We start from the raw sequence: 57,480 nt of genomic DNA, 5'->3' as shown, positions 1-57,480 counted from the left end.
CGGGCTCATGCTCGCGCACTGCTTCCTCGGCACCGAGGCGCGGAGCGCCGGCGACTGGCTGTGGTGCGCGTTCTTCTCCGCGCTCTTCTTCGCCAGCACCTACGCCGTGGTCCGCTACCTCCTGCGGGTGTTGGCGAGCCCCTATGGGGCCTTCAACACCATCCATCCGCTGCACCTGGTGATGGTGAAGATCGACACCGTCCTCGTGTGGCCCCTCGTGCACCTGCAGGACCTGCGGCTGGTGAACCACCAGACCAACGGCGTCTACAAGCACACCGAGCTGGAGATGAAGTTCAACGGGTTGCGCGTGGTGCTGAACGTGCGCGGCCAGAAGAAGGCGGAAGGCGTGGCGCAGGAGCTGGTTGCCCGGCGCCGCCGGGTGCTGGAGCTGCTCGGCCGGGGGATGCTCGATGCGGAGAGTGGCGTGGAGCACCTGCCCGCGGAGCTGCTGGCCCGCGCCGACACCCACGGCCATGTCGGCACGGAGCGGAGCAGCTCGCCCTGGTTGCGCGCGGCCGCCGCCGCGTGTGTGGGCGTGCTGCTGGTAGGCCTCTCCGTGTTGCCGCAGCCGCGGCGGGCGGAAGCGCACGTCTGGACGCGGGTCGCGGCGCAGCCGGGGCTGGCCGCCGTGCTGACCTACCTGCGCGAGCGGCCCGGGACACGGTTCGCCCCCCAGGCCCAGGCCCGGGTGGACGCGGAGCTGGCGCAGGTCCGCGAGCGGCTCGAGGCTCGGCTGGACCCGCAGGGGGCCGCGGCACCGTCGCGTGTGTTCTTCACGGGGCTGCTGAACGCGATGTCGCGAGCCCACGGCCGCCGCGTCACCGTGGCGTGGGAGGGGGGGCGAGAATTTCGGAAGGACGATCCGTCGGAGCGGCTCGTGACCGCGTGGCAGCGGGTGATGGACGAGGCGCTGGGGCAGGGCGTCGTCCTCGTGGATGGAGGCCGGGAGGCCAGCCGTGAAGGGGCTCCAGTCATGCTCCTCCGGGTGCGGGACGTGCTTCAGCCGTCGTCCGGGAGCACCGGAGCCCAGCGCGTCTGGGCCGTCTCGCAGGAGGGCTTGGGACAGGACGTGTCTGCTCCGGCGCTGGAGCTGTTCACGGACGCGGCGGATCCGCGTGCCGCGGAGGTGCTCTTCCACGCGTGGGTGGACCGCTGGCATCTGCCTGGAGCGGGGAGCCGCCGTCCCTTGCTGTTCACCGCCTCGACGCTTGCCCAGGAGTCCCAGCCGTGAGTGCCCCTTCGACTTCTCCCCGCCGCGCGTGGTGGGTGCTGGGCGGAATCGGTGCCGGCGCGCTCGTGGCCGTCGGGCTCGTGCGCTACGCCATGGACTTCCAGGATGTGCTCTTCGTCAACGCCCTGGAGATTCCGGTCACGGTGACCGCGGGCGGCGCGCGGTTCACGCTCGAGCCCGATGCGCACCTCACGCGGCGGATGCCTTCCGGCCCCATGGACGTGGAGGTGGTCCGTGAGGGACGCACGCTGGCCCGTGACTCGGTGGTCGTGACGGATGAGCGAGGCCTCTTCGTCTACAACGTCCTGGGCGCCGCGCCGCTGTACACGTCGGTCATCTACTACTCGCGGTCACCGAATCCCAACGAGCCGGGCGCCGTCCCACAGCCCCTGGCGGGCCCGAGTTTCCAGCGGACCCGGCCCATCGACTTCGTGCTCACCGAGCCTCCGTCGCGCATGTCGATGCGCAAGGAGGATGGGCAGACGGTGACACGCGTCCATCTGGGGAAGGCCCCGGGCGGCTGGATGACGAGCTACGGCTGGCTGATGTCCCTCCATCGCACGGCCGACGCGGCCCTGCTGGCGGAGTCGCTCTGGAAGGCCCTGCCGGAGACTCCGGGCGTGGAGCATGCGGCCCTTGGCGCGAAGCTGGTGGTCGCGCACGAGGAAGGGCTCCTCGCCTCGCTGGCCGTATCGAGGGCACACCGCGACGCGCATCCGGACGACGTGGACGCGCAGAGGCTCTGGATGCACGAGATGCGCCGCGCCGGGCGCGACGACGAGGTCCGTGCCTATTACCAGGCCGCGCTGGAGCGCGAGCCCGGCTCGATGCTGATGGGCATCCTGCTGGCGCGGACGGAGCCGGAGCCCGCGGCGACCGAGCGGCTGGAGAAGCTGATGCGCGACCATCCCGGGGAGCTGCTTCCCCGCCGTGCGCTCGCCGTGCGCTACACGCGGCAGAGCCGCTGGGCGGAGGGGCTCACGCTGCTGGAGGCGATGGAGCAGAGCGATCCAGACTACGCGCGCTACCAGGACCTGCACGCGGAGGCGCTGGTGGCCCTGGGGCGCCGCGAGGAGGCGGCCCGCAAGCTGGCGGAGCGCCTGCTGCGGCCCACGGACAAGGATGAGGGGCCGGACCTTGACGACGTGCGGCTCTACGCGAAGCTGGTGGGGCACGCCTCTCGGGAGGGGGCCGCGAACGAGGCGATGCGGCAGCTCATCGAGCGCGCCCAGAAGGAGCGGCCGGAGGGCCTCGTGGCCGAGTGGCTCGCGGCGTCGCTCGGGCAGCCCGTGGACGCCGCGAAGCTGCGCGGCGTGCCCCCGGACCAGTCGCTCGCGGTCGCGACGCGGGTGTTGATGGCGCTCGCCGAGGAGCCCGAGTTCGCCGCGCGGGCCGCCGCAGGCGTGGACTTCCTGGGCTTCCGCCAGCTCGACACGGAGACGGGCGTGCTGCTGGCGGCGGAGTTCGAGAGGCTCGGGGACGCCGCGCTCGCGGTGAAGGTGCTGGACGCCTCCAACGCGGAGCTGGGCTACGGCGAGCTCCAGGACGTGCTGAGCGGCAAGCTGTCCGTGGCGTCGCTCAAGATGCTGGACTGGGGGGAGCGGGCCGCGCTCCACCTGGTCCTCGCGCGCCAGCTGGATGCCCGGGGCAAGGACTCCAAGGCCGCCTACGCGCTCGTGAAGAAGGAGGCCCTCCTGCCTGGCGCGGTCACCATCGCGCTCCAGAGCTGGGACCGCCCCAAGCCGGCCAACGCGGTGGCGGGGGAGCCAGTGCCCTGACGCGGGCGCCCGCCGCGGCGCGGCCAATCACTCGCCGAACGACGACACGCGCGGCGGGCTACATCCGCTCGTCGATGGCCCGGTTGCTCATCTCGTCCGCCTCCGCGTTCTGCGCGCGGGGGACGTGGGCGAGCTTCACCTTGCCGAACGTGGCCAGCAGCTTCTGCGCCTCCAGGAACAAGGGCTTCAGCGTGGGGCTCTTCACCTGGTAGCGCCCACCCAGCTGCCGGATGAGCAGCTCGCTGTCCGCGAACACCTCCACCTCGCGGGCGCCCAGGCTCTTCGCGTGCTGTAGGCCGATGAGCAGGCCCATGTACTCGGCGTAGTTGTTCGTCTGGTGCCCCAGGAACTTGCCCAGGCGCGCCACCACCGCGCCCTCGGCGTTCATCAGCACCGCCCCCGCGCCCGCGGGCCCCGGGTTTCCTCGCGCCGCTCCGTCCGAATAGACGCGCACCCGGTTCAGCGGGCCTCCAGCGGCAGGCGACACGATCTCGATGCCCGGCTCGGTGGAGTCAGCCGCTGCCAGCGGGGCGGGCCCTGAAGCGGGAGCCTCGGCCTCTCGCGGCCCGCCGCCCAGCTGCGCGGCGGCTTCGTCCAGCAGCTGGCCCAGGTGCTCGCGGGTGAGCCCGCGAAAGGCGCGCACCGTCGCCGTCAGCGGCTCCTCACGGGCGATGTGACGGAGGACGTCGACGAGCGAAGGGGTCGGCATGGGGGAGGGGACCGGAGTGACGCGCCGCCGCTACTTCTCGGCGGTGTCCTTCGGCTCCTGCAGCGCTTCGACGGCGAAGATGATGCGGTTGCACGAGGGGCACACGTCGGTGCCCAGCGTGGTGCGCAGCATGTTGTACATCTGCGGGGGCAGGTTCATGTTGCAGCCCTGGCAGGTGCCCGCCACCACGCCCACCAGCGCCGGCAGCTTCTTCTTGCGGATGACCTCGTAGCGGCGCAGCAGGGTGGCGTCCACGTTCGCGGAGACCTCCGCGCGGCGCCCCTCCAACTGCTTCACCTGGGCCTCGGACTCGCCCAGCTTCCCGCGCAGCTCCGTCATCCGGCCCGACAGGCCCTGCTGCCTGGTGGCGTAGTCCGCCTCCTTGCCCTTGATGGCCTCGCGCGCCTGACCCAGCTCCTTCACCTTCTCCGTGAGCGCCTCGGACTGGGTGAGGATGCCCTTCTTCGCGATGTCGATCTCGCGAGCGAGCGCCGAGTACTCACGCGTGGAGCGCTGGTCGGACAGGCGCGCTTCCCACTTCTTCACCTTGTCCTTCTCGTCCGTGATGTTCTGCTCGAGCAGCGCCTTCTGCTTCTCCAGGTCAGCCAGGCGTGCTCGCTCGGATTCGATGCCATTGCGCGCGACCCCCAGCTCCCGCTCCAGCTCGGAAATCTGGCGGGGATGCACGTCCGCCGCCTTCCGGAGCGAGGCGACCTCGAGGTCTACCTTCTGCAGCTCCGCCAGGGCCTTCAGTTTCTCCCGCAAGTTTGCTGCCTCCCACACGGCCGCACCGACGCGCGGCTCGGCTCTTGTACCAACAAGGGTGCTGGGGTTCCAACGCGTAATTGGGGATGCGTCCATCCCCGTGTTCCCCGCCTGCCCCTGGAGCGTTTGAATCCGCTTCACGCACCCGTTAGACCGGGCCCGTGTCCCGCCTCCATCTTCGCTCCCTTTTCGCCCCCGCGCTCCTCCTCGCCGCCACGGCCTGTCGGGAGTCGCCGCCCCCGCAGCCTCCTCCGGCCACGCCCCCTCCCGCCGCGGCCGCGCCTCGGCCCACCGGACCGGTGAAGTGGGGTGAAATCGAGGGGCGCGTGCTGCTGACCGGGACGCCTCCCCCGGCCTCCAGCGCCCCGACCTCCGCCACCGTCGCCAGCGTGTGTGGCGACCAGGCGGAGGACCGCTCGCTCGTGGTGGGTGGCGAGGGCACCCTGGCCCACGCCGTCGTGTCGCTCCAGGACGGCGCCGCGCTCCCCGCCCCGGAGACGCCCGCGCCCCAGCCCACGCTGGACCAGAAGCAGTGCCACTACGAGCCGCCCGCGCTCGCGGCCCTGGCCGGCGGCGAGCTGCTGCTGCGCAACTCCGACCCGCTGGTGCACAACGTGCGCGCCCAGTCCGGGACGAACCGTTCCGTCTTCAACGTGGCCATGCCCCTGGAGGGCATGACCCTGCGCCGCCCCCTGCCCGCCGAGCCGGGCACCGTCCAGGTCCGCTGCGACGTCCACCCCTGGATGCGCGCGGTGGTCCGCACCTTCCAGCACCCGTACTTCACCACCACCACGCCAGACGGACGCTTCCGGATGCGCGTCCCCGAAGGGGCCCACACGCTCGTCTTCTGGCACGAGCGGCTGCCCGAAACGTCGCGGACCGTCACCGTCCGCGCGGGGGAGACCGTCCAGGTCGAGCAGACCTGGAGCGTGGATGCGCTGCGTCAGCCTGGCACGGGGAACTAGCGCGTCCCTGACACCGTTGTCGCGTCCGGAGCCGGCGCAACGAAAGCGTTGGCCAGGGGTTCCGTACAAGTGCCGGGAAGCACGCCCCTTGTTCAGACTTCTGGCTTGGTGGCAAAATTGCTTTCTCGGAAGCGAACACTTCCGCATGAGGGGGAGTCGCCATGCAGCAATCCAGGAAGCAACCCACGGCGTCCGCGGAGGCGGAGCGCCTGTCCATGGGACCTCGCCGCAAGGAGGCCCGGCCGGTGGGCATGCAGGAGATGGGGCCCAACCTCTACGAGAAGATCCAGAGCGCGCTCACCGAGCTGTCGCTGGTGTCGTCCCACGAGCGCCTGAGCGGCACTTGAAGTGACGTCCCGGAGCGGCGCGGCCCTTCCCAGGGGCCCCGCTCCGGACGGGTCATTCCGGCCTCCGTGAGAGCAGGAGGCGGAAACGACGAAGGGGCCCACCCGAGCAGCTCGAGGGGCCCCGCGTGATGCGCCCACGGAAGGCGACGCTAGATGTCGTCGTCCTCGGCCTCGGTGGTCGCCTCGGCCTCCTCGTCATCGCCGAAGGAGTCGAGGTTCTCCTCGTCCTCCTCGGACGCGGCGGCCTCCTCGGGCTCGGGCTCGATGACCTTCGGAGTGGCGGCCAGGCGGCCACGCCGGGGCTCGGCGGCGGGCTTGGGCTGGTTGCGCTGATCCTCACCGCACTTGGGGCAGATGGGATCTGGCTTCTTCATGTCGTAGAACTTCGTCCCGCACTTGAAGCACGTGTGCTTGGTCCCGAGATCCTTCGCCGGCATGCGCCACCCTCGTATGAAGCCTGGAGTGAAACCGAGGGCGGCTCAATAGTTGGGCCGAAGAAGAGAGTCAACCGTGTGTTTGCGCGGGAGATTTCTGGCGGTAGCATCCCCGCCGGTTTCCCCCGAGAGCCGGACGCCCCCTTTGAACTTCACCTGCGACAATTGCCAGAAGCGGTACTCCATTGCGGACGAGAAGGTCCGCGGCAAGACGGTCAAGGTCCGCTGCAAGAACTGCCAGAACGTCATCACCGTGGAAGGGCCCGCCGAGGAGGAGAGCACCCGCGTGGTGTCGCTCGCCGACGTGGAGCGCATCCGGGCCCAGGAGCGTTCGCTGGCGGGCGGTGGCGCCGCCGCGCCCGCCGAACCGGCTCCGGTGGTCGCCGTGGCAGCGCCTGCGCCCCTCGCCAAACCTCCTGCGTCGGCTCCCCAGACACCCTGGGACGATGAGCCCACGCGCACCGCGCCCCCCCGCCAGACGGCCGGGGCTCCGTGGTTCGTGATGGTGCGCAACAAGCAGGAGGGCCCGCTCGACGAGTCGGCCGTGGCCGAGTGGATGGCCGCGGGCACCATCAGCGCGCGCAGCTTCTTCTGGCGCCAGGGCATGCCGGACTGGAAGCGCGGTTCGGACATCCCGGAGCTGGCCGCGCTGCTCACGCCCGCCGCGCCGGCGGAGCCGCCGCCCCCGCCCCCCGCCGTCGCCGCCCCTCGCGCGGCCGCGCCCGCCCGCCGCGAGCCGGAGCCCCAGCAGCCCTTCTACGCGGAGAGCGAGCCCGACCCGTCCCAGGGCGACAACGGCGGCTTCGAGCGCGACGGCGACGAGGACGAGGGCACGCTCTACGGCAACCGCGAGGCGCCCGCGCCCATGCCCACGCCGGCTCCGCGCCGCGCGGTGGCGCCGCCCGTGGACGAGGCCCCCGCGGCGAGCGCCGCGCCCCTCAACGAGCTGTTCTCCGACCTGGACCTGCCCAGCAACCGGGGCGAGGCCTCGGACGAGGAGGACCCCGGTGACGAGACGCGCGAGGACCCCCGCAACGACGAGGACGAGGAAGAGGCCGCGTCGCCGGTGGACTCGAAGGTCGCGCGCAAGCGCCCGGTGGTGCCGGCCAGGCGCGGCAGCCCGCTGAAGGTGGTGGCGCTGGTGCTGCTGCTGCTCATCGTCCTGCCGGTGGTGGCGCTGTTCGGCCTGTCGGCGGCGGGCATGCTGCCTCCCGCGCTCGCGGACATGGTCAACAAGGTGACCGGCAAGGCGCCGCCAGCCGCGCCGCCGGCGCCGCGTCAGGCCATGCCCGCGCCGGGGGCCGCCGAGCCCGTGGCGCCACCGGAGGGCTCCGTGGGGACCGCTGAACCCGCGGCGCCTGCGCAGGGCACCGCGGCGGGCGGTGAGGCCGCGGGTCCTCCGGCGGAAGGCTCCACGCCGTAGCCCACGGATGAGGTGGCCTGCCTCCGCGCCAGGCGGCGGGCAGGTCCCCAGCGCGCGTCCTGCTCCGGCCGGGTGCTCCGGCACGTCGAGCAGGACGTTCCGTTTCACGCGCACGTCGCGCCGGGCGCGCGGCTCAGAGGTCGAAGTCGCCCGCGGGGGGCTTCTTGCCGCGCATCGCGCGCTCCCTCGCGGCGCGGACGTCGGCGCGCAGGGCCTCGGTGGCCTCGGCGTCCACCGCTCCTGTCTCCAGGTCCACGACGTCCCCTTCGCGCACGCCCGCGGGCAGGGTGTCCAGCGCGCGGGTCACCTGCTGGCCATCCACCACCAGCACGGCGACCGCGTCCTCGATGCGGTCCACCGTGGCCCGGGACCGGGGCTTCGTCTTCTTCTTCACGGGTGACAGTCTCCGGCGGGCCTGCGGCCCGTGCTCAGCGCCGCCTCGCGCGTGCTCCACGTCAGCATGTTCTCCGGCTTGATGAGGCCCACGGACCGGCAGCTGGCCTTGTGGAAGATGGGTTTGTGCCTGCTCGCCCGGTAGTCGCCCGGGGTGCTGCTGGAGGACGAGCGCACCGCCTTCTCCGGCGCCTCCGCCCGCGTGTTCTTGCGCGCGGTGGGCAGATCATCCACGTCCGTCACGTCGCTGACGCGGGCCTTGCTGTCGCGCGCGGGCTCGGTCCGGACGGCCGGGGGCGGTTCGGTGGGCGCCGGCTTCACGGCGACGGCGGGCTTCACCGTCCGCTGGAGCGGCGGGCGAGGATCCAACCCCGGGAAGCGGTGCCGCGTGCCGGCGGGCTCGCCCTTCGTCGGGCGCTGGAGCGAGAGCTCGAACTGCTTGCCGTCGCTGACCGCGTGCACCTCGCCGTTCTCGTCCGTGCGGAACGTCCGCGCGTCCACGCCGCGCAGCCGCGCGAGGAGCTCCTTCACCTGGGGGCTCTTCTCCAGGCTGTCATCGCCGCTGAACACCGCCGCCTGCGGACGCACCTCCTCCAGGTACGCCTGCGAGTTCGCCCCCTCCACGCCGGGCGAGGCGACCTTCAGCAGCGTGGAGGGGGCCAGCAGCCTGCGCTCCAGCAGCCGGGCCTCCGTCTCGCCGCGCGCGCCGCCCGCGAAGAGGATCGACGTGTCGTCATACGTCAGGCGCAGCACGATGGAGTTCGCCGCGTTGCGCCCCTCCGCGTCCGCGGCTCCCCGCAGGAGCGGCTCCGCCGGCGCCCGGGGCCAGAGCACCGTGAGGCTCACCCGGTCCTCCAGCGTCAGGCGGACCAGCTCCCCGGGCGCGGAGGAGGACGGCGCGGGCGAGAGGATCTGCACCCCGCGCGAGCCCACCGTCGTCAGCAGCGCGTCGTAGGCCTTCGACGTGTCGGGCAGCTGCGGCTCCATCAGCCGCCGCGCGCCCACGCGCTTGAGCACCGCCTCCAGCGCGCCGTGGCGCTTCGGATCCGGCTGGGTGAGGATCACCAGGTCCAGCTCGCGGCGCAGCAGCTCCGGCAGACGGTTCACCAGGTGCGACTCGGCGGACGCGGGCCCCGAGTCCACCAGCACCGTGTTGCCGCGCGGCGTGACGATGAGCGCGGCATCCCCCGCGCCCACGTCGAAGAAGTACACGTGGAGCTTCCCGTCCGGCGCGCCGCCGAAGTAGCGAGACTTCTCCGGGGGCTTCTGCGCGGGGGGGGCGGACGGCTGCTGCTGACAGGCCAGGGTGGCGAGCAGCAGCCCCACCCCCAGCGCGATGCGGGCCTTCATGGATGGCAATCCTCGGCGGGGCGGCGCTCACGCAGGGCGTCGGCGCGGCGGGTGTAGACGGTGCGCTCGTTCTTCGAGCGCTTCAGGGTCGAGCAGCTCTCGCGGTGGAACACCTTGCTGCCCTTGAGCGACACGTAGCGCTCACCCGTGGTGGAGGACGTGCCCGCGGGCGCCGCGGGCTCCACCGACGTCCGGGACCGGGACGCGCCCGGCTCCGGTTCCTTCTCCATGGAGCGGCCGGCGCGGCCGCGCGGCGTGGGCTCGATGGGGCCCAGCGCCACCGGGCCTCCCGCCGGCTGCGTGCCGGACAGGCTCACGGCCCCGCCGCCCTTCGCCGAGCGCAGCGTCACGGTGGCGCCGTCGCTCACCGCCATCACCTCGCCGTCCTGGTCGGTGCGGAAGGTGCGGGCGCGCACGTCGCCCAGGCGGCCCAGGACCTCCGGGCTCGGGTGGCCGTAGTCGTTGCCCACGCCGCAGGAGATGACCGCCGCCTGCGGCTTCACGCGCTCCAGGAAGGCCGCGGTGGAGGAGTGCTTGCCGCCGTGGTGCGCCACCTTCAGCACCGTGGCGGTGAGGTCCAGGGGCTTCTGGAGCAGCACCTCCTCCGTGGGCGGCTCCGAGTCCCCCGTGAACAGGAACGCCGTCTTCCCGTAGGTGAGCTTGGTGACGATGGAGTTCGCGTTCGGGTCCGAGCGCGTGTTCGCGAGGAACGGCTCCTGGGGCACGCGCGGCCAGAGCACGGTGAGCGCCACGCCCTCCCCCAGGCCCACGGTGAGCAGCGTCTGGGGCGAGTGGGGGTTGGGCTCCGGGCTCATCACCTGGCCCACCTCGCGGCCCACGAAGTCCAGCAGGTCGCGGTACGCCTCGCTGGGGTGGTCGAAGCCGGGGTCCATGAAGCGCCTGGCCCCCACCGCCTTCAAGGCCGCGCGCAGCCCGCCCAGGTGGTCCAGGTGCGGGTGGGTGAGGATGACCAGGTCCAGCGGGCCCTTCACCAGCTCCCGCAGCCGCGCCGCCAGCCGCGAGCCGGCCTCCGGGGGGCCGCCGTCGATGAGCAGCGTCTTGCCCGTGGGCGACACGATGAGCGCCGCGTCCCCCTGGCCCACGTCGAGGAAATAGACGGTGAGCCGCCCCGGCGCGGGGGAGGGGAGGGCCGCGGGGGCCGACGCCGCGGCGGGGGCCGGCGACGCCGCGAGGAAGAGGACCAGGAGTGCGAGCAGCCGCGCGAAGACCTTCACGGGTTGGAACTCTACAGCCCCGCTCCCATTCTCGGCACCCCATGCGTCGCCGGGGGGCTCCTCCCTCCCGCGAGCGCTTCCCCGAGCGCCGGGAGTGGGCTAAGGGGCCCGGCATGCCGTCCGACGCCGAAGCCTTCTTCACCGTCCTCGAAGAGCTGGTCGACCAGGCCCGCCACCGTCTGCACGCCTGGAGGGGCCAGCAGGAGGCGGCGCCGCCCGCGCCCGCCGCCATTCCGAACCCGGAAGCCCCGCGCCCGCCCGGCGTGAGGGTCGCGACCGCGCGCGTGGACCCGGCCACGCTCGTCAAGGCCGCGGACCTGGCCCCGTACATCGACCACACGCTGCTCAAGCCCGAAGCGCGCGCCGAGGACATCGTGCGCGTGGCCGAGGAGGCCCGTCAGTACGGCTTCGCCACCGTGTGCGTGAACAGCTGCCACGTGGCCACCGCGGCGCGCGTGCTGGCCGGGGCGACGGCCGTGCCCATCGCCGTGGTGGGCTTCCCACTGGGCGCCGCGCTGTCGTCCGCGAAGGCCTTCGAGGCGCGCGAGGCCATCCGCGCGGGGGCCCGTGAAATCGACATGGTGCTCAACCTGGGCGCGCTCAAGGCGCACGACTACCAGCGCGTGCACGAGGACATCGCGGCGGTGGTGGAGGCCAGCCGCCCGGTGCCCGTGAAGGTCATCCTGGAGACGGGCCACCTCACGGACGAGGAGAAGGTCGTCGCGTGCGCGCTGTCCAAGGCCGCGGGCGCCGCGTTCGTGAAGACGTCCACCGGCTTCGGGCCCGGCGGCGCCACGGTGAAGGACATCGAGCTGATGCGCGCGGTGGTGGGCGACGATGTGGGCGTGAAGGCCTCTGGCGGCGTGCGCTCCGCGGAGGACGCGGTGAAGCTCATCCGGGCCGGCGCCAACCGCCTGGGCGCCTCCGCGTCCGTGGCCATCGTCACCGGGCAAGTCTCCACCGCGCAGTACTGACGAAGGGTGCGCGCACCGTGACCCCGAAGCAGCGAGAGGACTTCCTCCAGCAACTGCTGGCGCTCCACGCGGAGCTGACCGGCAAGGCGCCCATGCGCATCGAGCCCAACCGCACCGACGAGGCGCGCGTGGGCGGCGACGAGGACGAGCAGCCCCTCAACGAGATGATGCAGACCATCGCGTCCAGCCGGAACCGCAACACCGACGGCACGCTGGCGCACGTGGTGAAGGCCCTGGGCAAGCTGCGCGAGGACCCGGACTCCTTCGGCGAGTGCGAGGAGTGCGGCGAAGCGATCCCCCTGGGGCGCCTCAAGGCCATGCCCTACGCGGAGTTCTGCGTCGCGTGCCAGGACAACAAGGACGGCCCCAAGGGGCCGGTGCGCCGCAAGCACCTCACCGACTACAAGAGCTGACCCACCCTTTCTTCAACGACGAGGCGACGCGCGATGGACACCACCGGACTCAGGGAGCGGGCGGAGGCCTGGCGCAAGGCGGATCCGGATCCGGAGACGCAGGCGGAGCTGGCCCAGGTGCTCGAGAAGGCGGACTGGGCGGACCTGGCGGATCGCTTCGCGCAGGACCTGGAGTTCGGCACCGCGGGCCTGCGCGGCGTGCTGGGCGCCGGCCCCAACCGCATGAACCGCGCCGTCGTGCGGCGCACCACCGCGGGCCTGGCGCGCTACCTCAAGGCCACCGTGCCGGACGTCACCACGCGCGGCGTGGTGGTGGGCCGCGACGCGCGCCGCCTGAGCCTGGAGCTGGCGGAGGACACCGCCGCCGTGCTCGTCGCGGAGGGCATCCCCGCGCACGTCTTCCCGGAGCCGGTGCCCACGCCCGTCACCGCGTTCGCGGTCCTGCACCTCAACGCCGCCGCCGCGGTGATGGTGACCGCCAGCCACAACCCGCCCGAGTACAACGGCTACAAGGTCTACTGGGGCAACGGCGCGCAGATCGTCCCGCCGCAGGACGTGGGCATCGCGGACGCCATCGCGAAGGTGGAGCCCGCCAACGCCGTGCCGCTGCTCACGCCCGCGCAGGGGCGCGCGAAGGGGCTGTGGCGCGACCTGCCGGCGGACGTGGGCCACGCGTACCTGCGCGCCATCCTGGACCTGCGCCTGTACCGCAAGGGCAGTGACACGCTGTCCATCGTCTACACCGCCATGCACGGCGTGGGCGGCGCGTGGGCGACGCTCGCGCTCAAGGAGGCGGGCTTCCCGCGCGTGACGCCCGTGGCCGAGCAGCAGCAGCCCGACGGCCGCTTCCCCACCGTGCGCTTCCCCAACCCGGAGGAGCCGGGCGCCATGGACCTGTCCATCGCCACCTCGGAGCGCGTGAAGGCGGACCTGGTGCTCGCCAACGACCCGGACGCGGACCGGCTGGCGGTGATGGCGCGGGATGCGTCTGGAAGGCTGCGCCTGCTCACCGGCAACGAGGTGGGCGTGCTCCTGGGCCACTACGTCCTCACGCAGGGGACGAAGCGCGCGCGCCCGCACGTGGTCACCACCATCGTGTCCTCCACGCAGCTGGGGGAGATCGCGCGCGGGCTGGACGCCGCCTACGACGAGGTGCTCACCGGCTTCAAGTGGATCGCCAACCGCGCGCTGGAGCGCACGGCGAAGGAGGGCACGCAGTTCGTCTTCGGCTACGAGGAGGCGCTCGGCTACACCGTGGGCACCGCCACGCGCGACAAGGACGGCGTGGGCGCGGCCCTGGTGGTCGCGGACATGGCCGCGTGGTGCGAGGCGCGCGGCACCACCGTGCTGGGCTACCTGGAGGAGCTCCAGCGCCGCTTCGGCCTGCACGTGGGCGCCCAGCGCAACGTGACGCTGCCCGGCGCGGCCGGCGCGCAGACCATCCGCGCCATCATGCAGGCCTTCCGCGCGTCGCCGCCCGCGAACATCGGCGGCACCCCGGTGACGGCCGTGCGCGACTACCAGCAGGGCGAGGGCGGCCTGCCCCCGTCCAACGTCGTCGCCTTCGTGCTGGAGGGCGGCGGCCGCGTCACCCTGCGCCCCTCCGGCACCGAGCCGAAGATCAAGTACTACTTCGAGCACAAGGAGGCGCTCGCCCCCGGCGAGCCGCTCCCCCAGGCCCGCCAGCGCGCGGAAGGAAGGCTGGCCGCCCTCATCGACGCCTTCCTGGCCCTGGCCCGCGAGCGCGGCCAGCCGGCCTGAGTCCCCCTTCAACCCTCACTCCCGGGTCGCGGCGCCTCGCGCCGCGGTCCTTCGCAGAAAGGAACCTCGTGAAGCGCTTCATTCCTGGTTTCCTCCTGGCTGTGCTCCTGGCCCTCCCCGGCACCGCGATGGCGCGCGGCCAGGGCTGGTCCCTGCTGGCGGCGGACACCGTCGGCTCGGGGCGCAACCTGTTCAGCGCGCAGATTGGTTTCCCGGGCCTGTCGCTGGGCCTGCTGCACGGCGGCTCGGACAACGTGGATGTCGGCGGCAAGTTCAGCTTCAACTGGGGCCGCGAGGGCCTGGTGGACGCGTCCGACGCGGGCCTCAAGCTCCAGGGCTGGCTGCGGGTGATGATCGCCAGGGCGGACAAGGTGTCCTTCGCCGTCACCTTCCAGCCGGGGCCGTTCATCTACTTCCCCCGGGGGAACACGCTCTTCGGCATGGCGCTGCCGGTGGCGTTCGTGGTGGGCATCCCCGTGGGCAGCGCGCTGATGATCAACGCCGGCATCGACGTGCCGTTCAACGTCTACATCGGCGAGGGCATCGGGCCGGTCATCCCCATCCTCTTCGGAGGCGGCCTCGAGTACTTCGTGAACAACAACCTCAACGTGAACTTCAACCTGCGGCTGGGGCCCTCCATCGTCCCGCGCTTCGACGACAGCTACTTCACGATGGAGGCGCTGGCGGGCGTGGCCTACCGCTTCTAGCCGGCGCCGCGCGGGCGGGGAGGCGTTCCCCCCGCCCGTGCCCCGGCGGGAGCGCCTACCAGGACGACGTCTGCTCGGGCAGCTCCACCGTGAAGGTGCTGCCCAGGTTGACGCGGCTCTTCACGGTGAGCTTGCCGCCCATGCTCTCCACCAGGGTGCGCGCCACCGTGAGGCCCAGGCCCACGCTCTTCTCCGGGGCCTTGGTCGTGTAGTACGGGGAGAAGATGGCCTGCTGCTCGTCCTCGAAGATGCCGATGCCGGTGTCCTTCACGAAGAGCAGCGGGCCGAACTCGCCGAACATGTCCGGCATCTCCACGCCCACCTGCACCACGCGCGGCCGGTCCTTCACGTCCTCCACCGCGTCCACCGCGTTGCAGACGAGCTCCGTCACCACCTGCTCCAGCTGACGGCGGTTGAAGACGACGGCGATGGGGTCCTCCGGCAGCACCACGCGCACGTCCGCGCGGCCCAGGCGCCCGGCGTCGCGCAGGCGCGACACCACCACCGGCACCACCTCCCGCAGGTCGAAGCGCTGGATGTCCTTGGGGCTGGAGGGGCCCAGGGACAGGAGGTGCTGGCCGTGCAGGCGCATCTGCTCACCGGCCACGCCCAGCTTGAGCAGCTCCTCCGTGTCCGGCGGCAGGCCCAGCGCGGCGCGGGCGCGCACGTGCTCCAGCGCCCGCTGGAGGCCCACGCCCAGCTGGTCCATCTGCGTGGCCAGGTCCGCGGCGAGCGTGCCCACGCGGGCCAGCCGCTCCATGCGCACCCAGCGCGTGCGCGGGTCCTGGAGCACTTCCTGGATGCCGCCCTGCTCGTGGTGCGCCTTGAGCTCCAGCAGCGTATGGACGCGCACCTTCAGCTCCAGCGGGTCCAGGGGTTCGGTGGTCAGCAAGTCGTCCACACCTGCCTCCATCACCTCGCGGCGCGTCTGGCGGTCCGCGGAAGGCGTGAGCATGAGGATGGGGAACTGCGGCGGGGAGAGCTCCTCGCGAAGGCGCCGGTACGCGGCCAGGCCCACCGTGCGGGCCCGCTCCACGTCCAGCAGCACCAGGTCCGCGGAGTGGCGCGACACCGCCTCCAGCGCGGCCGTCGTCCCGCGCGCGGGCAGCACGTCGTAGCCCGCCGGCGTCAGGATGGAGCGCACCCGCTCCACGCCGCCGGACTCCATGTCGACCGCGATGACCCGCGGGCGCTGGGGTGACGTCGAGCCTGTTGTCGTCGTCTGCATGTCACGCCACCCCGGCCTGGAAGCCGGGCCCGTCAACGCCCGGGGGCGTTGCCCGAAGCCCGGGGGATTGCGTCCCGGAGCCGGCCAGGTCTGGGTGCCGCGCCTGCCCGTCGTCCGATGCGCAATCCGACATGTCACACTCACATGCCAGCGGCATGCCGAGCGTCCACCCAACGGCAGATCAGCCCACACTGGAAAGACCCGGAAATCTGATCCAGTAAGGTCAGGGGGTTGGCGGCTCGCCGCGCGATGACCTGACGCATCAGGGAAGGTCGGCGCTTCAGATTCACCAGGTCGAACCTGACCAAAAGTGGCTTCAGACCCGGGTCGTTTTGACCCCGACCCTTCTGGACGGGATTACCGGGATTCCTGCTCGTAGGGGGTGCCCAGGGCGGCCGGCGCGTGGCCGCGCTGGCCCTGGAGGGCGAGCACGAGGAGGGTCAACAGGTAGGGCAGGGCGAGCAGGAAGCCCTGGGGGACCAGGTCGAGGAGCCAGGGCGCGCTCGAGGCCAGCCCAATCCGCAGCGCGTTGCCGAAGGCGAAGAAGAGCGCGGCGGCGAAGGCGCCCAGCGGAGTCCACCGGCCGAAGACCATGGCGGCCAGGGCCATGAAGCCCAGGCCGGCGGGGGTGTGCTGCTCGAAGCGGTCCAGGACGGCGGTGGACAGCACCGCGCCGCCCAGGCCCGCCATCAGCCCGCCGCCCAGCACCGCGCCCCAGCGCAGGGCGGGGACGGACAGGCCCAGCGTGGCCACCGCGTGCGGCTTGTCGCCCACGGCGCGCAGGCGCAGGCCCAGCGGCGTGCGCGACAGCAGCAGGTGGAAGAGGAAGGGCAGGGTGAGCGCCAGGTACGTGGGCGCGGCGTGGCCGGACAGCGCGCCCAGGAGCGGGACGTGGGACAGGCCCGGGAGGTTCCAGCGCGACAGCTGGGTGATGGCGGGCGTGCCGTTGGGGCCGTAGAGGGACTCCAGGAGGAAGGTGCCCCCGGCCATGGCCACCAGGTTGAGGGCCATGCCGGAGACGACCTGGTCCGACCGCCAGCGGATGCTGAGGAAGCCGTGCACCGCGGCGAGCCCCGCGCCCGCGGCCATGCCCACGAGCACCGCGAGGGGCGTGGGCAGCACGATCGCCGCCACGGCGGCGCAGAAGGCGCCGGTGCGCATCATGCCCTCCACGCCCACGCTCACCACGCCGGCGCGCTCGGAGAGCATGGCGCCCAGCGCGGCGAAGACCAGGGCGGGGGCCGCGTCCAGGGTGGAGAAGAGGAGCGAGTGGAGCACCTCAAGCACGGGGCACCTCGACGCCGGCCTGGGGCTGGCCCCGCGCCAGGGCGCGCCGCTGGCGCCGCTCCAGCAGCGCGAGCCACACCATGCGCCCGGCGACGAAGAGCAGCGCGAAGCCCTGGATGAGCTCCGGGAAGCTCTTGTGCACGCCCAGCAGCTGCATGCGCGTGCCGCCCGCGCGCAGGATGCCGAAGACGGCCGCGGCCAGCGCCGCGCCCAGCGGGTGGTTGTTGCCGATGAGCGCGATGGCGATGCCGTCGAAGCCGTAGGGGGCGCCCAGCGAGCCGGGGTAGCGGCCCTCCGTGCCCAGCACCAGCACCGCGCCCGCCAGGCCCGCCAGCGCGCCCGCGAGCGCCATGGCCCCGCCCGCGCGCCTCAGCGTGGGGATGCCCGCGGCCCGGGCCGCCTCCGGGGTGAGGCCCACGGCGCGCGTCTCGTAGCCGGAGCGCGTGCGGGTCAGCCACACCCAGACGCCCAGCGCCGCCGCGAGCGCCAGCGGGAAGCCCAGGTTGAGGCGCGAGCTGTCGCCCAGCAGCCGGGGCAGCTGCGCGGTGGGGAGGATCTCGGCGGTGCCGGTGATGGACGACGCGCCCTCCGCCACGGCGCGCAGCGGGCCGATGACGAGCCAGTTGTCCACCAGGCTCACCGCCACCCAGTTGAGCATGATGGTGGAGATGACCTCGTGCACGCCGCGCTTGAGCTTCAGCACGCCGGCGATGCCCGACCAGGCTGCGCCCGCCAGCGCCGCCGCGGCGAGGGCCAGCGGGACGTGCAGCAGGCCCGGCAGCGACACGTGCGCGCCCACGAGCGCCGCGGCGAGGGCGCCCCAGATCATCTGCCCCTGCGCGCCGATGTTGAACAGGCCCACCTTGAAGGCCACCGCGACGGACAGGCCGGTGAGGGTGAGCAGCGCGGCCTTCATCGCGGCCTCGCCCAGGGGGCGCAGCACGGCGGTGTCGCTGCCGCCGTCCAGGAACGCGGGCCAGTTGCCCACGCCGCCCCAGAGCATCTGGAGGTAGGCGCGCGTGGCGGTGTCCAGGTCGCGCGTGAAGGCGATCGCCAGCCAGCACACCCCGAGCGCCAGCAGCACGGAGAGCACCGAGGGCAGCATCTGCCGCGTCCGCTCACCCATGGCCCGCCTCCGCGCCCAGCATGCGGCGGCCCAGCTCGCGCTCGTCCAGGTCCTTGCGCGGGAAGTGTCCCGTCACGCGGCCTTCGTAGAGGACGTAGACGCGGTCGGACAGGGCCAGCACCTCCTCCAGGTCCAGCGACACCATCACCACTCCCGCGCCCCGGGCCTTCGCCTCCCGGAGGCGCTCATGCACCTGCGCCACCGCGCCGATGTCCAGCCCGCGCGTGGGCTGCACGACGACGAGCAGCTTCGGAGCCGCGTCCAGCTCGCGCGCCACCACGACCTTCTGCTGGTTGCCGCCGGACAGCGCCTGGAGCGCCACCGCCGGGTCGTCCGGGCGCACGTCGTAGCGGGACAGCAGCTGGTTCGTGCGCTCGCGGCGGCCCTGGAAGTCCACCCATGGCCCGCGCGCGAACGGCGGCTGGCGGTGCCGGCCCAGGGCCACGTTCTCCTCCACCGTCATCGCCTTCACCACCGCGCGGGCCAGGCGGTCCTCGGGGACGTGGCCCACGCCGCGCGCCTTCGCCAGCGCCGGGGTGAGCCCCGCCAGCGGACCGCCGAGCAGCGTGCCCTCGCCGCCGTCCAGCTGGCGCAGGCCCGTGAGCACCTCCGCCAGCTCGCGCTGCCCGTTGCCGTCGACCCCGGCGATGCCGACGATCTCCCCCGCGTGCACGGTGAGGCTCACGCCCTGGAGCGCCGGGCGGCCGTTGTCGCCCGTGGCCCGCAGGTCCTTCGCCTCCAGCACGACCGGGCCCGTCGCCGCGGCCCGGGCCTCCAGCGCGACCGGGCCCGCCGTCACGTCGAGCACCGCGAGGCTGGCCGGGCCCGGCCCGGGCTGCTTCGCGGCGAGGTCCGCGGCGGCGGCCGTGCCGGCGCGGACGTCGGGGCCAGTGGGCGCGGAAGGCCGCGCGTCCGTGGTGCCGGTGAGCGCGGAAGGCCGCGCGTCCGTGGTGCCGGTGCTCGCGACGACGGCAGTCGACGCCACGGGCACGCCGGTCATCGCGGCGCCGCGCGAGCCTTCCCCCACCATCAGCGCCGCGAGCGCGGAGACGGTGGTCTCGCTGGCGCGCACCTCCGCCACGGTCCGGCCCCGGCGCATCACCGCCACGCGGTCCGCCACGCCCAGCACCTCCTTGAGCTTGTGGCTGATCAGCACCACCGTGCGCCCCTGCGCCACCAGCCCGCGCATCACCTGCGACAGCTCGTCGGACTCCTGCGGCGTGAGCACGGCGGTGGGCTCGTCCAGGATGAGCACCTGCGCGCCCCGGTGCAGCGCCTTGACGATCTCGACCTTCTGCTGGGAGCCCACCGTGAGCGTGTCCACGCGGGCCCGCGGATCCAACTGGAAGCCGAAGCGCTTCGCCGTGGCCGCCACCTCGTCACAGGCCCGGTCCAGGTCCAGGAGGCCGCGCTTCGTGGGCTCGCGGCCCAGCACCACGTTCTCCGCCACCGTCAGCGTGGGCACCAGCATGAAGTGCTGGTGCACCATGCCGATGCCCTTCGCGATGGCGTCGCGCGGGCTCTTGAAGCGCACCGGCTTGCCGTCCATCAGGAACGTGCCCGCGTCCGGGTGGTAGAGCCCGTAGAGCACGTTCATCAGGCTGGACTTGCCCGCGCCGTTCTCGCCCACCACGGCGAGCAGCTCCCCCGGGACGATGTCCAGCGACGCGTCCTCCAGGGACACGCACGACCCGAAGCGCTTCGCGATGTGCTGGAGGGAGATCAGGGCCGCGCGACCTGGAAGGAGGTCAGCTCCGCCTGCGTGCCCGGCACGACGATCGTCCCGGCGAGGATCTGCTGCCGCAGCGCCTCCACCCGCTGGAGCGCCTCCGCCTTGCCCGGGAACTCCACGCGCACGTCGGCCATGCCCACGCCGTTCTCCTTGAGGCCCAGCACCTGCTCACCCGCCGTCAGCTTGCCGTCCACCAGGTCCTTCGTCGCCTGGTACACGGCCAGGTCGCTGTGCTTCACCATGGACGTGAGGATGGCGTCCGGCGCCAGGTGCGACTGATCCGAGTCCACCCCGATGGCGTACACCGTCTTGCCCGCCGCGCGCGCCTCCTTCACCGCCTGGATGACGCCCAGGCCGTCCGTGCCCGCCGCGTGGAAGATGACGTCCGCGCCCTTGGCGATGAGGTCCTGCGCCACCTCCTTGCCCGCGGACACGCTGTTGAAGCTGCCCGTGTAGACGCCCATCAGCGCGTCCGCCGCCTTCGCGTTCGTGGTGCGCACGCCCGCGCGGTAGCCCACGTCGAAGCGCTTGATGAGGGGCACCTCGATGCCGCCCACGAAGCCCACCTTGTTCGTCTTCGTGACCAGCCCCGCCAGCGCGCCCACCAGGAAGCTGCCCTCCTGCTCCTTGAAGAGCACCGTGCGCACGTTGGGCAGCGACTTCGGCTTGCCCTGCGCGTCCAGGAGCTGGCTGTCGATGAGCAGGAACTTCGCCTCCGGGTTCTCGGTCGCGACGTCGCGCACCGCGTTGGCCAGCAGGTAGCCGTTGCCGATGGTCAGCTTCGCGCCCTGCTCCACCAGCAGCTGGAGGTTGGGGGCGTAGTCCTCCTGCGCCTTGCTCTGGAGCACCAGCGGCTGGACTGGCAGCGGCTTCACTTCCGGTGCGAGCGCCACGAGGTCGGAGGAGATGGACTGACGCACTTCGCCAGCGGGGGCGTCCACGTACTTGCCGCCCTCGTACTGCTTGCCGGCGGCCCACAGCTCCAGGCCGCGCAGGGCCGCGTCGTTGAACGAGTGGTCCCCCCGGCCGCCCACGTCGATGACGAGCCCCACGACCACGGGCTTTCCCTCGGGGGGCTTCGCGGCGGTGGAGGTCTGGGCGGGGGCCTTGGGGGCGTCCTCGGACTTCTTGGAACAGGCGCACAGGAGCGCGGCCAGGGCAAGCACGTGGAGTCGGCGGAGCATCATGGGACCCCCTCTCTACCAGATGCCGCCGGGGCTTTGCCTTTCCTGCGAGGGGAGTGCATGGAGAGGGGACTTCCTGGTATGGCCTTGCCCCGTGCAACCCTACGAGCTCATCAAGGCCAAGCGCGACGGCGGCAGGCTGGACCCGTCCGACATCCAGGCGTTCATCCAGGCGTACACCGCCGGCACCGTGGCCGACTACCAGATGGCCGCCATGTGCATGGCCATCTTCTTCAAGGGGCTGGACTCCCGGGAGCTGGGGGCGTGGGCCCGCGCCATGCTCCACTCGGGGGAGGTCCTGGACCTCTCCGACACGCCGGCCATCAAGGTGGACAAGCACTCCACCGGCGGCGTGGGCGACAAGGTGTCCCTGAGCCTCGCGCCCCTGGCGGCGGCCTGCGGCGTGCCCGTGCCCATGATCTCCGGCCGCGGCCTGGGCCACACCGGCGGCACCCTGGACAAGCTGGAGTCCATCCCCGGCTTCCGCGTGGACCTGTCCACTGCGGACTACCGCCGGCTGGTGCGCGAGGTGGGGTGCTGCCTCATCGGCCAGACGGCCCAGGTGGCCCCGGCCGACAAGAAGCTCTACGCGCTGCGCGACGTGACGGCGACGGTGGACTGCATCCCGCTCATCGCGTCGTCCATCATGAGCAAGAAGCTGGCGGAGGGCATCGACGCGCTGGTGCTCGACGTGAAGGTGGGCAGCGGCGCCTTCATGAAGACGGCGGACGACGCGCGCGTGCTGGCCCGCACCATGATTGGCCTGGGCGCGGAGATGAACCGCAAGGTCGTGGCCCTGCTCACGGACATGGATCAGCCCCTGGGCCGCCAGGTGGGCAACGCCCTGGAGGTCCGCGAGGCCGTGGACATGCTCCGCGGCGAGGCGCCCGAGGACTACACGGAGATCACCTACGCGCTGACGGCGGAGATGCTGGTGCTGGGCAAGAAGGCCGCCACCGTGGAGGAGGCGCGCGAGAAGCTGCGCCGCTCCGTGGAGGACGGCAGCGCCATCCGGAAGCTCAAGGAGATCGTCCAGTCGCAGGGCGGCGACCCGCGCTCCATCGACGACTACTCGCTGCTGCCCACGGCGAAGGCCACCACCGACGTGGTGGCGCCGCGCGACGGCTTCGTCACCGGCATCCACACGGAGGGCGTGGGGCTGGCGGCGGTGGCGCTGGGCGCGGGCCGGCGGCGGGTGGACAGCAAGATCGACCCCGCCGTGGGCTTCACGCTGCTCAAGAAGGTGGGCGACGCGGTGAAGCAGGGCGAGCCCCTGGTGCAGGTGCACTACAACGACGCCGGGCCGGTGGAGGACGTGAAGGCGCGGCTGCTCGCGGCCTACCGGCTGGGCGACCGGGCACCCGCGGCCCGGCCGCTCGTGCTGGACCGCCTGGAGTAGTCAGGCACTCGCCATGGCCCCCACGTTCCGCGAGCTGCTGTCGGAGGTGAAGAAGGAGATCCGCGAGGTCTCCCACGAGCACGTCCGTCAGCTGCTCGACTCGGGCGCGAAGGTGAAGCTCGTCGACGTGCGCGAGGCCGACGAGTACGCCGGCGGCCGGCTCCCGGGCGCGGTGCACATCCCCCGGGGCTACCTGGAGCTGCGCATCGAGGAGCAGGCGGCCCGGGACGAGGAGCTGGTCCTCTACTGCGCGGGCGGCACCCGGTCCGCGCTCGCGGCCCGCACGCTGCGGCAGATGGGCTACACGCGCGTGTCGTCGCTCGCGGGCGGCTACAACCGCTGGAGCGACGCGGCCCTCCCGGTGGAGAGGCCCGTCGTCCTCTCCGCCGAGCAGAAGGAGCGCTACCGCCGCCACCTCATCCTCCCGGAGGTCGGGGAGGAGGGACAGGCGAAGCTCCTCAAATCGAGGGTGCTGCTCCTGGGCGCGGGCGGGCTGGGCTCTCCGGCGGCGCTGTACCTGGCCGCCGCCGGCGTGGGCACGCTGGGCGTGGTGGACGCGGACGTGGTGGACCTGAGCAACCTCCAGCGCCAGGTGCTGCACACGCTGGAGCGCCGGGGGCAGCCCAAGGTCCAGAGCGCGAAGGCCGCCATCGAGGCGCTCAACCCGGACGTGAGGGTGGTGCCCTTCCAGGAGCGGCTCACCACCGCCAACGTGGAGCGCATCCTCGCGGACTTCGACCTGGTGCTGGACGGCGGGGACAACTTCCCCACGCGCTACCTGCTCAACGACGCGTGCGTGCTGCTGGGCAAGCCCAACGTCCACGGCTCCGTGTTCCGCTTCGAGGGGCAGGTGACGACCTTCCTGCCCGGCCACGGCCCCTGCTACCGCTGCCTCTACCCCGCGCCGCCCCCGCCGGAGCTGGCGCCGTCGTGCGCGGAGGCGGGCGTGCTGGGCGTGCTGCCCGGGCTCATCGGGATGCTCCAGGCGACGGAGGCCCTGAAGCTCCTGCTCGGGGTGGGGGAGCCGCTCGTGGGGCGGCTCGTCACCTTCGACGCGCTGGGCACGCGCTTCCAGGAGCTCAAGCTGCGCCGCGACCCCGGGTGCCCGGTGTGCGCGCCAGGAGCGGAGGTGACGCTCATCGATTACGAGCAGTTCTGCTCCACGGGGGGCTGAGCCCCCACGGGATGCATTTTCAGGAGCAACGGGGCGGACGGCCCCGCGTATGATGCCGCCAGCCTGGACCCGGGGCGGCGGTGGAGCGCGACCCGGGTCGGATACGAGCGCGGCAGCGGCAGGGAGACGACGGCGATGTCCGAGCAGAACGAGAACCAGGACACCAGGACGGGGGAGGACCGGCGCGACTCGCCCCGCGTCCCCATGCGCCTGAGGGTCCGGCGGGAGGGGGCGGAGTCCTTCCTGGACCGCGCGGGGGACCTGTCCCTGGGCGGAGTGGGGTGGGTGGGGGAGGCCCTGGACGCGGGCCAGGCCGTGGAGGTGCGCTTCGTGCTGCCTCCGTCCCAGGAGGAGGTGCAGGTGCGCGGCGAGGTGCTGCCCCCCAGGGCCGGCATGCCGGGCCCGGTGGTGCGCGTGCGCTTCGTCGAGCTGCCGGTGGAGCTGGAGCTCGCCATCGCCCGGCACCTGGACGAGCAGAGCAAGGACACGTCCCGGGCCCGCTAGGGCGTTCCCGGACGGCCGGGCGCCGGCGGACGGCGCCCTTGTCGAAGGAGGGCGGCATGGCGGAGGAGATTCCCTGGGAGCGGCTGTTCGAGGAAGCCCAGCGGGTGCGTCTGCGCGCGCACGTGCCGTATTCGAAGTTCCCCGTGGGGGCCGCCGTGCTGTACGCGGACGGCGCCGTCGTGGCCGGCTGCAACGTGGAGAACGCCACCTATGGCCTCACCGTCTGCGCGGAGCGCAACGCGTTCGCCGCGGGCGTGGCCCAGGGCCGCGAGAAGCCGGTGGCCGTGGCCGTCGTCGTGGACACCCCGGAGCCCTGTCCCCCGTGCGGCATGTGCCGCCAGGTGATGGCGGAGTTCGCCGGGCCTGACCTTCCGGTGCGAAGCCGCACCCTCAACGGGCAGGAGGCGCGCTATTCGCTCAGCGAGTTGCTGCCCCACGCCTTCACCCGTTCCTTCCTCTAGGACCTCTTCCCTTGGACCTGCTTCTCACTGGCGCCACCGTCGTCACCATGAACCGCGACCGCGAGGTGCTGCCGCGCGCGGACGTGCTCGTGCAGGACGGGCGCATCGCGAAGGTGGGCCGCGGCCTGAAGGTGAAGGGCGCCCGCCGCGTCCTGGACCTCGCCGGGCAGGTGGTGATGCCCGGCCTCATCCACGGCCACCTGCACGCCTGCCAGACGCTGTTCCGCGGCCACGCGGACAAGCGGGAGCTGCTGGACTGGCTGAGGGAGCGCATCTGGCCCATGGAGGCGGCGCACGACGCGGCGTCCCTGCGCGCCAGCGCGGACCTCACCTTCGCGGAGCTCATCCGCTCCGGCTCCACGGCGGCGCTCGACATGGGCACCGTGCACCACTACGACGCCGTCTTCGAGTCCGCGCGCGACTGCGGCTACCGGCTCGTCGGCGGCAAGGCGATGATGGACTCCGGCGCGGAGGTGCCGTCCGGCCTGCGCGAGACGACGGCGGACTCGCTGACGGAGAGCCTGGCGCTGATGGAGCGCTGGCACGGCACCCACGACAACCGCCTGCGCTATGCCTTCGCGCCGCGCTTCGCCCTGTCCTGCACGCCGGAGCTCCTGCGCGAGGTGGGCCGGCTGTCGCGCGAGAAGGGCGTGCGCATCCACTCGCACGCCAGTGAGAACCGCACGGAGACGGACGTGGTCCGCCAGGTGACGGGCCAGGACAACATCGCCTTCTTCGACGGGCTGGGGCTCACCGGCCGCCACGTCACGCTGGCCCACTGCGTGTGGGTGGAGGGCGAGGAGCAGCGGCTGCTGCGCGAGTCCGGCACGGTGGTGTGCCACTGCCCGGGCTCCAACCTGAAGCTCGCGTCGGGCTACGCGCGCGTGCCGGAGCTGCTGAAGGACGGCATCCCCGTGGCGCTGGGGGCGGACGGCGCCCCGTGCAACAACACGCTGGATCTGTTCCACGAGATGCGGCTCGCGTCCGTGCTGCACAACCCGCGCGTGGGCCCGGTGGCGATGACGCCCATGCACGTCCTGGAGATGGCCACGCTGCACGGCGCGCGCGCCCTGGGCCTGGAGGACGAGGTGGGCTCCGTGGAGGTCGGCAAGCGCGCGGACCTCACCGTGGTGGACACGCGCGGCCTCCACTTCTGCCCGCTGCCCGAGGACGTCACGGGCCCGCTGGTGTACTCGGCGCGCTCCACGGACGTGTCGCACGTGCTCATCGACGGCAAGCTGGTGCTGCGCGAGGGCGAGCTGACCACGCTGGACGCGAACGCGGTGCTGGCCAACGCCCGCACGCAGGCCGCGAAGCTCTTCGCGCGCGCGAAGCTCCAGGCCTCCTAGCGGCGCTGCGCGGCCGGCGAGTCCGGGGCCGGCGACGTGGCCGGCTGCGCGCGCGGCAGGCGCAGCACGAAGGACGTGGCCCAGCCCTCCGCGTCCTCCACGCCCAGCCTGCCGCCGTGGGCCTCCGCCGCCAGCCGGGAGAAGTACAGCCCCAGGCCGTAGCCCCGGCGGCCCTCCTTCTCGCGGTGGCCCTGCACGTACTTGTCGAAGAGGGTCTCGCGCGCCTCCGGCGGGATGGTGATGCCGTCGTTGCGCACGGCCAGCCACTGCTCGCCCGCCGTCTCGCCGGCCTCCAGGCGCACGCGCCCGCCGGACGGGGCGTAGCGGAGCGCGTTGGTGGCCAGGTTCTCCACCACGCGGATGAGCAGGCCCGCGTCGCCCACCAGCTGGTAGCCCGGCGGGCAGGACAGCTCCAGCCGGATCTTCCGCAGCCGGGCCGCGCCGTCCAGCGAGCGGCGCACCTCGTCGAAGAGGGGCGCCACCGGGAAGGGCTGCTTGCGCGGGGACAGCCGGCCCTGCTCCAGGCGGGGCACGTCCAGCAGGTCGGAGATCATCCGGTCCAGGCGCGCGGTGACGGCCAGGCCCGTGCGCACGGACTCCACCATGGGCGTCCCGATGGGCAGCTCCTGCTCCATCCAGGACAGCGACAGCGTCACGGCGGACAGCGGCGAGCGCAGGTCATGCACCAGGAACTGCATCAGCTGCTCCTGGTGGGCCTGGAGCGCCTCCAGCTGGGCGTTGCGCGCGTGGGCCTCGGACAGCATGCGCTCGATGGTGCGGTGGGCGTCCTCCACCTCGGTGGTGCGGCGGGCCCCCAGCTGCCGCGAGACCTCCGCGTGCGACAGGTCCATGGCCAGCTGCCGCAGCCGCCCCGTGCCGTAGTGGCTCACCGCCGCCACCAGCACCAGCGTCACCGCCGCCACGGCCATGGCGCCCGGGCCCACGCCCGCCTGGGCCATGAGGACCGCCTGGGCCAGCGACGCCAGGCCCGCGGTGCCGTAGACGAGCCACGGCATCAGCTCCAGGCCGGAGAGCGCGACCACCAGCGCGAACAGCCCGAGGCTGAAGCCCGCCACCCCGGCGGGGAAGGGCGACATGGGCAGGGCCCACTGCTGGAGGCCGAACACCAGCCCCACGTCGACCAGGGACTGCACCACGCCCAGCTGCTTCGTCACCGGCTTGGAGCGCAGCGCGAACAGCAGCGCCACCACGCCGCCGTAGCAGAGCAGGAGCGGCGGGTAGTGGGCCCAGTCCCGGGCGCCCGTCAGCCACAGCCCCAGGCCGATGGCGAAGAACACGACCGTGCCTACCAGCCGCACCGCCGCCCCCGCGCCCAGGACGCGCCGGCGCTGGGCGGCCACCACCCGCGCGAGCTCGTCTTCAAAGGCAACGGGAGGGGTCGGGTCCATGCGACGCTCTGGTTTTCCCCGCTTCCTCTCCCCCCGGCAAGTTCATGGCCACAGCGTCTTTCGCGACCCCGGGCGGACGCCTAAAGGGGCCGGGAGCGGCGAACGGGGGCCGCCCGGGGGCCCCGGACCCGGCCGGACTGGCGGGCGGGCGGGCGGACCTCCGGGGGCAATCAGCCGTTCCGGGCGGGCGTAGTCACGATGACACGCGCCTCGCGGCCGGATGCTTGTGGGCGTCGGAGTTCGTGTAAGGTGGCTGGCATTACGCACAGGCGGAGGTGAGAGCCGACATGTGGCAGCGATTCAAGAGAGCGATGCGGAGCTTCGCGGGCTTCTTCGTCTCCTCCATCGAGGACCCGGAGCTGATCCTCGAGCAGAACATCCGCGACCTGAATGATCAGGTCCCCAAGATGAACGAGTCCATCGCCATGGTCCGGGCGAATGTGACGCTCCTGGAGAAGGAGAACCAGAAGTACCAGCAGGACGTGCGGGAGCTGACGGCCAAGGTGAAGGCCGCCATCCAGGCGGGCCGCGACGACCTGGCCGGCACCTACGCGACCAAGCTGCAGGCGGAGAAGGAGGCCCTCGCCCGCAACGAGCAGCAACTGGAGCTCGCCAAGCAGGCCTATGAGAAGGCGCTGAACGTCAAGAAGGCGTTCATGCGCGAGAAGGACAAGAAGACCCACGAGGCGATGAACGCCATCCGGGACGCGCGCCGCGCCAAGTGGCAGGCGAAGGTCGCCGACACGATGGAGTCCTTCACCGTGGCGGGCGTGGACTCCACGCACGACGAGATGCTGCGCAAGGTGCAGGAGAAGACGGCCATCAACGAGGCGCGCATGCAGATGGCGCTGGACACGGTGGACCACCAGGGCGCGCTCATCGAGGAAGAGGCCGAGAAGCTCCAGGCCAACGAGCTGGTCAAACAGATGAAGATGGAGATGGGCCTGCTGGACAGCCCCGCGCCGGTGTCGGACGTGGGGGCGGGTCCGGAAAAGACCATCGGCAAGAAGGTGGAGATCAAGTAGGTCTCCCCTCATGAAAGGGGCCGGCGCACACGGATGAAGCTGCACCGCGGACCCGGCCTCTTTCTCTTCCTCGCGCTCTGTGCCCTGGGCGCGGGGTACGTCTTCGCCTCCCGGGCGGGCTACCTCGACCGCTTGCAGGCGCGCTTCTTTCCCTCCACCCGTGAGGCGGTGCGGCTGTCCCCGGGCGACTTCCCGGCGGGCGTCGCGGCCCCGGTGGCGGACGTGGCGTCGGTGCCGCTGCGGCCCGTGCTCATCGGCTTCACCCCGCGCGGCTCCGCGTCCGCGCTGCTCGTCGCCACCGGCGGCGCCACCACCCTGGACAACCCCACCACGCCCCCCGGCGCCGCGCAGGGCCTGCTCAAGACGGCCTACGCGCTGGACGCCCGCGCGGTGCTCTTCGCGCGCGAGGAGGAGCTGAAGCAGGCCCTGTCCGTGGGCGCGGAGAACGGCGGCGTGGACATGGCGGCCCTGTCGGTGGACCGGCTGGCGTCCTGGGCGCCCACGCTGAGGGACGCGGCGCCGCGCACGGTGCTGCTCGTGGGGCGCAGCCGGGGCCAGGAGGCCATGGCGGCGGTGGGCGTGCCGGACCTGGCCAGCCTGCGCGGCAAGCGGGTGGGCGTGTATCCGGGCGGCTCGTCGCACTACTTCGCCCTGTGGGTGCTGGCGCGGGCGGGGCTGCGCACGTCGGACGTGCGCTGGGTGGACCTGCCCTCCACGCTGGACGCCGGCCGGGCCCTGCGGGAGGGGCGGGCGGACGTGGTGGTGGGGCTGTGGGGCGACGTGGAGCTGGCGGCGCGCGACCGGGGGGGCAAGGTGCTGGCCACCACGGCGGACGCCCCGCACCTGCTGGCCACGGTGCTGGTGGCCCGGGGCGACTTCGCGGCGCGCTACCCGGACGCGGTGCGGCGGGTGCTGCGGGGGCTCCTGGACGCGGGGCAGGGCGTGCTCAAGGCGCCGGCGACCGGCGCGCGGCTGCTGGGCGAGGTGGCGCCCTACCTGGGCGACCCCACGGAGGCCATCCGCAGCGCTCCGCCCGCGACACTGGCGGACAATCGGGCCTTCTTCGGACTTTCCGGCGAGGCGCCGGTTACCTATGACGAGCTCTTCCAGAGCGCCGCGGCGCTCTTCCAGAAGCTCAACCGGGGGACGGCGCCCCCGCCCGCGGAGGACACGCGGGACCTGGGCGCGCTGAAGTACGTCTCCGAGGCGCGGGGGCCCTGACAGCGGGCCGGAAGAGGGAAGGGGAGTCGGACGTGGCGAAGACACCGAACTACATCAAGGCCGCGTTCCTCCTGCCGGCCAACCTGGTGGGGCTGACGACGGCGGCCATGTCCAGCGCCGTGACGCAGGAGCCGCTGCCCATGATGGTGGCGCTGGGCGTGGAGGGCGTCTACCTGGCCGTCCTGTCGTCCATGAAGCGCTTCCAGCGCGCCGTGCGGGCGCAGCAGCCGGACAACCCGGAGGCCGCGCGCGCGGCGGTGGACGCGCTGCTCGCGGACCTGGCGCCCTCGCAGCGAGACCACTACCAGCAGCTGGTGGGGCTGAAGGAGAAGATCCTGGCCAACTACCGCAAGCTGCCCGGCGGGCGCGTGCTGGTGGCGGACAGCGAGCCCAAGCTGGACGCGCTGCTCACGTCCTTCCTGCGGCTCATCTCCGCGCTCAACCAGTACCGCACCTACCTCAACGGGTCCGACCGGGAGCACCTCGCCGCCGAGGTGGCGGCGCTGGAGGCGGAGGTCGCCGAGGAGGCCAACCCCCGCCTCAAGGACGTGAAGGGCAAGCGCGTGGAGATCCTGCGCAAGCGCCTGATGCGCTTCGAGCAGGCGGGCGAGAGCCGCGAGGTGGTGAGCCACCAGCTGGCCGGCATCGAGGACCTGCTGCGGCTGACGCACGAGCAGTCCATCGCCATCCGCGACCCGGAGAGCGTCAACCGGCAGCTGGACGTGCTGTCCGCGGAGACGGAGGCCACGGACGAGACGGTGCGCCAGATGGAGCGCTTCCTCGACTTCAGCGAGGAGATCTCCGCGCCCCTGCCGCACGGCGGCACCCGGGTGCGGTAGAGCAGGCGCGGGCCCGGACGGCGGGCACCTGTTCACCGTGGCACCTTGCCGCCGTGGCGGGGGGCGGGGACCGCGCACGAATAGATTGACTCTCCGCCGCAGGCATCCTGTCCTGACGCCCATGCTCCGCCGAGTTGGGTTCCTCCCGTTGCTCCTGCTCTTGGTCGTGTTCGCCGGCTGCTCGCGCTGCGGGAAGGAGGCGGCGGGGCCCGCGGATTCGCCCCGGGGCGTGTCGCGCTACCTGCCGCGCAGCGCGCAGGCGGCCGTCGTCATCGACGACCTGGGCACGCTGGGCGAGAAGCTCGCGCGCTTCCAGAACCTCAAGGTGGCCTCGTTCGTCGCGCAGCTCCAGAACTTCCCCTCCGCGGAGCGCTACGTGTCCGCGGTGATGCGGCAGGTGGGCGTGGACCTGCGCAGCAGGAAGGCGCTGGAGGACGCGGGCATCGACCCGAAGCGCGGCGCGGGCGCGGCCTTCCTCGGCGGCACGCAGGCGGTGTCCGTCCTGGGCGTGAAGGACGCGGACAAGCTGAAGGCGACCTTCGCCACCTTCGCCCGCACGCGCCTGGGCGCCTCGGAGGAGAAGGACGCGAAGGGGGACGCCGGACGGCTCGTCACCTTCCACCGCCCGGGCTCCGCGACGCCCCAGCTGGGCATGCTCTTCCTCGAGCACGACCTGGTGCTCCTGTCCGCGGGCGCGGCCGTGTCCCGCCTGTCGGAGCTGGCGGCGCTGCCGGAGGAGCAGTCGCTGGCGAAGGAGCCGGTGCTGGAGGCGTCCCTCAAGCGGCTCTCCGGCGACCGGGACTTCCACGTGTGGCTGCCGGGCGGCATGGGCCTCGTGCCCGCGGGCAGCGTGCAGGGCATCACCCTCACGGGCCACATCGAGGAGCGCGCGGTGACGCTGCGCGCGGACGCGCCGTGGCCGGACACGCAGGCGTCGCTCGCGGCGCTGGAGCCCAGGGGCGGTGAGGCGCTCGCGGGCTGGCTGCCGCAGGACAGCTTCCTCGTGGCGCGCTTCCGGGGCGACCCCGCGCAGTTGGACGGCGTGTGGCCGTACCTCGCCGGCGCGCAGGTGACGCGCGCGGTGCAGGAGGCGGGCTTCAACGTGAAGACGGAGGTGCTGGACAACCTCAAGCCGGGCCAGGTGCTCGCGCTGTCGCTGTCCCCCAACGTCAACCTGTCCTCGGGCATGCCGGACCTGGACCTGCGGCGCACCAACCCCTTCCGCTTCGTCAACCTGGTGGCGCTCGCGGAGGTGAAGGACGTGGCGAAGGGGCAGGCCACGCTGGACAAGGTGCCCGGCTTCGCGGGCGGCTTCGGCGCGAAGGTGGAGCCCGCGGACCTGAACGGCCAGAGGGCCTACCTCACGTCCTACCGCGCGGGGGAGGGCGCGCACTTCGCGCTGTCCAGGGATGGCAAGCTGGTGCTCGCGGCGCCCAGGGCGCGCCTGGAGTCCACCCTGGCCTCGCTCGCGCGGCCGGCGGGCGCGGGCCCCGTGTCCGAGGACCTGAAGGCGGTGGGCAGGGACGCCGCGCTGGTGGTGCTCCTGGACCTGCGCCGGCTGTCGGACGCGGTGAAGGCGCTGCCGTCCGCCGCGTGGGGCATCGGCGGCTTCGCCATCAAGGCCACCACGGTGCGCTGGCTGGACGCGACGGACGACCTGCGCGCCGTCACGCTCGCCCTGTCGCGCAAGGACAAGGCGCTCCAGGCGGAGGTCTCCCTGCGGCTGACGCCCGCTCCCGCCACCACCACGACCGCCCCGGCCACGCCTTGATCCACGCTCGCGATGTCGTGAAGGAGTACGAGGACGGCGAGGGCTCGCGCGTGCGCGTCCTCGACGGCGTCTCCCTGGACGTGGAGGCCGGGGACTTCGTCGCGGTGGTGGGCGCGTCCGGCAGCGGCAAGTCCACGCTGCTGCACCTGCTGGGCGGCCTGGACGTGCACTACCAGGGACAGGTGGAGGTGGGCGGCGTGAAGCTCACCGGCCTGGGCGACAAGGCGCTGGCGCGCTTTCGCAACACGCACGTGGGCTTCGTCTTCCAGTCCTTCCACCTCATCCCCAACCTGTCCGCGCTGGAGAACGTGCTCCTGCCGTCGCACTTCGGCCCGGCCACGTCGGACGGGCGCAAGCGCGCGAGCCAGCTGCTGGAGCGCGTGGGCCTGGGCGCCAAGCAGGACCGCGCGCCGGTGCGGCTGTCCGGCGGCGAGCGCCAGCGCGTGGCCATCGCCCGGGCCCTCTTCGGCGGCCCGAAGCTGCTGCTCTGCGACGAGCCCACCGGCAACCTGGACGCGGCCACGGGCGCGGGCGTCATCCAGCTCTTCCAGGAGCTGCACAAGGAAGGGCTCACGGTGCTGACCGTCACCCACGAGGAGCGCATGAGCGCGGTGGCGCGGCGGGTGCTGCGGCTCAAGGACGCGCGGCTGGTGGAGGAGTCCCCCGCGTCCCCCTCCCTGGCGTCGCGAGGTGCCCCGTGAGGTTCGACGCGTTGTCGCGACTGGTGAGGTTGTCCCTGGCGCGCGAGCGCCGGGGCGCGTTCTTCTCCGCCTTCGGCGTGGCCATGGGCGTGGGCGCGCTGGTGTTCTTCGTGGGCCTGGGGCTGGGCGTGGGGCGCGTCATCCGCGAGCGCATCTTCCCCACGGACTCGAAGCTGGTGGACGTGGTGCCCCCGGCGGTGTCGCTGGGCCTCCTGGGCGGCGGCAAGCTGGACGCGGCCGCGGTGGAGCGCCTGGCCGCGCTGCCCGGCGTGGAGACGACGTACCGGAAGATGAACGTCCGCGTGCCGGCGGTGACGCGCTACGACGGCACCTTCTTCGGCTCGCGCCTGCGCATGGGCATGGAGGTGCTCGCGGTGGGCGTGGACCCCGGCCTCGTCCAGAAGGACATCGGGCTGCCGGAGGCGAAGGACTTCAAGGACCCGGGAGAGGGCAAGGCCATCCCCGCGCTCATCTCCACGCGCCTGCTGGAGCTCTACAACAAGACGTTCGCGCCCGCGCGCAAGCTGCCGCAGCTGTCCGCGGAGATGCTCATCGGGTTCGGCTTCCCGGTGGAGTTCAACCGCTCCTACGTGGCGGCCACGTCCGGCGGGCCCAGCACCACGCAGCAGGCGCAGGTGGTGGGCGCGTCCGACCGGGCCATGTTCGCGGGCATCACCCTCCCGCTGGACACGGCGGTGCGCATCAACCGCGCCTCCGGCGCGGACGCGGACAGCTACACCGGCGTCACGCTGGTGGCGGCGGACCCCTCGCGCGTCCCGGAGCTGGTGGAGGCGGTGAGGGGGATGGGCTTCGAGATCGATGATCAGGAGCGCCGGCTGGCGGAGAACGCGGGCGCGGCGGTGGCGCTCACCACGTCCGCGCTGGCGCTGCTCTCCATCCTCATCTGCGTGCTCGCCGCGGTGAACATCGCCCACGCGATGTCCTCCTCCGTGCGCGCGCGGGCCCGGGAGATTGGCGTGATGCAGGCGGTGGGCGCCTCGCGCGCGGACGTGCGCGCCATCGTGCTGGCGGAGGCCGGCGTGGTGGGCGTGCTGGGCGGCGCGGCGGGCACGGCGGCGGCGCGGGTGCTGGCCTTCGCGGTGGACCGGCTCGCCGCGGGCTACCTGCCCAACTTCCCCTTCAAGCCGGAGAGCTTCTTCTCGTTCCCGGTCGCCGTGATCCTGGGCGGCGTGCTGCTGGGCCTCTTCGCCGCGCTCGCCGGGGCCTACTTCCCCAGCCGCCGCGCCGCCGCCACGGATCCGGCAAGGACGCTCGCGGGATGAACGGCCTCTCGCGCAAGACGCTCGTGACCAACGTGCTGTGCCTGGGCGCGCTCGGGTGGATCTACGGGGGGGACCTGTCGGACGCCCTGCGGGCCCGGACCGCGGAGGTCTCCGCGCTCCTGGCGCCGCCGTCCGCCGCGCGCGCCAGTGTTGTGCTGGGGCTCGCGGGGGTGGGGCTGGCCGTGTTCCTCGCCGGGCTCCTTCGCAAGAAGCCGGAGGGCTTCAAGGGCTACCGGCTCCTGCCCATCCTGCTCGTGGTGGCGCTCTTCGTGGACCTGGTGCTCGCGGAGGGCCGGACGCCCCTGGACTCGCCGGAGCTGGCCGCCGTGGCCCTGCAGCGCTTCCAGGCCGAGGCGCAGAAGCTGTCCACGGTGGAGGCCGTGCCCTCCCGGGCGCAGGCGCTCCAGCCGCTGGTGGACGCGCTGGGCGCGCCCCCCTACCTGGAGCGCGGCGCCCCGGTGCCGGCCTATGCGCTCCAGGTTCGCACGGAGTGCGAGGGCCCGGCCCGTGACGCCCCCGGCACCCGGCCGGGCACGCTGCTCTACTGCGTGGCGCGGGACGGCAAGCAGGCCTGGGTGACGCTGGTGGGGCTGCCCGCCGAGGTGCGCTTTGGTGCGCCCGCCGTGGTCTCCCGCCGGGGCGAGCCGCGCGTCGCCACGGTGCGCGTCCAGGAGCCCGCGGAGCCCGAGGAGCACGAGGGCGTGCCGGGCATCGAGCTGGAGATCCCCGTGGTGGACGGGGGCGCGGCTTCGGCTCCGTCGCCCTGAATCACGCGGAGCAGGGGCCGCCTGCCGGGCAAGCGGGCGGAAATAGGTCCGCGCGCGCGGTTGACCCTTTGGAGTCGCGATCGATAGGCTCCCTGCAAGGACTCGACCCCCACTCACAGTGACGACCTCTCAACCGAAGCGGCAACCCATCCCGTTCGGGAAGTATCTCCTCCTGGACCGCGTCAACATCGGCGGCATGGCGGAGGTCTGGCGCGGCAAGCAGTTCGGCGCCAGCGGCTTCGAGCGGCTCGTGGCCATCAAGCGCATCCTGCCGAACATCGCCGAGGATGAAGAATTCATCTCGATGTTCATCGATGAGGCGAAGATCAGCGTCCAGCTGACCCACGCCAACATCGCGCAGATCTACGAGCTGGGGCAGATCGCCAGCAGCTACTTCATCTCGATGGAGTACATCCCCGGCAAGGACATGCGGGCCATCTTCGACCGCTGTCGGAAGAAGGGGGAGCCCGCGCCGGTGCCGCTGGTCGCCTTCTGCGTGGCGAAGATGTGCGAGGGCCTGGACTACGCCCACCGCAAGAAGGACGGGATGGGGCGCGACCTCAACATCGTCCACCGCGACATCTCGCCGCAGAACGTGCTCGTGTCCTTCGAGGGCGAGGTCAAGGTCATCGACTTCGGCATCGCGAAGGCGGCCGGCAAGGCCACCAAGACGCAGGCCGGCATCCTCAAGGGCAAGTTCGGCTACATGAGCCCGGAGCAGATCCGCGGCCTGCCGCTGGACCGCCGCTCGGACGTGTTCGCCATCGGCGTGTGCCTCTACGAGATGCTCACCGGCGAGCGCCTCTTCGTGGGCGACAGCGACTTCAGCGTGCTGGAGAAGGTGCGCAAGGCGGAGGTGCCGTCGCCGTCCACGTACAACCGGCGCATCCCGGAGGCGCTGGAGCGCATCGTCCTCAAGTCGCTCGCGAAGGACGTGGAGGAGCGCTACCAGTACGCCAGCGAGCTGGGCGACGACCTGCAGCGCTTCCTGCTGACGAACGACTCCATCTTCGGCCGCAAGGACCTCATGCAGTACATGAAGTCCACGTTCGCGGAGGAGGTCGAGCGCGAGAAGCAGCGCCTGGCCGAGTACGCGGACATCCGCGCGCCGGAGGGCATGCTGGCGGCCATCGAGGCGGGCTTCAGCGGCCCGTCCCCGGTGCCCACGCAGAGCATGACCAACATCCCGGCGGTGGCGCCCTCCGCGCCCGCCGTGGAGCCCGTCTCCGCGCCGCCGCCGCGCGCGTCCAGCTCCGGCGCCAACGCGCAGGGGGCGCGCCGCTCGCCCACGCTCGCCGCGCTGCCCAAGCTGACCGCCGCGCCCGCCGCGCCCTCGCCCCAGGAGGACGAGGAGCTGGCGACGCAGATGGTCGAGCGCGACGCCGTCTTCAACGACGCGCCGGAGCCCACCACCCAGCCGGGCGCCGCCATTGGCCGCGCCGTCACGCCGCTGGAGACCCAGGAGGCCCCGCCTCCAGACGAGGAGGGGGAGGACGTGTCGGGCCGCACCGCGGTCGTCCCGCCGCCCTCGTCGCTGCCGCCCCCGGGCCCGCCGCGCCTGGCGCAGAGCGCCCCGGTGCTGACCGCCGCGCCGCCGCGCCCGTCGCTGACCAACATCCCCACGATCGCGGCCACGGACCTGCCCGCGCCCGCGCCCCGCCAGACACCCAACCGGGGCAACGACAGCCAGCTGCCGCGCATCGCCCGGCCGGACTCGCCGCCGGAGCCCCTGCCGCCCCCGCCGCGTCCGACCGCGCCCCCCGTGCTGAACAGCGGGAACTCGCGTCCGCCCCCGGCCGTGAAGGAGCCCCGCGAGGCCCGCCCGAAGCGCGCGCACGAGGAGGAGGCGGCGCCCCGGGGCATGAGCCTCAAGGGCATCGACAAGCGCCTGCTCTACGGCGCCGTGGGCCTGGCGTCGCTGTTCCTGCTGGTGGGCGTGGCCTTCGTCTTCTCCCCGGGCAAGCCCGCGCAGGGCTACGTGATGGTGGAGCTCAAGACGCAGGAGGCGAAGGACAGCGCGATGGTGTCCATCAACGCGGGGCCTCCGGAGAAGTTCCCCGCCAACGGCTTCATGCTCAAGCCGATGGCCGTGGGCAACGTGCTGGTGGTGGTGACCGCGGACGGCTACGAGGCCTTCAACAAGTCCGTGATGGTGTCCGAGGGCGCCAACGCCACGCAGGTGCCGGTGACGCTCAGGCAGCAGGCGCGCTCGGTGCTCGTGATCTTCAAGACGCAGCCGGATGACGCCGAGGTGAAGATCGACAACCAGCTCGCCCGCAAGCAGGGCGTCCGCGAGGCGGTGCTGCGCGACTTCTCGCTCAACAGCGACACCCCGCTCGTGGAGGTGACCGCCCCGGGCTATGTGCCGTTCGTCAAGAAGATGACGGTGAACAGCAACGGCCTGGATGTGGTGGCGACGCTGGAGCGCGCGCCCGTGGAGGTGCGAATCGAGTCCACGCCCGAGGGCGCGTCCATCTTCCAGGGCGGCAAGGACCTGGGCGCATCTACCCCGGCCACCCTCCGGGTGCCGTGGGGCACGCGGGAACTCACGCTGAAGGCGAAATGCTACGTCGACGAGGACGTCTCCATCGGCGCGCCGTCCCCGGCGGGTTCCCCGGTCAAGGTGGAAGCGACCCTGAAGAAGCAGGCGCGCTGCCGCGATTAGCGGCACCGCGGTCCCGACACTTAAGGTAGGCCTGGGGGTCCTCCCCCCGGATGTCCCTGGGGGGGAGCGGCGCCGGAGGGATGTCCGTGACGAAGGTGCGTAAGGTGAACAAGGCGGATCCGCTGGCGGATCTGCCCCGGTGGGCGCAGCAGCTGGCGCGCAAGTACTACACGAAGACGGTCAGCACCTTCCTGCTGTACGGGGCCGTGAGGGACCTGCAGCCCCTTCAGCTGGAGGACGGCGGGCGCGGCTTCGGGACGCTCAAGACGTTCCTGTCCGAGGAGCTGTTCGGCGGGCGCGACCACGTCCTGTTCTACGACCGCTCATCCGGCATCCGCTCCGCGACGCCGGAGACGCAGAAGGACCTGGCGCGGGCCATGACCGGCTACGACGCCATGTACGGCACGGACTTCTCCAAGGTCCTGCCGCGCGACCCGGGCCGGGCGCTGCAAATCCTGGAGAACTTCCTGCGCATGCGCCTGAGCGAGGGCCGCTCGCTGGCGCTCATCATCGACTTCGCGGAGACGCTGGTGCCCGGCGGGGAGATGAGCCACCTGTCCGCGGAGGACCGCTTCGTGGTGGCCACGCTGGACAAGTGGGCGCACGACCCGCAGTTCCTGGCGGGCGACGTATCGGTGGTGCTGCTGGCGGAGAACCTGGCGGACGTGTCGCCGCGCATCAGCCGCAACCCGTACGTGGCGCCCATCGAGCTGCCGCTGCCCACGGAGGAGGAGCGCCTGGAGTACGTGCGCTCCAAGCTGGAGGGCAAGAAGCTCCAGTCGGTGTCGGAGGTGCCGCTGGCGGGCCTGGCGAAGATGACGGCGGGCCTGTCGCGCATCAACCTGGACCGCGTGCTCACGGAGGCGCTGGAGCGCCAGGTGCGCATCACCCCGGAGCTGCTCAAGGAGAAGAAGAAGGAGCTCATCCAGGCGGAGTGCCACGGCCTCCTGGAGTTCATCGAGCCCGCGCACACGCTGGACGCGGTGGCGGGGCACGCGCCCGCCAAGCAGATGCTGCGGCAGGCGGCGTCCGCGCTGAAGAAGGGCCGCATCGAGGTCATGCCCATGGGCTACCTGGTGAGCGGGCCGGTGGGCACGGGCAAGACGTTCATGGTGAGCTGCTTCGCTGGCGAGATTGGCATCCCGGTGGTGAAGTTCCTGAACTTCCGCAGCCAGTGGCAGGGCGTGACGGAGTCCAACCTGGAGAAGATCTTCAACCTGCTGAAGGCCCTGTGGCCGGTGGCGGTGATGGTGGACGAGGCGGACACCTTCCTCGGCAACCGCGACTCCGGCGGGGACTCGGGCACGAGCAGCCGCATCTTCGGCTCCATCGCGTCCTTCATGGGCAACACGCAGTACCGCGGGAAGATCGTCTGGTTCCTGCTGACGGCGCGGCCGGACCTGCTGCCCATCGACCTGAAGCGCCAGGGCCGCGCGGAGGAGCACCTCGCGCTCTTCTATCCGCAGACGGACGAGGAGCGGAACGAGCTGTTCCAGGCGATGAGCAAGAAGACGGGCGTGTCGGTGGAGGGCGTGGAGTCCTTCGCCGCGCTCATCCCCGGCGGCGTGCGCGCCTTCAGCGGCGCGGACATCGAGGCGGTGATGGTGCGCTCGAAGTTCCGCGCGCTGGCGGAGGGGCGCGACCAGGTGACGAAGGACGACCTGTCCGCGGTGCTGGCGGACTTCGTGCCGCCCAGCTACCCGCTGGAGATCGAGATGCAGAACCTGGTGGCGGTGCAGGAGTGCACCAGCCGGGCGCTCCTGCCGGAGAACTTCCGCAAGCTGGACCGCGACTACATCAGCAAGCGCGTGCGGGAGCTGAAGATGCTCCTCGAGGAGCAGTAGCCGGCGAGCGGCGGGCCGCTACGCGCCCGCGGTGACGGGGACGCCCAGGTGCGGGTCCTGGAGCGTCTCCACCACCGCGATGCGGTCGCCCACGGCGAGCGCGTCATGCAGCACGAGGATGGCCTCGTTCGCGTGGCGGATGCAGCCGTGGGACACGTCGCCCCCGAGCAGGGCGGGGGCGCTGGTGCCGTGCAGCTCCTCGCCGCTGCGGCGGCCATCCACCCAGGACAGGTCCAGGAGCCGCGCGCCGAACACGTGCCGGTCGTTCCACAGCCGCGCGCCCGCGTCCTCGGTGGCCACCTGATCCAGCTTCGCCCGAACGACCTTGAGGCCCGAATGCGTGGGCGTGGCGGCGGTGCCCACCGCGTTGGGGAAGATGTCCACGAGCTGTCCCGCCGGGTCGAAGAGGAAGGTGCGGTGCTCGCGCAGCGCGATGACCACGCGCACCGGCTGGCCCGCGTAGAAGGGAGAGGGCAGGGCGCGCGACTGTCCCCGGGAGCCCGGCGCGGGGGCGAGCGCCTCCAGGGCCCGCAGCGTCGCGGCGTCGAGCACGCCGCTGGAGCGCAGGCCCGCATGCACCTGGAAGTCGCGGAGCGCGCGGGCCGTGTCCGGGCCGTAGCGGCCGTCCGCGCCGCCGTACAGCGCGAACCCCATGTCCAGGAGCGCGCCCTGCACCGCGCGAAGCCCATCCCCCTTCGCCCCCGCGCCCAGCACCGCCGCGCCGGACGCCACGTCCGCGAGCTGCGGCGAGCCGGCGAAGCGCGGATGCTCCAGGGGGCGAGTGAGCAGGCCGGCAGCCACCGGCATGCCCGCGGCCCCCTGCGTGCTCACAGGCCGCGTGGACGCACCTGGAGCCGTCGAGACGACCTCGTTCCCGCCCGCCACCCGAGGCGCCTCGGCCACCTGCGGCACCGGGCTGCGCGCCCCGATGGACGCCGCCGTGCCTGCCACGACGCCGCCTGCGCGCTGCTCGAAGGAGGACAGGCTGTCGGGAGCGGGCGCGGCGGATGGGCCGCTGGACTGGCCATCCAAGCCCGGTGACGGGCGGACCGCCCGCGCGAGCGGCGCGGGCCCGCTGAAGCGCGTCAGCGAGTTGGCTCCGGACACCATCCCGTCCCCCGGACGTTCGACTCCACGGGGCAGGACGGACAGGACAGGCGCGGGCTCGCGCGTGTCGGGCGTTTCAGGGGGAAGCGGCGGTGACTGCCGGTCCAGTGCGGATGCGAGCATGGCGCCGGGGACTGCAAGGTCCCGGCCGTCGCGCCATGCCCTCCGGCCGCTACGGCGCGCTCAACGACAGCAGCTTGCCGGTGGGGACCGTGCGGTGGTCCTTGATGTGGTTCCACTTCATGATGTCCTCGACGGACACGTTGTAGCGCTGCGACACCGACCAGAGCGTCTCGCCCTCGGCCAGCGTGTGCACCTTGCCCTTGGGGCCCACGGGCGCCTGGCCCGCGACGGCGTTGGCCACCACGATGGTGCCGCCGCGCTCCTCCACCTTCGCCGGCGCCGCGCCCTTGGAGTCCGGCGGCCACACGGCGAGCAGCGTGCCCACCGACAGCGTGCGGTTGCGGCGGGGCAGGTTGTTCCACTTCTTCAGGTCGTCCACCGACACCTGGAAGCGGTTGGCGATGAGCCACAGGCTGTCGCCCTCCTGCACGCCGTAGGTGATGCGCGTCTTGCCATCCACCTTCTCCGTCTTCACCGGGCCCGCCGCCACGGGGCCGCGGGGCGTGCCCGCCGGGATCTCGTCCTCCGGCCGCGTCGCCACCACGCCGCTGCGCCGCGCCTGCGCCACCTTCGACGCCAGCGCGCCGCCGACGCCCGCGTCGCCGCTGCCACCCCGGCCGTTCGCCGGCACCGGAATCACCAGCTCCGCGCGCACCTTCAGCACCCGCGCGCTCTTCAGCCGGTTCATCTGGAGGATGGCCTCCGGCGCCGTGCCGTACTTCTGGGCGATCTGCGACAGCGTGTCGCCCTTCTTCACCGTGTGCACCCGGAACGTCAGCCGGTCCGCCGGCGACAGCTTCGCCAGGTTCTCCGCGAAGCGCGTCGTGGTGCCGCGCGGCAGCTTCAGCACGTAGGGCTTCGAGGCCGTCGCCGGGGGCGTGCACCAGCGCCGCAGCTCCGGGTTCAGCTCCTGCACGTCCGCCACGCTCACCCCGGCCGCGCGCGCCACCACGTCCAGGTCCGTCGCGTCCGTGAGCTTCACCTCGTCGTATTCCAGCGTGGACTCGTACTGGAACTCCTCCTCGGAGAAGCCGAACGCGGTGGGGTTCTTCGCCACCAGCGCCGCGGCGATGAGCTTGGGCACGTAGTGCTTCGTCTCCTTCGCCAGCCCGCGCTCCTCCGCCAACACCCAGAAGTCGTTCGTCCCGTAGCGCTCCACCATCTTGCGCACCCGGTACGAGCCCGTGTTGTAGCCCGCCCACGCCAGGTACCAGTGGCCCAGCTCGCCGTAGAGGTCCTTCAGGTACGCCGCCGCCGCCTGCGTGGCCTTGATGGGGTCGCGCCGCTCGTCCACCCAGAAGTCCTGCTTGAGGCCGTACTGCTTGCCCGTGCTGGAGATGAACTGCCACGGCCCCGCCGCGTGCGCCCACGAGTACGCGTTCGCGGAGAAGCCGCTCTCGATCATCGCCAGGTACACCGTGTCCCGGGGCAGGCCCTTCGCCTCCAGGATGGGCTGCATCACCGGCAGGTAGCGCGTGGAGCGCGCCATCCACTTGCGGAACCACTTGCGGCCGGGGCCCTGGAAGAACTGGATGTACTCGGCCACCAGCGGCTGCATGTCCACCGGGATGTCGTAGCGGTCCTTCACCTGCGAAATGTCGAAGCTCGCCAGGTCCGTGATGCGCGCCAGCGGCGGAGCCGTGTCGTCCTCGCGGAAGGTGGGCTCCTCCAGCGCGTCCAACATTCGCAGCCGCAACGGGTTGGTCAGGCCCAGCCGCCGCAGCGACTGCATCATCTCCGCGTTCGGCTTCGCCTCCGGGTCCAGCGTCGCGCCCTCCAGCGCGCGCAGTTCCTCCAGCTCGGCGGACTCGGACTCCACCTCCTCCGTCTCCTCGCCTTCCTCCATGGGAGAGGGGGCCGTGGCCAGGTGGCCATCCGCCGCCAGCGTGGGGCCTTCCTTGGGGGCCACCGCATGCACGCCAGGCGGCGGCACCGGTGACGGCGCCGCGCCCTGCGAGGAGGGAACCGAGGCCAGGGCAAGCAGGAGGAATGGAAGATGCGGCATGGGAACGCCAGGCGAGGTCGCCCAGAAGCAGGCGAAGGCCGCAGTATTCGCCAGCTTTCTTGACAGTCAAACAACAAGTCGCCGGGTGTGCCCCCCGGAAGGACCCCACGTGGGGGCGAGCGACCCTATCTCGCCGGGGGCTCTCCTGCCTGGCCGCTCTTCCCCGTTCCGCCATGGCCGGGGCCGAGGATGCGCGGCAGGTAGGTGGCGAAGTCGAAGTGCGGCGAGTTCTCCGCGTTGTGGCAGGTGACGCAGACGGCCTGCCCCGGCTTGCCCACGATGGTGGCGGGGCTCGGCGCGTCCACGTGCCGGGAGCCCGGGCCGTGGCAGCTCTCGCAGCCCACGTCCTCGCGGCCCGCGACCTTGTCCAGCCGGCACACGCCGCCGGGCTTCTGCCAGCCGGTGACGTGGCAGCCGATGCAGTTGAGGTGGTGCTGCTTGCCCACCCCCTCCAGCGTCTTCCACGCGTGGTGGTGCTGGGTGCCTTCCCACACGGCGGCCGCCTCCGGGTGGCAGTCCGCGCACGCCGCGCTGCCGACGAAGCCCGCCTGGCCCTTCTCCGGGCGCGGGCAGTCCTGGCCGTGCTCCTTCGCCCACGCCAGGTTCAGCTGGCCCACGTCCGCGTCGTAGGCCTTCACCAGCGCCTGCGCGTCCGGCGCGGTGGGCAGGTTGGACTCCAGCGGCAGGAAGCGCAGCGCGAAGCCGTTGACGTCCGTGGCGGGCTCCGGCGGCGCGGTGAGGAGGCCCTGCTTGCGCGCCGCGAGCTCGTCGCGCTTGCCCTGCTTCAGCGCCTTCAGCTTCGGGTCGATGCCGGGCAGGGCAATCTCCTTGTCCAGGAGCGCGATGCGCTGCTCCAGCGCCGTCACCTCGCGCTCCACGTCCCCTCGCGAGCGCTGCGGCAGGAAGGCCCCCTTCGCCGGCGCGTACGTCAGGTCCACGCGCAAGAGGGAGCGCCCCTTGCTCTGCACCGCCACCACCGGCACGTCGGAGCGCACCAGCCGGTTCTCCTCCGCGGAGAACTCACCGGCGCTGTGCGTGGCCACCACCAGGTTCGCGGCCAGGCCCGGCAGCGCGGCGGCGGCCTGCGCGGCCTCCAGCGGCTGGTCCAGCAGGCCCACCACGAAGTCCGCGCCCTGCGCGCGCGCCTGCTGGCTCGCCTTCACCAGCGCCTCGCCGGACGCCGCCGCCACCACGCCCACCTTGCGCGCGCCCGCGTCCAGCACCTTCACGCCGCCCGGGGGAACCTCCGGCAGCCCCAGCCCCTGGCGGAAGGCCGCGCCGCGCGTGTCGTCCAGCTCGCCCGTGGCGCGCGCGGCGATGCCCATGGCGCGGAACGCGTCCGCGAGCGCCTTCGCCTTCAGCTCCTCCTGCGGCACCTGCTCCGCCTTGAGGTGCGCCTCCCCGAAGAGGCTGTTGCCGCCGTCGATGTAGAGCACCGGCTGGCCGCCCCTGCGCGCCTCCTGCACCTGGAACGCCGCCCGGCCAATGCCGCCGCGCATGTTCTCGCTACAGCCGCAGGGGCCCAGGTAGCCGCGCGTGTCCGCAGAGATGAAGAGCACCGCGCCCGGAGGCGCCGCGGGAGTGGGGGAGGCCGCCTGCTGCTGCGTGGGCGCGCCGCCCGCGCCGTTCTCCGGGGCTCGCGGCTCCTGGCGTCTGCAACCGGCGAGGAGCGCGCTCACGAGCACCGCGAGGACGGCCGCGCGCATCGTCATCACCAGAGGATGCTCTGCACCAGTTCGTCGATCTTCTCGCCCATCGCCTCCAGGCCGTTCACCTTGGAGAGCGAGCCGTCCGCGCCCACCTGCTCGGCCAGCTTCGACAGCTCGTCGTCCGGCAGGCTGGAGAACAGCACGATGGGGATGTCCTGCGTGTTGTACTCGTTCTTCAGCGTGCGGCAGATGTCCGTGCCCTTCGCCTCGGGCATGTGGATGTCCGTGAGGATGAGGTCCGGTCGCCAGCTCTGCAGCGTTTTCTCAAACTCCATGAGCGTGGAGGTGGCCACGACCTCGTAGCCCCGCGCCTCCAGGACGGCCTTCTCCATGGCGAGGGTGATCTCGCTGTCGTCAATGAGGAGGATTCTTCGCTTCTCTTCGGACACGGCGACCTTCCTTGGGGGTCGGTTCTAGCCCACCACCCAGCGGCGCACCAATGCTTTCCCGTCTCTCGTTCCGGCAGGGGTTTCCTGTTCTCACGCCCGGGCATCCCAGCGGCCGGGCGGGCTCGGAAGCACCCACCGTCTTTCCCCGGCAACCGAACCGAAAAGGAGTAAGGAGGCGCCCATGAAGCGCCATGCCTCCCGGGTCCTGGTGGCCCTCCTTCTCCTGGGGTGCGTCCTCGCTGGCCTCCCCGTGCTGGCCCTCGACAACGGCCTGGGGCAGGTCCCCCAGGACCTGGACCGCTCGTCGCCGCGCGCCACGGCGCAGGGCTTCCTGGACGCGGTGCATCGCGGGGACTACGCGCGCGCCGCCTACTACCTCTACCTGGACCACCTTCCCGCCGACGAGCAGCGCGCGCAGGGCGCCCAGCTGGCGCGGAAGCTGAAGTTCGTCCTGAACCGCGAGCTGTCGGTGGACACGTCCGTCCTGCCGAAGACGCCGGAGGGCGAGTCGCCCACCTCGCGCTTCGTGTCGCTGGGGGCCATCCCGCTCAAGGGCGAGAGCGTGCCCATCCGGCTCCAGCGCTTCACCGTGGACAACACGCCCATCTGGGTGGTGTCCGAGCCCACCGTGAAGATGGTGGACCCGCTCTTCGAGGAGTACGGCCCGCTGCTCACCGAGACGCTGCCGGCCGTCTTCTTCGACCGCACGGTGCTGGGGTTGGAGCCGTGGCAGTGGCTGGGCCTGACGGTGACGCTCCTGGGCGCGTGGATCCTCTCCTACGCCCTGGAGAAGCTCCTGCTGGCCGCCGCGCTGCGGGTGGTGCGCTGGACGCGCATCACCTGGGATGACCAGCTCGTCGGCGCGGGCCGGGGACCGCTGCGGCTGCCCTTCTTCGCCATCCTGCTGGCGCTGGGCACCTCGTTCCTGCTCCTGCCGCCCAGGCTGAAGCTGCTGAGCGACCGGGTGAGCTACTCCCTCACCATCGTCGCGGTGGCGTGGTTCATCCTGCGCTTCCTCCGCGTGTCGGAGGCCTACGTCCAGAGCCGCGTCACCTCCGAGTCCAGCACCCACCCCCGCGCGCGCTCGCTGCGCACGCAGCTGGCCGTGCTGCGCGCCGTCTTCGAGGTGGCCACCTACGTCATCGCCGCCGCGCTCCTGCTCATGCAGTTCGAGGTGGTGCGCAACGTGGGCGTGTCGCTGCTGGCCTCCGCGGGTATCGCCGGCCTCGCCATCGGCCTCGCCGCGCAGAAGTCGCTGTCCTCGCTGCTGGCCGGCATCCAGCTCTCCATCACCCAGCCCGTCAGCATCGGCGACAACGTGCTGGTGGAGGGCGAGTTCGGCACCATCGAGGAGATCACCCTCACCTACGTGGTGCTGCGCATCTGGGACCAGCGGCGCATGGTCATCCCCATCAACCAGTTCCTGGACAAGCCGTTCCAGAACTGGAGCAAGGGCTCCCCGGAGATGATGGGGACCGTCATCCTCCAGGTGGACTACACGGCGGACATCGACGTGCTGCGCGCGGAGCTGGACCGCATCCTCGCCAACGAGGCCAGGGAGCTGTGGGATGGCCGGGTGAAGACGCTGGTCGTCTTCGACGTGATGGACAAGACGCTCACGGTGCGCGCCCTGGTGAGCGCCGCCAACTCCAGCAAGCTGGGCGACCTGCGCTTCCTCGTGCGCGAGCGGCTGGTCGTCTTCCTGCGCTCGAAGCCCCAGTGGCTGCCCATGGTGCGCAGCGAGTCCCGCCCCGCGCAGCTGCCCCCCTCCACCCGGGACGACCAGGAGGACGCCACCCGGGGGGCCCCGGAGCCTCGGGCTTGATGTCGCCGGGCACCAGGGAAAACAGGCGCTTGCGCGGACGCTCGCCGCACGATGAATATGGCGCCTGGCGCGGCGTAAGACGCGCACAAGAGCATTCGCACCCACGCTGGGGAGTTCATCAGATGAAGCGTCCTGTCACGTTGTGCGGAGCCCTGGCGCTCCTGGCCGTCGCCGCGCCGCTCACCGCGAGCGCCCAGGATCGAGGCCGCACCGACGGGCCCGAGGAGTCGGAGTACGGCAAGGGGGGCTACGGCGACAACCGCCGCGGCGTGTCGCTCCAGTTCGACTGGGGCGCGGCCATCAACTCCCAGGAGAACCCCCGGGGCGCGCCGGAGGGCCCGCCGCTCTTCGTGGGCGCCACCGTGTCCCTCTGGGGAGATGACTGGTACCGCCTGGACGTCAGCGGCGCCTACGTCTTCGACGGTGGGCGCTTCATCGGCAACGTGGGCCCCACCTTCCGCAGCTGGGGCTGGCCGGTGGCCTTCACCCTCGGCCTCAAGGCGGGCGCCATCGTCATCCCGGAGGGCGAGGGGCTGCGGTTCGCACTGTCGCCGCAGGTGGGCGCGGAGCTCTTCCTGGACCGCCGCGACCGCGTGCTCATGGGGCTGCACTACTCGCCGGACATCCCCATCGGGGGAGGAGGAGTCACGAACCGGTTGTTCATGAACGTCGGATACCGGTTCTGACCGAACGCCATGATCGCTCAATTGCTCGCCGCCGCTGTCGCGTTGACCACGGCCCAGGCGCCCCGCGCCGCCGCGCCGTCCATGTCACTGCCGTTCCCGTCGGGGGACGTGCAGACCTACAACATCATCCAGTGGGACCCGAACCAGCTGCCGCGCATCTATGAGCGGTCGGACCAGCTCCCGCTCACCGACGAGGAGCTGACCAAGCTGTCCCAGGCCGGCTTCGAGCCCGCGCAGCTGGTGAAGATGATCGAGGAGCGCCGCTGCGCCTGCGACGCGAGCGCGGACGGCCTCATCCGCCTGAAGAAGGCGGGCGTGGACAAGGCGGTGCTGGCGGCGGTGTCGCGCCACGGCCTGGCGCCCAACCGGGCGCTGAACCTGCTGGTGACGCTGGACTTCACCGGGGAGGGCCGCACCGCGCGCGAGGCGTTCCTCTACTTCTTCGTGGACGACGGCGACATCACCCGCGTGTTCTCCGCGAACCTCCCGGAGCTGCTGCAGCGCCGCAACACCCACGAGACCATGGTGGACCGCAGCGACATCATGGTGGCCCGCACCGTGCGCCGCATCCAGCTGTCGGGCTCCGTGCCGCTCAAGACCTACGGCGCGCACCGCGTGATGGTGGTGGCCAGCGCCAGCCCCACGCTCACGCACCCCTCGCAGCTCACCCCGCAGGAGCGCGCGAAGGCGCAGACGTACACCTTCGACTATCCGCGCGCCTCGCTGCAGAGCCTCTGCCGGCTGACGGCCGGCTACCGCCGCGACGCGGTGCTTGCCTACAAGTGGAACTTCGAAGGCAGCCGCTTCGAATGCGAATGGAACTAGGAGTCGACCGACCATGAACACCCGCCGCCTGTTGCTGTCCGCCCTCCTCGCCGTGTCGCTCGCCGGCTGTGGAGGCCCCCGCGCCTTCACGCGCGGCACCTACGAGGACCCCAACACCATCGAGATGCTGGGGGACCGCTTCAACGAGAACGACCTGCAGCTCATCGCGAAGAAGATGGCCGAGTCGCTCGCCAGCGCCCCGCGCTTCGCCCAGCCGCCCCAGGGCGCGCCGCTGCCCATCGTGCTGGTGGGCAAGCTGCGCAACAGCACCAGTGAGCACATCGACATGCGCTCGCTGGCGGACAAGATTCAGACGGCGCTCGCGCAGACGGGCCGCTTCGCGCTGGTGGACCAGGCCGCGCGCCAGGACATCGCGGAGGAGTACGAGTACCAGCAGTCCGGCTATGTGAACCCGAACGCCGCCAAGGCCCCGGGCCAGCAGGCGTCGGTGGACTTCCTGATGACGGGCGACCTCGCGTCCATCATCCAGGAGGTCGGCCGCGACAAGCTCGTCTATTACAAGATGACGGCGAAGCTGAACGACGTGCGCACCGGCACCCTGGCGTGGACGGACGAGAAGCAGATCCGCAAGAAGTTCGAGAAGCAGGGCGTGAGCTGGTAGCCGCCCGCCGTGTCCAACCCCCCCGACATCGCGATCCAGGCCCCGCGCGTCTCCGCCTCCCCGGCGGCGCGTTGGGGCCTGCTCTTCGTCCTGGCCCTGGGCGTCATGGGCACCGGCTGCGCCAGCGACTACGTGGCGCGCACGGCGTCCGTGCGCGCCGCGTACCAGACCTCTGACTATCCGCGCGCGCTGCGCGAGCTGGACGAGGCGCAGAAGGAGGCCCCCGAGCGCGACCAGCTCCTGTTGCTGCTGGACAAGGGCATGGTGCTGCACGCGGCCGGGCAGTGGGAGGAGAGCACGCAGGTGCTGGCCCAGGCGGACGACCTCATGTCGCAGCTGGACATCACCTCCGTGAGCGAGGAGGCCGGCGTGCTGCTCAGCAACGAGCGGCGCCGCGCCTACCGGGGCGAGGACTTCGAGAAGCTGATGATCTCCGTCCTCCAGGCGCTCAACTACACGGAGCTGGGCCGGGACGAGGACGCGCTCGTGGAGGTCCGCCGCGTCAACGAGCGCCTGGAGAAGATGATCGTCGACGAGAAGAAGCCCTACGAGCAGCTCGCCATCGCGCGCTACCTGGGCGGCGTGCTGTACGAGGACCAGCGCGACTGGGACTCGGCCTTCATCGACTACATGAAGGCGTACGAGCTGGAGCCCCGGCTGGGCGGGCTGGTGGAGCCGCTCCTGCGGCTGGCGAAGAAGACGGGCCGCGACGACGCCTACGCCACGCTGTCCCAGAAGTTCCCGGGCGTGGCGCATGACCCGCCGGGCCCCGGCGACGGGCAGCTCGTCGTGGTGGTGGAGGCGGGCCTGTCGCCGCAGAAGGAGCGCGCGTCGCGGGACTACGGCGACTCCGGGGACCTGATCGAGGTGCCCGTGTACCGGGACCGCGGTGGCACACCGCCGGTGCGGGTGTCGGTGGAGGGGCAGGCGGAGCAGGCGGTGACGGTGACGTCGCTGTCACGCGTGGCCCAGGTGCACCTGAACGACCGCATCGGCCGCATGCTGGCGAAGCAGCTCGCGGGCGCGGTGGCGAAGGCGGGCGTGGCCGCGGGCGTGGGCGCGCTGACGAAGAGCAAGGAGCTGGGCCTGCTCACCTTCCTGGTGCTCAACGCGGGCAACCAGGCGGACCTGCGCTCCTGGCTCTCACTGCCAGCGGAGTTCCAGGTGGCGCGCTTCCGGCTTCCGCGGGGAAGGCACGCTGTCCAGGTAGATGCGCCGGGCCGGCCGACCACGCACTTCGTGGAGGTGAGGCCGGGCCGGGTGACCGTGCTGGTGGTGCGAAGCTACTGACGGCGTCGTTTTGGGAGTAGGGTGCGCCCCCCATGTCGCCGGTCGTAGCCGAAGTCATCCTGGACTCCTTCATCGTCGTGGTGAGCGCGCTGGCCGGCGCGGGCGTGGTCATCTTCAACGACCGCTCCACGCGGCTCGTGACGTTCCTGGCCTTCGCGGCGGGCGTGATGTTCGGCGCGGCCTTCTTCCACATGCTCCCGGAGGCCTACGAGGGCGGCGGCTGGTGGGCCTTCGCGCTCGTGCCCATGGGCTTCCTCTTCGTGCTGGTGCTGGAGCGCTACCTCGTCGCGCACGCCTGCGAGGAGCCGCCGGACTGCGCGGAGCACGTGCACGGCCACGCGCTGGGCCTCAGCGCGTTCCTGGGCCTGTCCACGCACACGCTCTTCGACGGCATCGCGCTGGGGTCCTCGGTGAAGGAGGGCGTGGGCGCCATGGCGCTCCTGGCCATCACCGCGCACAAGGTGCCCTCCTCGCTCTCGCTCGCGTCCATCCTCCAGGCGGAGGGCAAGAAGCGCGGCACCATCCTGGCGTACACGGCGCTGTACGGGCTGATGGTGCCGGTGGGCGCGGTGCTCTACTTCGGCTTCGACGCGGTGATGCGCTTCGAGTCGCTGGCCCCCAAGGCGCTGGCCTTCTCCGCCGGCACCTTCCTCTACATCGCGGTGTCGGACCTGCTGCCGCACGTGAACAAGCACGGCAGGGACAAGCCCGGACGCAACCTGGTGGCATTGGCAGCAGGGCTGCTGGTGATGTTCGTGCTCGCGCGCGTCCTGGGGCACGCGGACCACTGAAGGCGCCATGGAACGACGCAAGGACTGGTACGAGCACCCCGAGTACTACGAGGCCATCTTCGGCACGGACACCGTGCGGGAGGTGGACTTCCTCCAGGCGCTGAGCCGGCGCTACGGCACGGGGGGCCGCCAGTGGCTGGAGCCCGCGTGCGGCGCGGGCCGGCTGGTGGCCGAGGCCGCGGGCCGGGGCCTGAAGGTCGCGGGCTATGACCTGTCGGAGGCCATGCTCGCGCACGCGCGCAGGCGCCTGACGCCCGCCGAGCGCCGCCGCGTGAAGCTGTCCCAGGCGCGCATGGAGGCGTTCTTCGACCCGGCGCTGGAGGGCCGCGTGGACCTGGCCCACACGCTGGTCTCCACCTTCCGCTACCTGGACAGCGAGAAGGCCGCGGTGGAGCACCTCACGGGCACCCGGCGCCTGCTCAAGCCCGACGGCATCTACGTGCTGGGCTTCCACCTCACGGACTACGCGCGCTCCGGCCCCGAGCACGAGCGCTGGGTGGGGCAGGTGGGCCCGGACAAGGTCGTGTGCAACACGCACGAGGGCCTGCCGGAGAAGCGCCTGCGCCGCTCGCCCATGCGCAACCGCCTGCGCGTCACCGGGCCGGGCAAGGACTGGCTCATCGAGACGACGTGGTACTTCCGCACGTACGACGAGGCCCAGGTGAAGCGCCTGTTCCGCACGTCGGGCCTGCGCGTCGCGGCCACGTTCGACTTCGACTACGACCTGGACTCGCCGGTGGGGCGCGGCAGCCCGCGCCTGGACCGCGTCTTCGTCCTGAAGCCGGACGCGCGCTCCCGGGGCTGAGCGACCTCTTCCTCGACCGCGTGCCCATCGTGCCGCGCGGGGAGCGCGTCTGGCGCGGCGGGAGCCCGCCGCGCCTGCCCTGACTGGTATGGAATGACCCGGCCGGTTGCCTGCTGCCAGGCCTGGGGGTTCCCTCGGTGCAGGGCCTGCGTTCCATTGGGACGCGCCTGCGTCCCGTTGGGACGCAGGCGGGGAGGGGGGATGCCGCATGACCCCGCGAAATCACTGGAGCCACCCTGCTGGCACGGCGTGCGCAAAGGCATGGCGTCACATCCCGGCAACGGCGTGTACCGCATCCAGATGCACCCGGAGCGCGGAAGGAGGGGCCGCTCCTTCCGCGCTCTCCATCTGGATCCGCACCTCCCCGCCATCTCCGATAGAGTCCGCGTCTGTTTTCTGGACGGCTTCGCCGGTCGGCGGTGGCGCGGCTTCCGCACGGGAGGCGAGGGGATGCAAGACGAGTTGGCGCAGCTCATGGCTGCGCTCAGGGATTCCAGGGACTTCGAGACCGCGGCGGCGGCGACGTTGCAGCGGATGCTGGCCGTGGCGGAGGCCGCGGTGGCGGCCAGCCGCTATGCGGGCCGGGCCCGGGTCCTGCGCGGCATCGTCCACCTGCGCCCTGGAGAGGCGTACCGCCGGCTGGCGGCGCTGGACGTGGGCGCGCGGGAGGTGACGGACGCGGGGGTCGGGACGCCCTTCTTCACCTCCGCGACGGCGTGGCGCGCGGTGGTGGAGCACCGGTGCGCGGTGTCCATCGACGTGAACATCGGCACGGTGCAGCCGCACGCGCCGGACGCGCCGGTGACGGGCGACCCGGGGCTCGCGGGCTTCCACAGCAACGAGAGCAAGCAGCGCTTCCTGGGGCGCCACGCGACGCACGTGTGCGTGCTGCCCCTGCGCACGCCCGCGGGCATGGAGGGCATGATCTCGCTGGAGGCGGACTGCCTGGCCGCCATGGGACAGGAGTTCGTCTGGCGCGACGCCGGCGATTCGCTCCAACTGCTCACGGACATCGCCGCGCCGTACCTCACCGCGCTGCCGCAGCGGCCGGTGGCCACGCCGGAGGTGGACGAGTTCCTCCCCGTGGTGGGCCGCTCCATGGCGGAGCTGCTGCCCATCCTGCGGACCTTCGCGCTCCAGGACGAGACCATCCTCGTGAGCGGGGCCACGGGCGCGGGCAAGTCGCGCCTGGCGCGCTGGTGCCATGAGCGCTCCGGCCGCCGGGGCAGGCCCTTCGAGACGCTGGACCTGGTGACGGTGCCGGAGGACCTCCAGATGGCGGAGCTCTTCGGCTGGAAGAAGGGCGCCTTCACCGGCGCGGTGCGCGACGCGCCGGGCGTGGTGGCCCGCTCGGACGGCGGCACGCTGTTCATCGACGAGATCGACAAGCTGTCGCTGAAGGCGCAGGCGGGCCTGCTGCACCTGCTGGAGTCGCGCAGCTACCGGCCGCTGGGCGAGGGCACCGGCGAGAGGCTCGCGGACGTGCGCTTCATCATCGGCACCAACGCGGACCTGCACGCGCAGGTGCGCGCCGGCCGCTTCCGCGAGGACCTGTACTACCGCGTGAACGTGCTGCCGGTGCGCATGCCGCCGCTCCAGGACCGGCAGGACGAGATCCCCCTCTGGGCGCGGTACATGGTGAACCGCCGCCACCGCGAGCGGCTGCCGGACGGCTCCGCGCGGCTGGCGCCGGAGGCGGAGCTGCTGCTGACCACCAGCTCGTGGCCGGGCAACCTGCGGCAGCTCGACAACATCGTGCGGCGTGCGTACACGCTGGCGATGGTGGAGCACGCGGGCAGCACGGGCGACCTGGTGCTCCAGGAGAAGCACGTGGCGCGGGCGCTGGACTACGAGCAGTCCCCCGGCGGCCGCCCGCTGCCGGAGGCGCTGCGGGCCGCGGCGCAGGCCTTCGTGGGCGAGGCGCGCCGGCGCGGCACGCCGCTGGACCTGGACTACGCGGACGGCTTCCGGGGGCTGGTGCTGGGCATGGCCATCCGCCAGGTGGGCCGCGACGAGGCCTTCCGCTTGCTGGGCCGCGAGAGCCTGGTGAAGAACCGCAACCACCACAAGGCGCTCAAGCGCGAGCTGGAGAAGGTGGACAGCCTCTACAAGGTGCTGGGCGAGGACGGCTCGCCCTTCTCCGACCTGCTGGAGAGCGTGGACGCGGACTGACGCGCGGGCGCGCCCCGGGAGGCCGGGGCGCGCGGGCCTCGGTCAGTGGATGGCGCTGCCCAGCGGCTGGTAGTTCTCGTCGCGCAGGCCCACTAGCACGCTGGTGCCGTTGTCCATCACGCGCAGCTCGCCGTAGCGCGCCGTCGCGTAGCGCTCCGCGTGGCCCTCCTGGAAGAAGAAGGCCTCCGCGCCCAGGCGCATCTGCGAGTTGCGGATGCGGAAGCGCAGGCGCACCTCGCCGGGCGCGAGCGTGGAGGCGGGCGGCTCGTAGCGCACGAACTCGCCCACGTGGTGCTCGTCCAGGCGCAGGACGACGTTGCCGTCCTCCTGGGGCTGCTCCCGGCCCTCGCGCCAGCCCTGGTTGATGGCGTAGTCGAGCACCATGTAGTCGCCCTGGATGAGCGAGCGCGGATCCACCGGGGCCAGCCGCAGCAGCACCAGCTGCCCCCGCGCGAGCACGGTCTCCTTCTGCACGACGAGGAAGGCGAGCGCGAGCAACACCAGCGCGAGCCCCCCGAAGATGACGGCGCCGCGTTTCATCGGGCCTCCGTGAGCACGGCGGGCTCCCGCCGGATGAAGAACTGCCGCACCCCCAGGAGCACCAGCCCGCTGCCCGTGAGCGCGAGCGCCTTGGCCAGCAGCGTGATGCGGAGGTCGTAGTAGTAATACGCGCCGAACGTCAGCAGGAACGCCACCGCCAGCCCCAGCATCACGCGGCTGCGGCGGTGGAAGCCCAGCGTCAGCAGCAGCACCGCCACCAGCACGCCCGGCGTGTTCATCGTCATCACCGTGAGCAGCACCAGCGCGCCGAGCGCGGGGACCCAGACGCGCCGGTCATGCTCCAGCCCCAGCTCGCGCAGCACCCGCCACCCCGTCGCGCCCACGAGGAGCGCCAGCAAGAGGGAGATGTACGCGCCTGGCATGAACTGGTTCTCGAAGCGGAAGACGTAGTGGAAGCCCTCCTGCGAGGCCTCGAAGCTGCGGAACAGCAGCCACCCGGGGACGGCGCACGCGAGCGCGAAGGCGATGGGCCCCACGCGGGCTCCCAGCGGCCCGTGCCGCAGCGAGGGCTCGAAGAGCAGGAGGCCGGAGAGCGCCGCGGCGCACACGAGCATCCACACGTCGATGCCCACGCCGCCGATCAGCTCCAGCTCCAGCACCCCAACGGACACGCAGAGGCCCACCGTCGCCAGGAAGTAGAGGATGAGGTCCGGGAACACGGCGAGCAGGGCCAGGGATGCCACGATGCCCGCGAACGCGATGGTGACGGTGCCCTGGTCCATCTGCCCCAGCCCCAGCAGGAACGCGCCCACGCCCGCCATGCAGAAGGCCAGGGCGAGCTGCTCCATGAAGGGCCCCTGCGTGCTCCGGCGCAGGAACACCGAGGCCACCGCCAGCACGAGGCCCAGGCTGGTGAGCGCCACCTCTTCCTTCCACAGGCCCACGCAGGCGAAGAAGCTGAGCAGGAACGCGGCGGACAGCCACGCGCCCGCCCCCGCCATCGCCTTCACGAACCAGGGGGAGGCGCCCAGGGTCTTCTGCCGGACCTCCAGGGCGGTGCGGGCGCGGGCCTCCACCTCCGCGTCCACGTGGCCCTCGGCCTTGAGCCCCGTCAGCACGTCTTGAATGGTGGGTCGCAGGGCCATGGTCAGGTCTCCTCCGAAACGCCCGTGACCTGCGACTCGTGGCGCAGCCAGTACACGGCGAGCCCCACCTCCGCGATGAGCACCAGGGGCAGGATGAACAGGGTCAGCTCCTCGGTGCGCGTCACCTCGATGAGGAAGTAGCCCACCGCCGTGGTGACGAGCGCGATGACGCTCACCGCGCCCACGGTGAGCAGGAACAGCTCGCCATGCAGGTGCCGGTGCAGCGCGTAGATGGCCACCAGCGCGCCCAGCACCAGCAGCAGGGCCGCGCCGGACTCGAGCGAGCGGTCGTGCCGGCTCACGATGAACAGGATGCCCAGCCCCACCAGCGGCGTCAGCGCCATGAGTGACAACACGCGGGGCATCCACCGCCCCTGGAGCCAGGACACCTTCCGGTTGGCGAAGTGCTCGTAGGTGGCCCAGGCGAACCCGTTGATGAGCCCCAGCACCAGCGCCAGCCGCTCCTCGTGCGAGTCGAAGTGCCCCATGCGCTGCCCCCAGAAGAGGATGACGCCGGTGTTGATCAGCACCAGCTGGAGCATCCACAGCGGCGTGAAGCGCGCCAGCGCCACCCACGGCAGGATGAGCACGCCCCAGCCGATGAACAGCTCATAGGGATCCGCGCCCGTCTGGTACGCCTGTCCGTACACGGCGAGCAGCGGGCCCACCAGCACCGCGGCCGCGAGCAGCGCGAACTGCCCCGCAGGCCTGTCGCCCAGCCGCCACGCGCCCACCGCCGCCCCGGCGGTGCCCAGGCTGATGAGGCCCAGCTTCGAGAAGCGCCCCAGCTCCGCCCAGTTGAAGGCGAAGAAGTACACCACGCCCGCCAGCACCAGCAGCGAGCCCAGGGCCATCAGCGTCATGGCCAGGAACGCGCGCCACGCGGGCCGCGCTGGCGAGGCGACCGCCAGGTGCAGCGCGCGCCCGTACGCGTCCGGGCTCAGGATTCGGGCGTCCGCCAGCGCGTGCAACCGCTCCGGCGTCGCCTCCAGGTCGAGGAAGTCTTTCGGCACGGCGGAGGACTGTACCCGGTTCACGTGACGCCGGGGACGCAGCGCCACCTCACGGCCCCGGGGGCTCCGCGCCCAGGAAGGCCTTCAGCTCGGGGAGCACGCGCTCGGGATGCTCCAACTGCGGACTGTGTCCGCAGTCCACGCGCAGCACCCGGGCCTGGGGAAGCCCGCGCGCGGCCTCGTCCGCCAGGGAGACGGGCAGCGTCTCGTCGCGCTCGCCCCAGACGAGGAGCACGGGGACCTTCACCTCGCCCAGCCGCCCGCGGCGGTGGAACAGCGGGCCCGTCAGCGGCACCAGCGCGTCGAAGGCCCGCGCGGCCTCCGGCCTGCCGCCGGGCACGCTCAATAGCTCGTAGCCGAGCGCGCCCAGCTGCTCTCCCAGCGGCGTCGGCGGTGGCGGCAGCATCCGCGCCATCGCCCACGGGCCCAGGTTTCGCGCCAGCCGCTCCGGCCCCGCGCGGAAGAACAGGCGCGAGGCGCGCGGCATCTCGGGGCCCAGCCCCATCGCGTCCACCAGCACCAGCCGCTCCACCGGCACCGCGCCGCGCAGCGCCAGCTCCAGCGCCACCAGCCCGCCCAGCGAGTGGCCGACCACGGACACCGGCCCCGGCGCGAGCATCCCCAGCGCCTCCTCCACCGGCGCCGTGAAGAAGCGCACCGCGTCCTCCGCGGACCGCACCCGCACGTCGGCCGGCGTGGACTGGCCGAAGCCGGGCAGGTCCAGGGCCAGCACCCGGTGCTGCCGCGCCAGCGCCGTCACATACGCGAACCAGTGGGTCGCCGCGTGCCCACGCCCGTGGAGGAGGACGACCGTGGAGGGCGCGCCCTCGGAGGGCCCCCCTTCGAGGATCCGCACCGCGCCGCCTCCCGGCAGCCAGTGCACCTGGGGCACCACGGCCGGGGCCAGCTGGGCCAGGAGCGCCGTCTCCACCGGGCCCACGGGCGGGGTGGCGCCCGGGGCGCCGGGGCGGCCGGCGGCGTCCCAGCGAGGGGGGAGGGCAGAGCGGCGGGGTGGGGG

General features: G+C 72.3%; 51 protein-coding genes (1 of these 51 only partly in view). 31 read left to right on the top strand and 20 right to left on the bottom strand.

Annotation, left to right across the window (positions count from 1 at the left end; genetic code table 11):
* Positions 1-1,231, top strand: partial view of a DnaJ domain-containing protein gene (locus tag U8525_RS30820; protein WP_374270285.1) — the 3' portion only. 1,046 nt of this gene lie to the left of the window's left edge; only the last 1,231 of its 2,277 coding nucleotides appear in the window; the start codon falls outside the window, past its left edge; the stop codon is at positions 1,229-1,231.
* Positions 1,228-3,009 (top strand): tetratricopeptide repeat protein, encoded by a 1,782-nt coding sequence (locus U8525_RS30815; RefSeq protein WP_374270284.1) that lies wholly within the window; start codon positions 1,228-1,230, stop codon positions 3,007-3,009. The genes U8525_RS30820 and U8525_RS30815 overlap by 4 nt, the downstream gene beginning before the upstream one ends.
* Before the next feature lie 58 nt (positions 3,010-3,067).
* On the opposite strand, the gene U8525_RS30810 is transcribed toward U8525_RS30815, so the two are convergent.
* On the bottom strand, positions 3,068-3,718 hold the full coding sequence (locus tag U8525_RS30810) for a ribonuclease HI family protein (protein WP_374270283.1): 651 nt from the start codon (positions 3,716-3,718) through the stop codon (positions 3,068-3,070).
* 30 nt (positions 3,719-3,748) lie between these two features.
* Positions 3,749-4,483 carry a zinc ribbon domain-containing protein gene (locus tag U8525_RS30805; protein ID WP_374270282.1) on the bottom strand — a complete coding sequence of 245 codons (735 nt, stop codon included), beginning with the start codon at positions 4,481-4,483 and terminating at the stop codon, positions 3,749-3,751.
* 326 nt (positions 4,484-4,809) lie between these two features.
* Here U8525_RS30805 and U8525_RS30800 point away from each other — a divergent pair, with 326 nt between their 5' ends.
* A complete protein-coding gene (locus tag U8525_RS30800) occupies positions 4,810-5,448 on the top strand; it encodes a hypothetical protein (protein WP_374270281.1) in 639 nt (212 codons plus the stop codon).
* A gap of 161 nt (positions 5,449-5,609) precedes the next feature.
* Positions 5,610-5,795 (top strand): hypothetical protein, encoded by a 186-nt coding sequence (locus tag U8525_RS30795; protein WP_374270280.1) that lies wholly within the window; start codon positions 5,610-5,612, stop codon positions 5,793-5,795.
* Positions 5,796-5,944: 149 nt separating this feature from the next.
* Here U8525_RS30795 and U8525_RS30790 read toward each other — a convergent pair whose 3' ends face one another.
* Positions 5,945-6,232: a TIGR02300 family protein gene (locus tag U8525_RS30790; protein ID WP_374270279.1), complete on the bottom strand. Its 288-nt coding sequence runs from the start codon at positions 6,230-6,232 to the stop codon at positions 5,945-5,947.
* Positions 6,233-6,374: 142 nt separating this feature from the next.
* Here U8525_RS30790 and U8525_RS30785 point away from each other — a divergent pair, with 142 nt between their 5' ends.
* Positions 6,375-7,652 carry a GYF domain-containing protein gene (locus U8525_RS30785; protein WP_374270278.1) on the top strand — a complete coding sequence of 426 codons (1,278 nt, stop codon included), beginning with the start codon at positions 6,375-6,377 and terminating at the stop codon, positions 7,650-7,652.
* Between the two features lie 133 nt (positions 7,653-7,785).
* Here the strand turns inward: U8525_RS30785 and U8525_RS30780 are convergent, their stop codons facing one another.
* Genes U8525_RS30780 through U8525_RS30770 form a run of 3 tightly spaced genes read right to left on the bottom strand, consistent with a single transcriptional unit; the run spans position 7,786 to position 10,630 of the window.
* Complete coding sequence (locus U8525_RS30780) at positions 7,786-8,046, bottom strand: DUF3006 domain-containing protein (RefSeq protein ID WP_374270277.1); 261 nt, start codon at positions 8,044-8,046, stop codon at positions 7,786-7,788.
* A complete protein-coding gene (locus U8525_RS30775; protein ID WP_374270276.1) occupies positions 8,043-9,395 on the bottom strand; it encodes a ComEC/Rec2 family competence protein in 1,353 nt (450 codons plus the stop codon). Before U8525_RS30775 ends, U8525_RS30780 begins: the two co-directional genes overlap by 4 nt.
* On the bottom strand, positions 9,392-10,630 hold the full coding sequence (locus tag U8525_RS30770; protein ID WP_374270275.1) for a ComEC/Rec2 family competence protein: 1,239 nt from the start codon (positions 10,628-10,630) through the stop codon (positions 9,392-9,394). The genes U8525_RS30775 and U8525_RS30770 overlap by 4 nt, the downstream gene beginning before the upstream one ends.
* A 113-nt stretch (positions 10,631-10,743) precedes the next feature.
* Here U8525_RS30770 and deoC point away from each other — a divergent pair, with 113 nt between their 5' ends.
* The 4 genes from deoC (at position 10,744) to U8525_RS30750 (ending at position 14,485) form a co-directional block, all read left to right on the top strand.
* Positions 10,744-11,604, top strand: a complete 861-nt coding sequence (gene deoC / locus U8525_RS30765; protein ID WP_374270274.1) for a deoxyribose-phosphate aldolase — start codon at positions 10,744-10,746, stop codon at positions 11,602-11,604.
* 17 nt (positions 11,605-11,621) lie between these two features.
* On the top strand, positions 11,622-12,017 hold the full coding sequence (locus U8525_RS30760) for a TraR/DksA family transcriptional regulator (protein ID WP_374270273.1): 396 nt from the start codon (positions 11,622-11,624) through the stop codon (positions 12,015-12,017).
* 33 nt (positions 12,018-12,050) lie between these two features.
* A complete protein-coding gene (locus U8525_RS30755; protein WP_374270272.1) occupies positions 12,051-13,778 on the top strand; it encodes a phospho-sugar mutase in 1,728 nt (575 codons plus the stop codon).
* Between the two features lie 68 nt (positions 13,779-13,846).
* Positions 13,847-14,485 (top strand): hypothetical protein, encoded by a 639-nt coding sequence (locus U8525_RS30750; RefSeq protein ID WP_374270271.1) that lies wholly within the window; start codon positions 13,847-13,849, stop codon positions 14,483-14,485.
* A 55-nt stretch (positions 14,486-14,540) separates the two neighbouring features.
* On the opposite strand, the gene U8525_RS30745 is transcribed toward U8525_RS30750, so the two are convergent.
* The 5 genes from U8525_RS30745 to U8525_RS30725 form a co-directional block, all read right to left on the bottom strand.
* Positions 14,541-15,713: a sensor histidine kinase gene (locus U8525_RS30745; protein ID WP_374270270.1), complete on the bottom strand. Its 1,173-nt coding sequence runs from the start codon at positions 15,711-15,713 to the stop codon at positions 14,541-14,543.
* A 357-nt stretch (positions 15,714-16,070) separates the two neighbouring features.
* On the bottom strand, positions 16,071-17,000 hold the full coding sequence (locus tag U8525_RS30740) for an ABC transporter permease (protein WP_374270269.1): 930 nt from the start codon (positions 16,998-17,000) through the stop codon (positions 16,071-16,073).
* Positions 16,993-18,126 (bottom strand): ABC transporter permease, encoded by a 1,134-nt coding sequence (locus U8525_RS30735; protein WP_374270268.1) that lies wholly within the window; start codon positions 18,124-18,126, stop codon positions 16,993-16,995. The genes U8525_RS30740 and U8525_RS30735 overlap by 8 nt, the downstream gene beginning before the upstream one ends.
* A complete protein-coding gene (locus tag U8525_RS30730; RefSeq protein WP_374270267.1) occupies positions 18,119-19,810 on the bottom strand; it encodes an ABC transporter ATP-binding protein in 1,692 nt (563 codons plus the stop codon). The genes U8525_RS30735 and U8525_RS30730 overlap by 8 nt, the downstream gene beginning before the upstream one ends.
* Positions 19,811-19,848: 38 nt before the next feature.
* Positions 19,849-21,042 (bottom strand): BMP family protein, encoded by a 1,194-nt coding sequence (locus U8525_RS30725; protein WP_374270294.1) that lies wholly within the window; start codon positions 21,040-21,042, stop codon positions 19,849-19,851.
* 94 nt (positions 21,043-21,136) lie between these two features.
* Here U8525_RS30725 and U8525_RS30720 point away from each other — a divergent pair, with 94 nt between their 5' ends.
* The 5 genes from U8525_RS30720 to U8525_RS30700 all read left to right on the top strand — a co-directional run bounded on the left by U8525_RS30720 (position 21,137) and on the right by U8525_RS30700 (position 25,929).
* The gene (locus tag U8525_RS30720) at positions 21,137-22,441 is read left to right on the top strand and encodes a thymidine phosphorylase (protein WP_374270266.1); all 1,305 of its coding nucleotides are present in this window, start codon (positions 21,137-21,139) and stop codon (positions 22,439-22,441) included.
* 13 nt (positions 22,442-22,454) lie between these two features.
* The gene (gene moeB / locus U8525_RS30715) at positions 22,455-23,615 is read left to right on the top strand and encodes a molybdopterin-synthase adenylyltransferase MoeB (protein ID WP_374270265.1); all 1,161 of its coding nucleotides are present in this window, start codon (positions 22,455-22,457) and stop codon (positions 23,613-23,615) included.
* A 135-nt stretch (positions 23,616-23,750) separates the two neighbouring features.
* The gene (locus tag U8525_RS30710; protein WP_374270264.1) at positions 23,751-24,119 is read left to right on the top strand and encodes a PilZ domain-containing protein; all 369 of its coding nucleotides are present in this window, start codon (positions 23,751-23,753) and stop codon (positions 24,117-24,119) included.
* A 56-nt stretch (positions 24,120-24,175) separates the two neighbouring features.
* Entirely contained in the window at positions 24,176-24,580 is a 405-nt protein-coding gene (locus U8525_RS30705) for a cytidine deaminase (RefSeq protein ID WP_374270263.1), read from the top strand.
* 11 nt (positions 24,581-24,591) lie between these two features.
* Complete coding sequence (locus U8525_RS30700) at positions 24,592-25,929, top strand: 5'-deoxyadenosine deaminase (protein ID WP_374270262.1); 1,338 nt, start codon at positions 24,592-24,594, stop codon at positions 25,927-25,929.
* Here the strand turns inward: U8525_RS30700 and U8525_RS30695 are convergent.
* Positions 25,926-27,338, bottom strand: coding sequence for a sensor histidine kinase (locus U8525_RS30695; RefSeq protein ID WP_374270261.1), 1,413 nt, complete (start codon positions 27,336-27,338; stop codon positions 25,926-25,928). The two genes, U8525_RS30700 and U8525_RS30695, sit on opposite strands and share 4 nt — an antisense overlap.
* 287 nt (positions 27,339-27,625) lie before the next feature.
* On the opposite strand from U8525_RS30695, the gene U8525_RS30690 reads away from it, so the two are divergent.
* The 9 genes from U8525_RS30690 to U8525_RS30650 all read left to right on the top strand — a co-directional run bounded on the left by U8525_RS30690 (position 27,626) and on the right by U8525_RS30650 (position 39,454).
* Positions 27,626-28,363, top strand: coding sequence for a PspA/IM30 family protein (locus U8525_RS30690; protein ID WP_374270260.1), 738 nt, complete (start codon positions 27,626-27,628; stop codon positions 28,361-28,363).
* 33 nt (positions 28,364-28,396) lie between these two features.
* Positions 28,397-29,584, top strand: coding sequence for an ABC transporter substrate-binding protein (locus U8525_RS30685; protein ID WP_374270258.1), 1,188 nt, complete (start codon positions 28,397-28,399; stop codon positions 29,582-29,584).
* Positions 29,585-29,616: 32 nt separating this feature from the next.
* Positions 29,617-30,423 (top strand): hypothetical protein, encoded by an 807-nt coding sequence (locus U8525_RS30680; RefSeq protein WP_374270257.1) that lies wholly within the window; start codon positions 29,617-29,619, stop codon positions 30,421-30,423.
* Between the two features lie 121 nt (positions 30,424-30,544).
* Positions 30,545-32,194: a hypothetical protein gene (locus U8525_RS30675; protein ID WP_374270256.1), complete on the top strand. Its 1,650-nt coding sequence runs from the start codon at positions 30,545-30,547 to the stop codon at positions 32,192-32,194.
* Entirely contained in the window at positions 32,191-32,895 is a 705-nt protein-coding gene (locus U8525_RS30670; RefSeq protein WP_374270255.1) for an ABC transporter ATP-binding protein, read from the top strand. Before U8525_RS30675 ends, U8525_RS30670 begins: the two co-directional genes overlap by 4 nt.
* Positions 32,892-34,178, top strand: coding sequence for an ABC transporter permease (locus U8525_RS30665; protein ID WP_374270254.1), 1,287 nt, complete (start codon positions 32,892-32,894; stop codon positions 34,176-34,178). Before U8525_RS30670 ends, U8525_RS30665 begins: the two co-directional genes overlap by 4 nt.
* On the top strand, positions 34,175-34,945 hold the full coding sequence (locus tag U8525_RS30660; protein WP_374270253.1) for a hypothetical protein: 771 nt from the start codon (positions 34,175-34,177) through the stop codon (positions 34,943-34,945). The genes U8525_RS30665 and U8525_RS30660 overlap by 4 nt, the downstream gene beginning before the upstream one ends.
* A 118-nt stretch (positions 34,946-35,063) precedes the next feature.
* The gene (locus U8525_RS30655; RefSeq protein WP_374270252.1) at positions 35,064-37,610 is read left to right on the top strand and encodes a protein kinase; all 2,547 of its coding nucleotides are present in this window, start codon (positions 35,064-35,066) and stop codon (positions 37,608-37,610) included.
* 86 nt (positions 37,611-37,696) lie between these two features.
* Positions 37,697-39,454, top strand: a complete 1,758-nt coding sequence (locus U8525_RS30650; RefSeq protein WP_374270251.1) for an ATP-binding protein — start codon at positions 37,697-37,699, stop codon at positions 39,452-39,454.
* An 18-nt stretch (positions 39,455-39,472) separates the two neighbouring features.
* On the opposite strand, the gene U8525_RS30645 is transcribed toward U8525_RS30650, so the two are convergent.
* From U8525_RS30645 to U8525_RS30630, 4 genes are all read right to left on the bottom strand, one after another.
* The gene (locus U8525_RS30645) at positions 39,473-40,684 is read right to left on the bottom strand and encodes a peptidoglycan-binding protein (RefSeq protein WP_374270250.1); all 1,212 of its coding nucleotides are present in this window, start codon (positions 40,682-40,684) and stop codon (positions 39,473-39,475) included.
* 49 nt (positions 40,685-40,733) lie between these two features.
* Entirely contained in the window at positions 40,734-42,689 is a 1,956-nt protein-coding gene (locus tag U8525_RS30640; protein WP_374270249.1) for a LysM peptidoglycan-binding domain-containing protein, read from the bottom strand.
* Between the two features lie 125 nt (positions 42,690-42,814).
* Positions 42,815-44,395, bottom strand: coding sequence for a multiheme c-type cytochrome (locus U8525_RS30635; RefSeq protein ID WP_374270248.1), 1,581 nt, complete (start codon positions 44,393-44,395; stop codon positions 42,815-42,817).
* Positions 44,396-44,400: 5 nt separating this feature from the next.
* Positions 44,401-44,787, bottom strand: a complete 387-nt coding sequence (locus U8525_RS30630) for a PleD family two-component system response regulator (protein WP_014398957.1) — start codon at positions 44,785-44,787, stop codon at positions 44,401-44,403.
* Positions 44,788-44,968: 181 nt separating this feature from the next.
* Here U8525_RS30630 and U8525_RS30625 point away from each other — a divergent pair, with 181 nt between their 5' ends.
* The 8 genes from U8525_RS30625 (at position 44,969) to U8525_RS30590 (ending at position 53,803) form a co-directional block, all read left to right on the top strand.
* Positions 44,969-46,612, top strand: a complete 1,644-nt coding sequence (locus tag U8525_RS30625) for a mechanosensitive ion channel family protein (protein ID WP_374270247.1) — start codon at positions 44,969-44,971, stop codon at positions 46,610-46,612.
* Between the two features lie 122 nt (positions 46,613-46,734).
* A complete protein-coding gene (locus tag U8525_RS30620) occupies positions 46,735-47,298 on the top strand; it encodes a hypothetical protein (RefSeq protein ID WP_374270246.1) in 564 nt (187 codons plus the stop codon).
* Positions 47,299-47,307: 9 nt separating this feature from the next.
* A complete protein-coding gene (locus U8525_RS30615; protein WP_374270245.1) occupies positions 47,308-48,123 on the top strand; it encodes a hypothetical protein in 816 nt (271 codons plus the stop codon).
* 13 nt (positions 48,124-48,136) lie between these two features.
* The gene (gene lpoB / locus U8525_RS30610; RefSeq protein ID WP_374270244.1) at positions 48,137-48,745 is read left to right on the top strand and encodes a penicillin-binding protein activator LpoB; all 609 of its coding nucleotides are present in this window, start codon (positions 48,137-48,139) and stop codon (positions 48,743-48,745) included.
* Positions 48,746-48,754: 9 nt separating this feature from the next.
* Positions 48,755-50,035, top strand: coding sequence for a COG3014 family protein (locus U8525_RS30605; RefSeq protein ID WP_374270243.1), 1,281 nt, complete (start codon positions 48,755-48,757; stop codon positions 50,033-50,035).
* A gap of 32 nt (positions 50,036-50,067) precedes the next feature.
* Positions 50,068-50,826 carry a ZIP family metal transporter gene (locus U8525_RS30600; RefSeq protein ID WP_374270242.1) on the top strand — a complete coding sequence of 253 codons (759 nt, stop codon included), beginning with the start codon at positions 50,068-50,070 and terminating at the stop codon, positions 50,824-50,826.
* Positions 50,827-50,833: 7 nt separating this feature from the next.
* Entirely contained in the window at positions 50,834-51,631 is a 798-nt protein-coding gene (locus U8525_RS30595; RefSeq protein ID WP_374270241.1) for a class I SAM-dependent methyltransferase, read from the top strand.
* 450 nt (positions 51,632-52,081) lie between these two features.
* Entirely contained in the window at positions 52,082-53,803 is a 1,722-nt protein-coding gene (locus U8525_RS30590) for a sigma-54-dependent transcriptional regulator (protein WP_374270240.1), read from the top strand.
* Between the two features lie 42 nt (positions 53,804-53,845).
* Here U8525_RS30590 and U8525_RS30585 read toward each other — a convergent pair whose 3' ends face one another.
* Genes U8525_RS30585 through U8525_RS30570 form a run of 4 tightly spaced genes read right to left on the bottom strand, consistent with a single transcriptional unit; the run spans position 53,846 to position 57,402 of the window.
* Entirely contained in the window at positions 53,846-54,343 is a 498-nt protein-coding gene (locus U8525_RS30585; protein WP_374270239.1) for a GDYXXLXY domain-containing protein, read from the bottom strand.
* Positions 54,340-55,449, bottom strand: coding sequence for a DUF4401 domain-containing protein (locus U8525_RS30580; RefSeq protein WP_374270238.1), 1,110 nt, complete (start codon positions 55,447-55,449; stop codon positions 54,340-54,342). The genes U8525_RS30585 and U8525_RS30580 overlap by 4 nt, the downstream gene beginning before the upstream one ends.
* A 2-nt stretch (positions 55,450-55,451) precedes the next feature.
* A complete protein-coding gene (locus U8525_RS30575; protein ID WP_374270237.1) occupies positions 55,452-56,462 on the bottom strand; it encodes a DUF2157 domain-containing protein in 1,011 nt (336 codons plus the stop codon).
* 49 nt (positions 56,463-56,511) lie between these two features.
* The gene (locus U8525_RS30570) at positions 56,512-57,402 is read right to left on the bottom strand and encodes an alpha/beta fold hydrolase (RefSeq protein ID WP_374270293.1); all 891 of its coding nucleotides are present in this window, start codon (positions 57,400-57,402) and stop codon (positions 56,512-56,514) included.
* Positions 57,403-57,480: the final 78 nt, after the last annotated feature.

This window comes from Corallococcus sp. RDP092CA (genome assembly GCF_041903675.1).
In the GTDB taxonomy this organism is placed as follows: Bacteria; Myxococcota; Myxococcia; order Myxococcales; family Myxococcaceae; genus Corallococcus.
This window is presented reverse-complemented; position numbering and strand designations above follow the sequence as displayed.

Coding starts and splice junctions, on each gene's coding strand:
- deoC (WP_374270274.1), top strand. CDS start 10,744: ATGCCGTCCGACGCCGAAGCCTTCTTCACCGTCCTCGAAGAGCTGGTC.
- lpoB (WP_374270244.1), top strand. CDS start 48,137: ATGAACACCCGCCGCCTGTTGCTGTCCGCCCTCCTCGCCGTGTCGCTC.
- U8525_RS30795 (WP_374270280.1), top strand. CDS start 5,610: ATGCAGCAATCCAGGAAGCAACCCACGGCGTCCGCGGAGGCGGAGCGC.
- U8525_RS30705 (WP_374270263.1), top strand. CDS start 24,176: ATGGCGGAGGAGATTCCCTGGGAGCGGCTGTTCGAGGAAGCCCAGCGG.
- U8525_RS30685 (WP_374270258.1), top strand. CDS start 28,397: ATGAAGCTGCACCGCGGACCCGGCCTCTTTCTCTTCCTCGCGCTCTGT.
- U8525_RS30735 (WP_374270268.1), bottom strand. CDS start 18,126: ATGGGTGAGCGGACGCGGCAGATGCTGCCCTCGGTGCTCTCCGTGCTG.
- U8525_RS30810 (WP_374270283.1), bottom strand. CDS start 3,718: ATGCCGACCCCTTCGCTCGTCGACGTCCTCCGTCACATCGCCCGTGAG.
- U8525_RS30675 (WP_374270256.1), top strand. CDS start 30,545: ATGCTCCGCCGAGTTGGGTTCCTCCCGTTGCTCCTGCTCTTGGTCGTG.
- U8525_RS30755 (WP_374270272.1), top strand. CDS start 12,051: ATGGACACCACCGGACTCAGGGAGCGGGCGGAGGCCTGGCGCAAGGCG.
- U8525_RS30580 (WP_374270238.1), bottom strand. CDS start 55,449: ATGGCCCTGCGACCCACCATTCAAGACGTGCTGACGGGGCTCAAGGCC.
- U8525_RS30775 (WP_374270276.1), bottom strand. CDS start 9,395: ATGAAGGCCCGCATCGCGCTGGGGGTGGGGCTGCTGCTCGCCACCCTG.
- U8525_RS30600 (WP_374270242.1), top strand. CDS start 50,068: ATGTCGCCGGTCGTAGCCGAAGTCATCCTGGACTCCTTCATCGTCGTG.
- U8525_RS30595 (WP_374270241.1), top strand. CDS start 50,834: ATGGAACGACGCAAGGACTGGTACGAGCACCCCGAGTACTACGAGGCC.
- U8525_RS30645 (WP_374270250.1), bottom strand. CDS start 40,684: ATGCTCGCATCCGCACTGGACCGGCAGTCACCGCCGCTTCCCCCTGAA.
- U8525_RS30690 (WP_374270260.1), top strand. CDS start 27,626: ATGTGGCAGCGATTCAAGAGAGCGATGCGGAGCTTCGCGGGCTTCTTC.
- U8525_RS30625 (WP_374270247.1), top strand. CDS start 44,969: ATGAAGCGCCATGCCTCCCGGGTCCTGGTGGCCCTCCTTCTCCTGGGG.
- U8525_RS30695 (WP_374270261.1), bottom strand. CDS start 27,338: ATGGACCCGACCCCTCCCGTTGCCTTTGAAGACGAGCTCGCGCGGGTG.
- U8525_RS30725 (WP_374270294.1), bottom strand. CDS start 21,042: ATGCTCCGCCGACTCCACGTGCTTGCCCTGGCCGCGCTCCTGTGCGCC.
- U8525_RS30615 (WP_374270245.1), top strand. CDS start 47,308: ATGATCGCTCAATTGCTCGCCGCCGCTGTCGCGTTGACCACGGCCCAG.
- U8525_RS30745 (WP_374270270.1), bottom strand. CDS start 15,713: ATGCAGACGACGACAACAGGCTCGACGTCACCCCAGCGCCCGCGGGTC.
- U8525_RS30640 (WP_374270249.1), bottom strand. CDS start 42,689: ATGCCGCATCTTCCATTCCTCCTGCTTGCCCTGGCCTCGGTTCCCTCC.
- U8525_RS30710 (WP_374270264.1), top strand. CDS start 23,751: ATGTCCGAGCAGAACGAGAACCAGGACACCAGGACGGGGGAGGACCGG.
- U8525_RS30590 (WP_374270240.1), top strand. CDS start 52,082: ATGCAAGACGAGTTGGCGCAGCTCATGGCTGCGCTCAGGGATTCCAGG.
- U8525_RS30585 (WP_374270239.1), bottom strand. CDS start 54,343: ATGAAACGCGGCGCCGTCATCTTCGGGGGGCTCGCGCTGGTGTTGCTC.
- U8525_RS30620 (WP_374270246.1), top strand. CDS start 46,735: ATGAAGCGTCCTGTCACGTTGTGCGGAGCCCTGGCGCTCCTGGCCGTC.
- U8525_RS30790 (WP_374270279.1), bottom strand. CDS start 6,232: ATGCCGGCGAAGGATCTCGGGACCAAGCACACGTGCTTCAAGTGCGGG.
- U8525_RS30635 (WP_374270248.1), bottom strand. CDS start 44,395: ATGCGCGCGGCCGTCCTCGCGGTGCTCGTGAGCGCGCTCCTCGCCGGT.
- moeB (WP_374270265.1), top strand. CDS start 22,455: ATGGCCCCCACGTTCCGCGAGCTGCTGTCGGAGGTGAAGAAGGAGATC.
- U8525_RS30660 (WP_374270253.1), top strand. CDS start 34,175: ATGAACGGCCTCTCGCGCAAGACGCTCGTGACCAACGTGCTGTGCCTG.